Raw genomic sequence first — 56,369 nt, forward strand, 5'->3', positions numbered from 1 at the left:
CTCAACACCCGGCCGCGTCAGACACTGGACTGGCGAACACCCCTTCAGGTCTTTGCGCTCGCTCTCAGCCAGGCCGGCGGCAGCACGGCCTCTCTGCAGTAGCCCATGTGTTGCACTTCGGACTTGACTCCGCCCAAGAAATCCCCCACCACAGGCAAAAAAAGAGCCGCTTGACGCTATCCTTACGATAGCGCACAAGCGGCGTCTGTACTGGCGGAGAGGGTGGGATTCGAACCCACGGTAGTGTTGCCACTACGCCTGATTTCGAGTCAGGTACATTCGACCACTCTGCCACCTCTCCTGTGTGTCGAAGCTGAGATTCTAGCAGGAACTCCGCAAGGCGCGACGCAAAAGCAACCCAAATCACGCTGCATCGGCCTTAGGCATCTCCCACCGTCACATCAACGATTCACTCAAGCGGCCTTGTACAAATCGTCAAGACTACGGAAGCCCTTGATTTCGATGGGATTGCCGAAAGGGTCCAGAAAGAACATCGTCCACTGCTCTCCCGGCTGCCCTTCGAAGCGGACTTGCGGCTCCAGCACAAACTCCGTGCCCGCAGCTTTGAGGCGATCCGCAATCGCCTGCCAGTCGGGCAACTCCAGAACGAGGCCGAGATGAGGCATCGGGACCAGGACATTGCCGACATGACCGGTGCGTGCGGTGGCGAACGGTTCGCCCAGGTGCAGCGAGACCTGGTGGCCGAAGAAGTCGAAGTCGACCCAGGTGTCGGTGCTGCGACCTTCGGCGCAGCCCAAAACCTGTCCGTAGAAGCGCCGGGCTTCGTTCAGGTCGCGGACGTTGTAGGCGAGGTGGAAGATGCTGCGCATAGGATGTTTCGGGGGCATGGGGCGAGGATTGAACGCGGATTACACCACTCGCTGTTCGATCTGAACGGTGTTGCCGCCCTTGGCTTGCAGGAACCTCCACATTCGACGTTCGCATCGGATGGCGCCACATCTGCCTGGCCGCTCCGGGGGCTCAGCCCGGGCGATTTTCATGCACCCATCATCATTGGTTCGCGTTCAAACCAGCACGATCTGCGGCGCGTTCTGCAACTCGCGCAGCGGCATGCGCGCCGGCTTTGCCGCGCGCATGTGAGCCACCATTTCCACGACCGAATTGCGCTGACTTTGAATCTGCTGCCAGATCTGGTCCTGCGGCAGCGCCCGTAGCCTGTCGGCGACCGTCAACTCGATGCGATCCGTGATCCAGTCGCCGCGATAGCCGTAGTCGGCACGCCAGTAGTACGGCTGGGAAAAGTAGCCGAATGAACCGTGGAACATCTGGCGGACGTGGGTGGGGTCCTCGAAGGCGTCGTCGCTCGCGCCGTGCGGCACACGGACCACCATGCGCGCGCCTGGCCGGGCGACCCGGTACAGCTCCTGCATCATGGGCAGCACATTGGGAATGTGCTCCATCACATGGGACAGCAGGAACTCGTCCACGCTGTCATCTTCCAGCGGCAGTGGCGTGCTGGCGCACGTGTTCAGGTCGGCAATGATGTTCACGCCGGGCAGGGCCTGGCTGTCGAGGTTGATCCACCCCTCCAGAATGTTCCTGCCGCAGCCGACGTTCAATTTCATGGCGCTTGGCTTTCCGGGTAATGCTTGGTTGAATGTCGGTGGCCGCTGGCCCGCCCTTAGCGAGCCAGCACGCTCAAACCGCCCAGGTAAGGGCGCAGCACTTCGGGAATCACCACGCTGCCGTCGGCCTGCTGGTAGTTCTCCAGCACGGCGACCAGGGTGCGGCCCACGGCCAGGCCGGAACCGTTCAGGGTGTGCAGCAGTTCGTTCTTGCCTTGCGCATTCTTGAATCGGGCCTGCAGGCGGCGGGACTGGAAGGCTTCGCAATTGCTGACCGAGCTGATCTCGCGGTAGGTGTTCTGCGCGGGCAGCCACACTTCCAGGTCATAGGTCTTGGCAGCGCCGAAGCCCATGTCGCCGGAGCAGAGCAGCATGACGCGGTAGGGCAGGCCGAGCTTTTGCAGCACTGCTTCGGCGTGCGTGGTCATCTCTTCCAGCGCGTCGTAGCTCTTGTCGGGGTGCACGATCTGCACCATCTCGACCTTGTCGAACTGGTGCTGGCGGATCATGCCGCGGGTGTCACGGCCGTAGCTGCCGGCTTCGGAACGGAAGCACGGCGTGTGTGCCGTGAGCTTGATGGGCAGTTCAGCCTCCGGCACGACCACGTCGCGCACGAAGTTGGTCAGCGGCACTTCGCTGGTCGGGATGAGGTAGAGGGCCGCGTTGTCGGGCACCGGTTCGCCCTCCTGCCCGCCCTTCTTCGCGGCAAACAGGTCGCCCTCGAACTTGGGCAGCTGTCCCGTGCCCTTGAGCGAGTCGACGTTGACCGCGTACGGCACGTAGCACTCGGTGTAGCCGTGCTCGGCGGTCTGCACGTCCAGCATGAACTGGGCCAAGGCCCGGTGCAGGCGAGCGATGCCGCCCTTCATGACGGTGAAGCGCGAGCCCGACAGCTTCACGCCCATGTCGAAATCCAGGCCCAGCGGGGTGCCCACGTCGACATGGTCCTTGACGTCGAAATCGAACGTGGCGGGAGTGCCCCAGCGGCGCACTTCCACATTCCCCTGTTCGTCTGCGCCGACCGGCACGCTGGCGTGCGGCAGGTTGGGCACGGCCACCAGCATGGCCTGCAGTTCGGCCTGGATCTGTTCAAGGCGCGCGGCCGACTGCTCCAGTTCCACCTTCAGCGTCGCCACCTGGGCCTTGGCGGCTTCGGCGCCGTCCTTGTCGCCGCGGCTGATCAGCATGCCGACCTGCTTGGACAGCTGGTTGCGTTGCGACTGCAACTCCTCGGTGCGCGTCTGCAGGGTCTTGCGCTCGGTCTCCAGGGACTGGAAAGCCGGCACGTTCAAGAAAGCCTGGGGCTTCTTGCGGGTTTCCAGCCGCGCGATGGCGGAGTCGAGGTCTTTGCGGAGAAGGAGGATGTCGAGCATAGCCCGCGATTTTAGAGGCGAGCCGAAGCGCACCGCGCGCATCCGGCCCGCGGCGCGCCGTTCCCCGCGCCGTGGACCGAGCGGGCGTCAAGCCAGCGCAGCAGGGTCGCAGTTGGCGCCGCACAGGATCAGCGCCACGGTTTCGTCCGGGCGGGGCCGGTAGACACCGCTTTGCAGCGCGGCCAGGCCCAGTGCGGCAGCCGGCTCCACGGCCAGCTTCAACTCGCGCCACAGCCAGCGCTGGGCCGAGCGGATCGACTCATCGGTGAGCAACAGCGCGTCGTGCACATGCTGCTGCGCCACCTGCCAGGCAATGTCGCCGATGCGGCGGGCGCCCAGCGAATCGGCGGCCACCCCGCCCACCTCCACGTCGACCGGCCGGCCCGCCGCCCGCGCGCTGTGCAGGGTGGGGGCGCGTTCGGGCTCCAGCGCCACCACGCGGGCGCGGCTGTCCACCCAGGCCGCCACGCCGCCGATGAGACCGCCCCCGCCCACGCTCACCAGCAGCGTGTCGGGCAGGCCACCGCCCTGCTCTTCGATTTCCGCCGCCAGCGTACCGGCGCCGGCGACCACCTCGGGCTGGTCGTAGGCGTGGGTCAGCAAGGCGCCGCTGGCCTGCTGCCGCTCCAGACAGGCCTGCAGCGCTTCGGAGTAGGCGGCCCCGTGTACCACGACCTGCGCGCCCAGCTCGCGCAGCCGGGCGCGCTTGGCCTCGGGCGATACCTTCGGCACGTAGACCTCGCAGCGCACACCCAGCGCCTGCGCCGCGGCGGCGGTGGCGATGCCGGCGTTGCCGCCCGAAGCGATGATAACGCCGCTCTCGGGCAGCCCATGGGACGCCAGCCGGTTCATCATGCCGCGCGCCTTGAAGCTTCCGCCGGTCTGCAGGTGTTCCAGCTTTAGCCACACTTCCTTGCAGGGCACGCCGAGTGCCGCGCCGCTGAGCCGCCAGAGGGGCGTCGCGCGCAGGAAGTCAGGGTGTTCGGCCAGCCGCGCTCGGGCGTCGGCGATGGTGGTTCGATCAATCATTCGGTCGTCTTTCGGATACGGGGTGCCGTTCGGAATGCCGAGCGGAGGCAATCTGGCAGTTTAGAAGACGCCAGATGCTTTCCGTGGCCGGGAGGCCCGCCGCGCACAAGCGGATACACAGCCGTCCTGCAGTGCCGGCGCCAACGGCCGATAACATGGCGGAGGCGCTTGCATGGGCGAACGCCTGTTCGCCAACCGGAAGGGGATGCCATGTTCTATGTGTTCGGGACCACGGGCCAGATGTATCGGGGCGGCCCGGACAAGCTGGACCAGGTGGCGCCCGTGCGCCGCGTGCAGCGCCCTCAGGCACTGCGCACGCGCGAAGTGGATGAGCCCGTGCCGGACATGCCCGCGCCGCCGCCCCCCGCAGCGCCGGCACCGCCGGCCACACCGCCCGTGGGCATGCTGGCCCAGGCCGTGGCGGCCTACGTGCAGACCGAGCAGGGCCCCCAGGAGCCCCGCCAGCCCCTGTCGCGCGTGAAGGACGTGATGAGCAGCGACGCGCACACCGTGCCGCCGGATGTGCGGGTCAACGATGCCTGGCAGACCATGGCCGAGCAGCAGGTGGCGCAGGCGCCGGTGCTCAATGGCCAGGGGCAGGTGGTGGGCTTGCTGCTGCGGGCCGACATGGCGCCGCTCGATCTGCTGCCCGAACCCGGCGCGGTGAAGGAAGCGATCGCCCTCGCGCGGCGCCCCGTGCACGAAGTGATGGTGAGTCCGGTACCCACCGTTTCGCCGGAAACCGATCTGCGCCGCGTGGCGGGCGTGCTGCTGGAAACGGGTTTGCCCGGCCTGCCGGTCACCGACGAGTACGGCCACCTCAGCGGCTTCATCTCGCGCACCGACATCCTGCGCGCGGTGGCGGCCGATCCGCCGCTCGATCTCTGGAGTTGAGCGAACCGCACGCCGGGCAGCCAGGCCGGTGGCGCTGTCATCGCGCCCGTGCGGCGGGGCGGGCAGCGCTGGCCGCTCGCTGCGCCGGGCCCACCGGCCCTTCGGTCGATCGACCGTTCAGCCGGTCAGCCGGTCAGTCGTTCAGTCGTTCAGCGCCAGCGAGTTCTCGGCGATCTCCACCGTCGGCAGCGGGCTGGCCAGCACCTTGTCGATGGTCTTGCCGTCCATGTCCACCACCTCGAACTGCCAGCCTTCCCACTGCACGGTGTCGGTTACCTTGGGCAGCTTGCCGGTGAGCAGCATGACCATGCCGCTCAGCGTGTGGTAGCGGCCGCGCTCTTCCTCGGGCACCGAGCCCAGGTCCAGCCGGTCCTTCAGTTCCGGCACGGGGATGTGGCCGTCCAGCAGCCAGCTGCCGTCTTCGCGCTGCACGGCCCAGGAGGTCTCCGGATCGCGCGCATGGAATTCCCCGGTGATGGCCTCGATCAGGTCCTGCAGCGTGACGATGCCCTGCACTTCGCCGTACTCGTCGATGACGAACGCCATGTGCAGGTCGGACTGGCGGAAGTTGTCGAGCAGCTCCATGCCGGTGATGGTCTCCGGCACGTAGAGCGCCGTCTGCAGGGTCTGGCGCGCCAGGTCGCGGCCATGCGTCTGCGCGTCGCCCACCAGCACGCCCTGGCCTTCGCGCAGGGTGCGCGACAGCCACTGGCGCGCGTTCAGCACGCCCAGGATGTTTTCCATGCCGCCGCGCACCACCGGGAAGCGGGCGTGGTCCGATTCCTCGATGCGGCGCAGGTTCTCCTCGAACGGCTCTTCCACGTCCAGGTAGATCACGTCGGCGCGCGGCACCATCAGCGAGCCGATCTGCCGGTCGTCCAGGCGGAACACGTTGCGCACCATCTGGTGCTCGTGCGACTCGATCACGCCGGCGCTGGTGCCTTCGGCCAGCACGGCGTGGATTTCGGCTTCCGTCACGGCGCTGGCGCTGTTTTCCTTCACGCCCAGCAGGCGCAGCAGCGCCTGGGTGGAAACGGACAGCAGGCGCACGAACGGCTTGGTGGCCAGGGCCAGCCAGTTGATGGGACGCGCCACCAGGCGGGCCAGGGTCTCGGGATAGCTCTGGCCCAGCCGCTTGGGCACCAGTTCACCCACGACGATGGAGAAGTAGGTGATCACCACCACCACCACGCCGGTGGCGGTGTAGCCGGCTGCCTTCTCCGACAGGCCCAGCGTGCGCAGCCATTCGCCCAGGGGCGCGGCCAACGCGGCCTCGCCGACGATACCGTTGAGCACACCGATCGAGGTGATGCCGATCTGGATGGTGGAAAGGAAACGGGTGGGGTCTTCGCCCAGCTTCACCGCAGCCAAGGCGCCGCTATCGCCCTCATCGATCAACTTTTGCAGCCGGGTCTTGCGGGCGGAGACCAGGGCCAGCTCCGACATGGCGAACAGGCCATTCAGGAGGATGAGGGCGAACAGTATTGCGATTTCCATAAGGGGGAAGCGTGGGCTTCCTCGGAGTCAGACAAGCGCAAATTGTAAGAAATCCGACGCCCTGCGGGGTCATCCGGTGGTCGACGCGGCGGGTCGGACGGCACGCCGCACGTCAGCAATTCAAGCCAAAACACGCTGCAGCGCTTATCTGACGGGAACACAATGCTATTATTTTAATAGCATTGGGCTCGTCAATGTGCCGCCGATCCGGTTTCCGGCGTGCGGTCGCGGAGCTCCAGCCCCGTCGCCGCATCGATCTTCAGGCCCTTGGGCAGCGGGAACTTGATCGATTCCTCGATGCCGTCCATCTTGCGCACCGACACCGCGCCCAGCGCGCGAATGCGGTCGATGACCTCGCGCACCAGGATCTCCGGCGCCGAGGCACCGGCCGTCAGGCCCACGCGCGTCACGCCGTCGAACCAACCGGGTTGCAGCTCGGCGGCGCTGTCCACCATGTAGGCAGCGGTGCCCAGGCGCGCAGCCAGCTCGCGCAGCCGGTTGCTGTTGGAACTGGTCGGGCTGCCGACCACGATGACCAGCTCCACCTGCCCGCTCAGCACCTTGACGGCGTCCTGCCGGTTCTGCGTGGCATAGCAGATGTCCTGCTGCTTGGGCTCGCGCACTTGCGGGAAGCGCACGCGCACGGCAGCGGTGATCTCGGCCGCGTCGTCCACGCTCAGCGTGGTCTGCGTGACCACGGCCAGCTTCTCGGTCTGCGCCGGCTGCACGCGCTGCACGTCCGCCACGTCCTCCACCAGGTGGATGCCGTGGTCCAGCTGGCCCATGGTGCCCTCCACCTCGGGATGGCCCTTGTGGCCGATCATGATGAATTCGTAGCCTTCGCGCGCCAGCTTGGCGACCTCGACATGGACCTTGGTCACCAGCGGGCAGGTCGCGTCGAAGATCGAGAAACCGCGCGCCTTGGCCTCTTCCTGCACCGCGCGGCTCACGCCGTGGGCGCTGAACACCAGCGTGGCGCCGGGCGGCACGTCCGAGAGCTCTTCGATGAAGATCGCGCCCTTCGCCTTGAGGTCGTTGACCACATAGGTGTTGTGCACGATCTCGTGGCGCACGTAGATCGGCGCGCCGAACTTCTGCAGGGCGCGCTCGACGATCTCGATGGCGCGGTCCACGCCGGCGCAAAAGCCGCGCGGCTCGGCGAGGATGATTTCCTGGATCTTGTTCATATCAATTCTTCGTCCGTTGCAAGGAGCGCCGCCCGGCTCACGCGGCCGGACCAGCCCGTCGCTGTCGCAGCCCCCCTTCCCGCATAGCGAGAGAAAGCGGGCGCGGCGCAGCCGCCCGGGTGGGTGTTCACAAGACCCCGATGATTTCGACTTCGAACGTCACGGGCTGGCCCGCCAGCGGATGGTTGAAATCGAAGCGCACGGCGCCGTCTTCCCGCGCCTCCAGCACCACGCCCGCATAGCTGCCCAGCCCGTCGGGCGTGGGGAACTGCACCACATCGCCGACCGCATAGCGCTCGTCCGGATCGCCCAGCTCGGCCATCAGCCTGGCGGCCACCCACTGCTGCATGTCGGGGTTGCGCTCGCCGAAGGCCTCACCCGCAGGCAGCTGGAAGGTGCTGCGCGTGCCTTCCGGCAGGCCGATCAGGCGCTGCTCCATGGCGGGCGACAGCTCGCCGGCGCCCAGCGACAGCGTGGCGGGCTTGCCGCCGAAGGTGTTGATCACGTCTCCCGCCGGGCCGGCCAAACGGTAGTGCAGGGTGAGGAAGGATCCTGCCTGCACGGTCGGCACGGCGGTGGACGGGGAAGCGGCAAAGGTCATGGGGCGGGTCTCGATAAACTGCCGCCATTGTAGGAAACCGGGCAATCCCCCATGGCCATCAAAGACCTGCCCTCCGACTCCCAGCCGCGCGAGAAACTGCTGGCGCGCGGCCCCGCGGCTCTGACCGACGCCGAGCTGCTGGCCATCCTGCTGCGCACCGGCATCCAGGGCAAGGGCGTGCTGCAGATGGCCGAGGAACTGCTCTGCCCACCGGGGCCCGCGGGCTCGGGCGGCTTCGGCGGCATTGCCGGCCTGCTGCACACCGGTGCCGAGGACCTGCGCCGCATCAAGGGGCTGGGGCCGGCAAAGCGCGCCGAGCTGGTGGCGGTGCTGGAGCTGGCGCGCCGGGCCCTCGCCCAGCAACTGCGCGAGCGCGAGGTGTTTGGCTCGCCCGGCGCCGTCAAGCAGTACCTGCAGCTGCACCTCTCGGCCAAGACGCACGAGGTGTTCGCCGTGCTGTTCCTCGACAGCCAGAACCGGCTCATCGCGCTGGAAGAACTGTTCCGCGGCACGCTCACGCAGACCTCCGTCTATCCGCGCGAGGTGGTGCTGCGCGCCCTGCACCACCATGCCGCCGCCGTGGTGCTGGCGCACAACCACCCGAGCGGCAGCGTGCAGCCCAGCCGCGCCGACGAAGCGCTGACGCGCACGCTCAAGACGACGCTCGCGCTGATCGACGTGCGGGTGCTCGACCACATCATCGTCGCGCCCGGGGCGGCGCTGTCGATGGCCGAGGCAGGGCTGGTGTGACGGGCGGCCCACTCGCCCTGAAGCGCCCCGCCTGGCGGCTGGCTTGTGCTGCGCTGCTGGCCCTGCTGGTGCTGACGGCCTGCACGCCCGTGGCGCGGTCCCCCGCCACCGCCACCGCCACTCCCTCCGCGCCACAGCGCCCCGCGCTGCGCCTCATCGGCACCGCCGAGATCGCCCCCGGCACCGAAGTGCTGGGCAGCACCTTCGGCGGCATCTCCGGCATCGACTACGACCCGGCCCGTGACCGATGGCTGCTGATCAGCGACGACCGCTCGGCGCTGCAGCCGGCGCGCTTCTACACCGCCACCCTGCGCTACGGCCTGCAGGGGTTGCAGGTGCCGCGCATCGAAGGCATGGTGGCCCTGCGCCATGCCAGCGGCGCGGTGTTCCCGTCGGCCCGCCGGCCGGTGCCGGGCATCGAGGTGCCCGACGCCGAGGCGGTGCGCTGGCTGCCCGGCGGCGACCGGTTCCTCTGGACCAGCGAGGGCGACTTCGCGCGCGGCTTCCGCCCGCAACTGCGCGAAAGCCGGCTGGACGGCAGCGCCGTGCGCGACATTCCCCTGCCGGACGCCTTCACACCCCGCCGGTCGCAAGGGCAGGGCCCGCGCGCGAACGCCACGCTGGAAGGACTGGCGCTCTCGCCGGATGGCGCCACCGCGTGGCTGGCGATGGAAATGGCCTGGCTGCAGGACGGCCCTGCCCCGACCGTGGCAGCGCCGGGCGGCCCGCTGCGCATCACCGCGCTGGACGTGGCCACGGGCCGGCCGCTGCGCCAGATCGCCTACGTGCCGGACGCCGTCGCCCACGCCCGGCGCGTGCCCGTGGGGCCACAGCTGAACGGGGTGAGCGAAGTCCTGGACGACGGCCCGCACCACCTGCTGGTGCTGGAGCGCGGCTACAGCGCGGGCGCCGGCTTCACCGCGCGGCTCTACCGCATCGACACGCGCACCGGCAGCGACACCCTCGCCCTGCCGGCCCTGCGCCCCGGCAACCACACGCCCGCACCCAAGACCCTGGTAGCCGACCTGGCCACCCTGGGCGCCGGCCCGCTCGACAACCTGGAAGGCATGGCCTGGGGCCCGCCGCTGCCGGGCGGGGGCCGGGTGATCGTGTTCGTGAGCGACGACAACTTCAACCCCGCGCAGGTGACGCAGTTCATCGCGGCCGAATACCTGCCAGACACGGCGGCGCAGTAGCCAGTCGCCGCCAGGATCCGCCCCGGCCGGCAGCCCGCGCAGCTGATTTCTCGTGTGCCGCTGCGGAGTCATCCGCGCAGCCCCTCCGGTTACTCGGCTTCTGCCGGCCGCTCCCGGCACGGTTCGGGTACAACCGTCACCTCCATGACCGCCCTGCCCAAAGCCCGCTCCCTGAAGGATCTGCAGCCGCTGCGCCAGGCGCTGGCCGAGGCCGCCGAGCGCGAGGCCGAGCGCCTGCGCCAACAGCAGGAGGCCGCGCGGCGCGCCCGGGCAGAGCGCATGCTGTTCCAGGATGCGGTCGGCCCGGTGCAGGCCTTGCGCGGCACGCAGGAGCGCCGCTGGTACACCCCCGAGCCGCCCGAGCCGCTGCCGGTGCAGCGCGCGCTGGACGAGGAGCGGGTGCTGCTCGAATCCATCAGCGACGAGTTCGACGTGACCACGCTGCTGGACGTGGACGACCAGCTGAGCTTTCGCCGCCCCGGCATCGGCCCGGACGTGACCGAGCGGCTGCGCGCCGGGCACTGGAGCATCCAGCGGCAGCTCGACCTGCACGGCCTGCGCACCGACGAAGCACGCGAGGCGCTGGGCGAATTCGTGCGGGTGGCACACCGCACCGGGCTGCGCTGCGTGCGCGTGGTGCACGGCAAGGGGCTGGGGTCGCCCGGCAAGACGCCCGTGCTGAAAGGCCGCGTGCAGCGCTGGCTGGTGCAGAAGAAGGAGGTGCTGGCCTTCGTGCAGGCCCGCCCGGCCGAGGGCGGGGCCGGTGCCTTGGTGGTGCTGCTGCAACCGGGGCGCAGGCGCGTGACTGCGCCGGGCTGAAGACAGCGTCAGATCCGCCTGCAGCCCTTGTGGCTCCAGCACCTGCCGCTCTTGTATTGGATGATCGAAGGGCGGGCCAACGCCTGCAGGCCCGGCCTGCGCCCTGAACCTTACGGCACCCGCCGATCCCGCACGCAGCGCCTTTCGGCGCGGCCAGGTCAGCGGCGGTTCCCGGCGTCAGACCGCGGCATCACGGCCCCCGCGGGCGGCCGGCAGCAGCAGCCCCTCCATCTGCACCTGCGCGCCCAGCCCCTTGAGCCCCTCGAGCCCCTCGCTCTTGCGCAGCTGCAACTGCCCGCCGTAGGCCTGGGCGATCTGGCTGGCGATGGCCAGGCCCAGGCCGCTGCCCTGCACCGTCTCATCGAAGCGCACGCCGCGCTGGCCGGCGGACTGCAGCTGCTCGGGCGTCATGCCCGGGCCGTCGTCCTCGACGTCGACGCAAAGCCGCTGCCGCCCGGCGTCGCCGCTGGCCGACAGGGTGAGCCGCACGCGCGATGCAGCCCACTTGCCGGCGTTGTCGAGCAGGTTGCCCAGCACTTCCTCCAGGTCGGCCCGCTCGCCCCGCCAGCGCAGCGGCGCAGTGCCGGCGGGGGCCGCGTTCTCGACCAGCGACCAGTCCAGCTCCTGTGCGGCATGCAGGCGCTCCATCATGCGCAGCACCTGGAGGGCGCAGTCACGCACGTCCACCGCCTGGCCCGTGGCGCCGGGGTGGGCATGCAGAGCGTCGCTCAGCGTGCGGGCCTGGTAGCGGTCCACCAGCTGGGCCATGGCGTCCACCTGGTGCTGCACCTCGGCGCTGGCCACCTGGGGCTGGGCGCTGGCCTGGGCGCTGAGCAGCGCCAGGGGTTTCTTCAGCGCATGGTTCAGATCGACCGCGTGCGCGCGGGCCCGGGCCACCACATGGGCGTTGTGCGCCAGCAGGCCGGCGAGTTCGTTCTGCAGCGGCTGCAAGTCGCGGCCGGTGGGCGTGGCCAGGTGCTGCGCCACGTCGGGCCCGGCGCCATGGGGGGCGCGCAGCGCGGCCAGCAGCGCCTCGAGCCGGCGCAGGGGCGCGAGACCGATGCGCACCTGCAGCCAGGCGAGCCCGCCGGTCAGCAGCATCAGCACCAGCCCGGCCGACAGCAGCGTGCGGTCGATCTGGCGCATGCTGGCCAGCAGCTGCGCGGCGGGCGCGTAGACCGTGAGCGACACCTGCGCGCCCGGCTGGCCCGGGGCGCCCGTGGCACCGGGCGCAACCGGCTGGGTGAGCGCCAGCAACGGCTCCTGCATCGGCCCGGTGGCGCGGCGCAGTCCGGCGGGGGCGTGCGCCGGGGGCGGCGGCTCGGTCGGCAGGTTGTCCATGTCCCACAGCGAGCGGGAGCGCAGCACCGCGCCTTCTGCGGTGACCGCGCGCCAGTACCAGCCGGCATAGATGGCGCTGAATTCGTCGGCGGCGCCGCTCGCCTCGCGCAACGCGCCCTGGCCGTCCACCTGCAGGCGCGCACTCACGCGCTGGGCCTTTTCGCGCAGCACCTGCTCGAAGCTGCCCAGCAGGCTCTGGTGCATCTGCGCACGCAGCCAGAGTCCCCCCGCGCCCACCAGCAGCAGCATGGGCACCAGCGCCAGCAGCGCGATGCGGGTGGCCATGGGCCAGCGCGCGACGGTGAGCGCCCAGGCGCCGCCGCCCTGCGCCGCGAGCGGCTGGGCGGCGTCGTGCTGCGGGTGGCCGGGAACGGTCATGCCGCGTGGGGCGGCCGGCCCCACCCGCGACGCAGCAGGCCGCACGGCCGGCGGGTGCCGCCCATCACCCGCCCGCCGCCCCGCCTGCGGCCACCAGGCGAAAGCCCTGCCCCCGCTCGGTCACCAGCTGCGGGGCGCCGCCCAGCTTGCGGCGGATGCGGCCAATCAGCACGTCGAGCGTGTTGGAGTCGGGGTCGAGGTCGCGCGCATAGACGTGTTCGCTGATGTCGGTGCGCGTCAGCAGCCTGCCGGGGTGGTGCATGAAATACGCCAGGATCTTGTGCTCCTGCGCGGTGAGCTGCAGGGCCTGCCCCTGCAGCGTGAAGCGCCCCTGCACCGCGTCGTATTCGAGCGGCCCGGCCCGCAGCACGGCGCCCGCCGCGCCCGCCGTGCGGCGCAGCATGGCGCGCAGGCGCAGCACCACTTCGTCCATCAGGAACGGCTTGGTCAGGTAGTCGTCGGCCCCGGCGTTGAAGCCGGCCACCTTGTCGCTCCAGCGGTTGCGCGCGGTCAGCACCAGCACGGGCCAGCCACGGCCGGCTTCGCGCCAGTCCCGCAGCACGCTCAAGCCGTCCTTCAGGGGCAGGCCCAGGTCCAGCACGGCGGCGCTGTACGACTCCGCGCTGCCGGCGAACGAGGCCGCCTCGCCGTCGTGCTCCACGTCCACCGCGAAACCGGCGGCGTCCAGCGCCGCGCGCAGCTGCTCGGCCAGCGCCGCATCGTCTTCCACCACCAGCACGCGCATCAGTCGTCCACCTTCTGGCGCAGCACTTCGAGGGTGACGGCATCGACGTCGAGTTCCAGCTTGAAGCCATTGGGCTGCTGCAGCTCGACGCTGTAATAGGGGCGGCGGCGGTGGTCGGTTTCCAGTTCCACCTCCAGCACCAGGCCGGAGAATTTGGGCCGCAGCGATTCGAGCATCACGGCCATGGACTTCGGCGTGCCGGGCGACGGGTGCGCTTCGGGCGGGGTCAGCACCTCGCCGGTGTTCACGTCCAGCAGCAGCTTCATCTCGCCGGCCGGCTTCTCGGAGAGCTTGACCTCGTACACCGCCTGGCCCTGCGCGTCGCGCTCGAATTCCGCGTTCACCACGCGGGCGCCGTAGCGCTGTTCGAGTTGCTTCACGTAGCGGATCATCTGCGCCAGCGGCACCGGCTGCAGCGGCCAGTCGCGCTCCTGCGCCACGACCTTGCCGCTGGCGGCGTCCACCAGCACTTCCTGCTTGTTGCCGCGCGCATCGATGATCTTGATCTCGTAGCGCAGCTCGCCCTTGCGCCCGTGCTTGGTTTCCACGTCGATGACGCGGCCGCCGTACTGGCGCCCCACGTCGGCAATGATGCTGTTGAGCGGCTTGAGCTGCCCGCTCTGCACTCCACGCCGCGCCGCGTCCTGCTCGGCCGCGGGCACGGCCTGCGCGCAGGCGAGCGCGAGGGCCGCGCATGCCGCGGCACGCAGGCCGGCGCGCAGGGCGCCGTGTTGGCGGGAGGCAGGGGGGTGCATCGGGCGATTATTGCGTGAGCGCGTTTAAACGGCCGATGAACGGCCGCTTCATGGTCGGTTTAGGAACCACTTGGCAGACTGCCGCCAGATTGTTCAACCACCGCAACCCGCCCAGGAAGAAAGAAAGCACCATGAAGAAAACCGCTCTGACCCTCGCCCTCGCAGCCGCCGCTGCCCTGCCCTCGCTGGCCTGGGCGCTCACCGCCCGGCAAGCCGTCGAGGTGATGGACCGCCACCAGTACGCCGCGCCTCAGGACCTGAAGAAGCAGTACGGCTACTGGACGGCCGACGCCGTGTCGGCCGACGGCACCCGCGTCACGGTGCTGATCGACGACAAGGACGGCGGCATCACCGCCATCCAGGACAGCGACATCGGCGGCAAGCTGCCGAGCGTCGAGCAGGTGACGCAGCACCTGCGCTCCACCGGCTTCGCGGTGGTGCAGGACCTGGAGCTGGACGACGGCTTCTGGCATGCCGAGGTGCGCCCGTCCGGACGCGGCGGGGAGAAGCAGGAACTGGTGCTGCACCCCGGCACCCTGCAGGTGCTGAGCCGCGTGGGCCCGAGCGGCGGCACGATCAACGGCCAGCCGGCCTTGAGCGCGGCGCAGGTGCAACAGGCCCTGCAGCAGGCGGGCTACACCCGCGTGAGCGGCATCGAGTTCGACGACGGCGTGTGGGAGGCCGAGGCGGTGAACACGGCCAACCTGGCGGTGGAACTGCGTGTGGACCCGGTCACGGGCAAGGTGCTGCGCGAGCGCCTGGACGACTGACCGGGCATCGCAAGGGCTGGACTGCCCTTGGGCGAGCGCAGGGCGAACGGGGTGGGCGCATCAACGTGCCACCCACCCGCTCATCCACCCACCCGTTCACTCACTTCGCCAGGTCGATGGCGTACTTCGACGTGCCCTTGCCCGACCCGTCATCGGCCGCCAGCACGGAAACGCCTGCCAGGCCCGCAGCCTGCGCCACGCCCAGCGCGTTGGCGCCCGAACTGAACACCACCGGCCCGGCGGTCGCGACCTTGGTGAAGCGCCAGCTGCGCGCAGCGCCATTGCCTGCGCGGGTGACGGCGGGGTTCTTGCGGATGTAGTCGATCACCACGTCGCGGTTGGCGTCGGGCGAGGCCCAGATGGTGCCCGAGCCGTCGAGCTTATCGATGAAGCTCTTGCCGCTGGTGGCGCGGTAGTTGTTCGTGGCGATGACGAATTCCTGCGCCGGGTCGATGGCCGCGCCCTTGTACTGCAGGTTCCTGATGCGGCTGCCCACCGGCTGGGTCACGTCGATCTCGTACTGCACGTCCGCGGTGGTGAACATGTCGAAGTTGTAGCCCGGGAAGGTGCTGACGAGCGATTGCTCCGCCGTCTTCTTCGGATCGATCTGGTTGAAGCGCTTGGCGGCGGCCTCCAGCCAGCCCTTGATGTCGGCACCATTGACCTTCACCGCATACACCGTGTTGGGGTAGAGGTACAGGTCGGCCGCGTTGTTGATGGCGAGCGAGCCCACGGCGACGTCGGTGTAGTCCGCACCGCCCTGGAAGCCCGACTTGAACGGCGCGCTCACCGACAGCACCGGCAGGCTCTTGTACTGCGGCAGGTTGGCCTGGATGTAGTTGGCCACGTACGCCTGCTGCGCTTGGTTCACGATCTGGATCGCGCCCGGGTCGCCCACGTCGGCGAACAGCGTGCTCATGCGGAAGTCGGTGTTGCCGATGGGCGTCTTCACGTAGGCGATGGCGGCCTGGTGCTGCGTCTCGATGAGCGGCGCGATGCTGGCGTCGGGCTCCACGAACACGGTGGCGCCGGCGGCGTTCTTGCCCTGGATGTTGCGCAGCTCGCTCTTCGTCGCGGTCTTGTCCACGCTCCAGGCGCGGCCGTCCCACTTCAGCGCCATGCGGATCACGCCCAGCGACTTGCCCCACGAGCTGGCCATGACGGCGGGCACGCCGTTGATGGTGCCGGCCTTGTTGTCCATCCCGGCCTGGGTGTAGGCCGGCGTGGCGGCGGTGTCGGGGAACACGCTGTGCTGGTGGCCCATCACCATGGCGTCGATGCCGGACACCTTCGACAGATACAGGCCCGGATTCTCCATGGTGGCGGAATACGGCGAGGCATCCAGCCCGCCGTGCAGCAGCGCGACGACGATGTCGGCGCCCTTGGCCCGCAGCTCGGGCACGTATTTCTGCGCCGACTCGACCGCGCCTTCGGTGGTGATCTTGCCTTCCAGGTAGCGCTTGTCCCAGTTCAGGATGCCCGGCGTGGTGAAGCCGATGACACCGATCTTGATGGGCAGCTTCACGTCCTTGCCGTCCGCATCCTTGGCGTTGATCGTGCGCTCCAGCAGCGCATACGGCTGCACCAGCGGCTTCTTCGTCTTGCTGCTGTAGACGTTGGCCAGTGCGATGGGGTAGCCGTTGCCTGCGCACTTGGCGGAGGGGTCGACCCCCTCCACGTCCAGCCCGCCGCCCAGCACCTGGTTCAGGAAAGGCAGGCCGTAGTTGAATTCGTGGTTGCCCAGGGTGCCGGCATCGAAGCCCAGCGCACCCATGGCCTTGTACATCGACAGCTGCTGCGTGCAGGCGATGGGCTTGACCACCGCCTCGTAGTCGGCCAGCGCCGTGCCCTGGATAGTGTCGCCGTTGTCCACCAGCAGCGTGTTGGCGAATTCGGAGCGCGCCTGGCGCACCAGCGCGGCCGTGCGTTCGAAGCCGTAGGTCTTGTCTTCCGCCAGCTTGAAATAGTCGTAGCTGCGCACGTTGAAGTGCAGGTCGGTCGTCTCCAGCACGGCCAGGGTGGCGCTGGCGGGGCGGGCGGCCACGTTGCCTCCGCTGTCGTCGCCACTGCCGCCGCAGGCTGCCAGCGCGGCGGCGGCGATGCAGCTGATGGCGGCCACGCGGCTGGCGCCTGCCGGCAGCAGGCGGGCCGTGGTGGACGGGTCGATTCGGTCGGTGCGGAGCGTTCTGGACATGCGATGCAATCGTTGAGGGCGGAAAGCATCGAGTGTCGGCAGCGGAGTTGACAGCGGTTTGACGGTCCCGTGACAGCCGGGCGTCGCACGCTGCCGCCGGCACGGGCCGGGCCGTTCCCCCGCGCCCCGGGGAAGGTCAACCGCCGCGGTTGCGCATCCAGTCGGCAGTCCCCATGAAGCTCCCCTTGAGCCGTGCCCGCAACGGCTCGGGCACGCCCGTTTCCTGCATGGCCTGGTCCATGCAGGCCACCCATTCGTCGCGTTCCTTCACGCCGATGGAAAAAGGCATGTGGCGCATGCGCAGCCGCGGATGGCCGAAGCGGCTCTGGTAGTGGTCGGGCCCGCCGAGCCAGCCGCAGAGGAACCAGAACAGCTTGTCGCGCGCGTCCGCCAGCGCGCTGCCATGTGCGGCGCGCAGTGCGGCGTAGGCCGGCTCCAGGTCCATCAGGTCGTAGAAGCGGTCGACCAGCGAGCGCACGGCGGGCTCGCCGCCGATCCACTCGAACGGTGTCGTGGCGGGAGCCGCCGCGGGGGTGTCGACGGGGGTGTCGGAGGAAGTCATGTCATTCGGCGCTGCCCGGCCGGCAACGCAAATTATTCAGCAAAAACAGGCTCCTGCGCCCGTCATACCTGGTTATATAGCTATCATTTTAATAGCATTCGACTGGCGGCGTCATTCGGCGGCTCGGCGCAGCGTCTGCATGACGGGGCGGCGCAGGATGTCCCGCATGCCCCACCAGCCTGCGGCCAGCGCCAGCACGGCGCCCGCGCCCGCCCCGGCCAGCGGTACCCACAGCTGCGCGGTCCAGGTGAAGTCGAACACGAACCGCGCCAGCGCCCAGCCCACGGCGACGGCCACGCTGCTGGCCAGGAAGCCGGCCAGCAGGCCCACGCCCGCCAACTCTGCCCGCTGCACCTGCCGCAGCAGCCGCGCCTGCGCGCCCACGGCCCGCATGATGGCGTATTCGCGGGCCCGTTCCTCGCGCGTGGCGGTGACGGCGGCGAACAGCACCACCAGCCCGGCCGCCAGCGTGAAGCCGAAGAGGAACTCCACCGCGCGCACCACCTGGCCCAGCACGTTCTGCACCTGGGCCAGCGTGGCGCTCATGTCCACGTTGGTGATGTTGGGGAAGGCGCGCACCAGCGCGTTGTCGAAGCTGGCGCCTGCGGCGCCTGCGGCGCCGGCCGCTCCGGCCGGGGCCGCCGCACCCTCGGGCGCGGACGAACCTGGCGCAGCGGCGCCGCGCGGGGGCCACACGTCGGGCGCGCGGTAGGCTGCCAGGTAGGTGACCGGCATCTCGGGCGGCATGCTGGCCGAGGTGTACATCACGAAGAAATTGGCGCGCAGCGAACCCCAGTCCACCTCGCGCAGGCTGGTGATGCGCGCTTCGCTCTGCACGCCGCCCACGTCAAAGCGCAGGGTGTCGCCGAGCTTCAGCCCGAGCGTCTTGGCGATGCCGTCTTCCACGCTCACCTCGCCCGCGGCGCCGGCCGTCCAGCGCCCCGCGACGATGGTGTTGTGCGCCGGCGCCTCGGCGGCGTTGGACAGGTTGAATTCGCGGTCCACCAGCCGCTTGGCGCGGTCTTCGGCGTAGTCGTCCACCGCCACGTCGCGGCCGTTGATGGCCACCAGCCGGCCCCGGATCATCGGATACCAGTCGTACTGGCGCACGCCCGCATCGCGCAGCGTCTGCTGAAACGCATCGGCCTGGTCGGGCATGACGTTGATGACGAAACGGTTGGGCGCATCGGCCGGCGTGGCACGCTGCCAGCTGCTGATGAGGTCGGTGCGCAGCAGCACCAGCAGCACCAGCGCCAGCAAGCCCACCGCCAGGCTGCTGACCTGCACCACGGCATACACCGGCCTGGCGGAGATCTGCCGCGTGGCCAGCACCAGCCAGCGCGGCGCGGTGGCTTCGTTCACGCTGCGGCGCAGCAGTGCCACCGCGCCCCAGGCCAGGCCCGCGAACAGCGCCACCGCGCCCGCGAAACCGCCCACGGCGATCAGGCCCAGTTGGAGATCGCTGCTCACGGCCAGCAACAGCGCGGCGAAGCCGGCCACGCCCACGCCCAGCACCGCCAGCGACGCGGGCTTGAGCCCGCCCAGGTCACGCCGGATGACGCGCAGCGGCGGCACCTGCGCCAGCTGCAGCACGGGCGGCAAGCCGAAGGCGAACAGCAGGGTCAGCCCCATGCCGAGCCCGAACGCCACCGGCCAGAGGCTGGCGGCAGGCAAGGCGGTTTCGACCAGGCCGGCCAGAAGGAGCACGAAGACGTGATGCACGGCAAAGCCCAGCAGCACGCCGAGGCCGCTGGCGAACAGCCCGATCAGGGCGAATTCGACGATGTAGCTGCCGGCGATGGAGCGCTGGCTCTGGCCCAGCACGCGCAGGAGCGCCGCGGCATCCAGATGGTCGTTGGCGAAGCCGCGCGCCGCCAGCGCCACGGCCACCGCCGACAGCAGCGCGGCCAGCAGGGCCACGAGGCTGAGGAAGTTCTGCGCCCGCTCCAGGGTCTGGCGCATCTCCGGGCGGCCGCTCTCCAGCGATTCCAGCCGAACACCATGGACGCCGGGACGGTGGACCTCCGCTTCCGCCCAGGTCGTGAACTGCCGCACGGCGGCCGGCTCGCCCGCCACCGCCAGGCGGTACGTCAGCCGGCTGGCGGGCTGCACCAGGCCGCTGGCGGGCAGGTCGGCCGCATTCACCATCACGCGCGGCGCGAAGCTCATGAAGCCGCCGCCGCGGTCGGGCTCCAGCGTGATGATGCGGCCGATGCGCAGGGCGGCGTCGCCCAGCCAGAGCCTGTCGCCCATGGCCAGGCCCAGGGATTCCAGCACCGGCGCGTCCACCCAGGCCTCGCCCGGCGCGGGGATGTCCGGCGTGGCTTCGCCGGCTTGCCCCGGAGCCTGCGCGGTGCGCACCTGGCCGCGCAGCGGGTAGCCGGGCTCCACGCTCTTGAGCGCCACCAGCCGGCTGGCCCCGCCCTGGGCGTCGTCGGCCCGGCCCATCGTGGGAAAGCCCAGCGTGGTGGCGGTGGCGAGGCCCAGTGCCCGGGCGCGGTCGGCGAAGGCGGCGGGGGTGGGGTTGTCGCTCACCACGACGGCGTCGCCGCCCAGCAGCTGCAGGGCATCGCGCTGCAGGCCGCCCTGCAGCCGGTCGGCGAAGAAGCCGACGGAGGTGAGCGCCGCCACGGCCAGCGTGACGGCCACGATGAGCAGGCGCAGCTCGCCTGCGCGCAGGTCGCGCCACAGCGTTCGCCAGCCCACGCGGATGAATGAAAGTTGCATGGTGGCGACGTTAGCGCAATTGCCGGGGCGGCCGCCTTTTGGGGGCATCCCGGGCGGCGGGATCGGGCTTCGGGCTCAACCGGCCGGCCGCACCGCCTCGGGCGTCGCCAGCTCCGGCTGCCAGACGATGCGCTCGGCCCCGCTGTAGCAGACGAAGCGGCGGTTCGTCGCCCGGCCGATGGCGCACAGGCCCAGCTGCTGCGCCACCTCGTGGCCCATCTGGGTCATGCCGCTGCGCGACACGACGATGGGCACGCCCATCTGCGCCGACTTGATCACCATCTCGCTGGTCAGACGGCCAGTGGTGTAGAAGACCTTGTCGCCGCCTAGCAGCGGGCCGCCGGGCTGCATCCACATCCAGCCGGCGATGGTGTCGATGGCGTTGTGGCGGCCCACGTCCTCGACGAACACCAGCATCTCCGCGCCCTGGAACAGCGCGCAGCCATGCACCGAGCCCGCCGACTTGTAGGTCGACTCCTGCAGCCGGATGGCGTTCACCAGGCCGTAGAGCTCCGCCTGCGCCAGCCGGGCCGGCCCCAGCGCGATGTGGTGGATCTCGTCCATCAGCCCGCCGAACACGCTGCCCTGCCCGCAGCCGGTGGTGACCACCTTGCGCGCGGTGCGTTCTTCGATGCGGGCGATGCCCCCGCGCGTGACGACGGCGGCGGCGTTCACGTCCCAGTCGACCGTGATCGATTCGATCTCGTCGACGGATTCGACCAGCCGCTGATTGCGCAGGTAACCCAGCACCAGCCACTCGGGGTGTGCGCCCAGCGTCATCAGCGTGACGATCTCGCGCCGGTCCACGTAGACGGTCAACGGGCGCTCGGCGGGAATGTGCAGCGACTCGCGCTCGCCCCGCTCGTTCAGCACTTCGACGGCGTGCGTGAGCGGCGCCCGCGCCTGCGTGATGCGCGGCAGACGCGGCAACGGCGCGAGGTGCGCGGGAGTGGCCACCGGCCGGTGCGATGTGTCTTCGTGCCGTGTCATGGCCGCCAGCCTAACCCAGAAAAAGACCGGCGCGCGGCCGGTCGGTGGGGGGAGCGTGGGACACCGGAACGACGCCCGGAGCGGTCGCTCAAGCGGGTGTCAGGGCTTCTTGCCGTCGGCCGCGTCGGGCACGGCGGTGTTGTGCGGGCTGCTGGCATTGCCCGGTGGCGAATGCGCGCCAGCCGCTTCCAGCGGCTTGGCCTCGGGCGGCGTGTAGGCGAACGGCCCCGGGTCTGCGCACGGCACGTTGGTCGCCGGCGCGGGCGCCGGGTTGGCGGCGGTGCGCCGGTAGTGCGCGGCCACCTTGTCCTGCGCCAGGCACAGCTTGTAGGCATCGGCCTTGGCGCTCCAGGCGGTCTTGGCGGCGGTTTCGTCGGCCTTGGCCTGCGCTTCAGGGGTCAGGGGCGGCAGCTTGGCGGCCGCGCCACCCGCCATCGCGGCCAGCAGCAGCGCCAGAGCGCCGGGGAGGAGGAGTTTGCGGTGGGTCATGTCGTGCTCCTGGCGACGGGGGCCGCGCTGCCGGCCGGCAGCGGCGGGCGCTCGGCGCTGCGCTGGGCGGGGATCTTGCCGTCGCGGATGTCTTCAGCCCAGAGGGCGTGGTGTTCCTGGGCCCATTCCTCGCTGACGTAGCCCGTCTTCATGGCCTTGTAGGCGCCGCGCATGCCGATGGTGCCCATGTAGATGTGGCCCAGCAGCAGCGCCATCATCCAGACGGCCAGCGTGGCGTGCACCATGTGTGCGATCTGCATCTCGCCGCGGAAGACGCCCCAGCCCGGAATGAGCTTGTCCAGCACCAGCCCCGACAGCACCACGAAGATGCCCGGAATGGTGATGCCCCACCAGAACATGCCCTTCTCGCCCGCGTTGAAGCGGTGCGAGGGCACTTCCTCGTCGCCGCCGCCCAGCATGCCGCCGGCACGCTTCACCCAGATCCAGTCGGCCATGGTGGCGATGTTGTCCTTGACGAAGGTGAGGATGATGACCGCCAGCGACACGGCGAACAGCGGGCCCATGAAGTTGTGCACGTTCTTGAGCACGTACGCGAGCCAGCCGAACAGCGTCGGCCCCAGGACGGGCAGCAGGAAGAACTTACCGAAGGCCATGACGATGCCCGAGAGGGCCAGCGTGCAGAACGCGATGGCGTTGGCCCAGTGGGCGGCCCGCTCGAACGGCGTGAAGCGCTCGATGCGCCGGCCCGGACCGTCGACCGGGGCGTGGCCCATGGGGCCCTTGGCGAAGTAGAAGATGGCCAGGGCCAGCAGCGTGATGCCGAGCAGCGCAGCGCCGTACGGAATGATCCAGTGGTTGCGCACCTCGCGCCAGGCTTCGCCGGCGTTGGTGTAGCGCGAACCGGGGTACTGCACGAAGCGCTGGATCAGGTTGCCGGCTTCCGGCGCCTGGGTGACGGGCAGGCTGCTGTAGCCCGTCACGCCCTGCCCCACCTGGCGCCACATGGGCGCGTTGTTGCCGGGCTGCACGCGGGCACGTTCGCCGTTGCTCTGCTCGGCATAGCCGGGATCGGCGCTGGCGTCGGGCTTGACCTCGAAGATGTTCTGGCTGCGGATGCCGCCGGACTTGGCGGGCACGGCAGCCGCAGGCGCCGCAGAGGCCGAGCCGGCAGGCGCGGGCGCCTCTGCCGGCGCCTGCGCCCAGGCCGCGCCGCTGGCCAGCAGCATCGCGATCAGAAGGTGTTTCATGGCAGGCCTCGCGTCACCGGATGCGGGTGTATTCGTTCTGGCCGTACAGCATGCGGGCCTTGGTTTCCTGCTCCCAGCTGGTCCGGTCGCCGGCCTTCCAGCCGGGCGCGGTGAAGTTGCTGCCGGTGCCCGCGTAGGGCGGCGCATCGCCGGTGATGGCGTGCCCGGTCTGCACCTTCTCGCCGCAACCGGCGAGGGCCGCCACAGCTGCGGCGGCGCACATCAGGGAAAGGCAGTGGTGGCGCTTCATGACTTCACCTCCTGCGGCGGCTGGCCTGCCTGGCGGGAGCCGTAGGCCGTGCCCCAGCCCCAGACTTCGGCGCCCTTGCCGCGCTGCACCACCCGGTTGCGGAAGATGTCGGCCACCACGTCGCCGTCGCCGGCCAGCAGGGCCTTGGTCGAGCACATCTCGGCGCAGGCCGGCAGCTTGCCTTCAGCCAGCCGGTTGCGGCCGTACTTCTCGAATTCGGCCTGGCTGCCGTGCGTCTCGGGGCCGCCGGCGCAGAAGGTGCACTTGTCCATCTTGCCGCGCACGCCGAAGGTGCCCTGCGAGGGGAACTGCGGCGCGCCGAACGGGCAGGCGTAGCTGCAGTAGCCGCAGCCGATGCAGACATCCTTGTCGTGCAGCACCACGCCTTCGTCGGTGCGGTAGAAGCAGTTGACCGGGCAGACGGCCATGCACGGCGCGTCGCTGCAGTGCATGCAGGCCACCGAGATGGACTTCTCGCCCGGCACGCCGTCGTTGAGCGTAACGACGCGGCGGCGGTTCACGCCCCACGGCACTTCGTGCTCGTTCTTGCAGGCGGTGACGCAGCTGTTGCATTCGATGCAGCGTTCTGCATCGCAGATGAATTTCATGCGTGCCATGTCAGGCCTCCGAAGGGGTGAGTGGCAGGCGGCGGGCGGTGGCGGTAGTCATCGTCGGGTTCTTTCTGTCTCGCTGGGGCTCGCTGAGAAGCGCGCTCAGGCGGCTTCCACGTTGCAGATCGTGGTCTTGGTTTCCTGCATCATGGTCACGCTGTCGTAGCCATAGGTGGTGGCCGTGTTCACCGCTTCGCCGCGCACGATGGGCGCCGCGCCCTTGGGGTAGTGGTCGAGCATGTCCTTGCCCTGCCAGTGGCCGGAGAAGTGGAACGGCATGAACACCGTGTCCGCAGCCACCCGCTCGGTCACCAGCGCCTGCACGTTGATGCGCGCGCCGGTGGGCGTGCTGAGCCACACGCGGCCGCCGTTGCGGATGCCCCGGTCGGCGGCAATCTTGGGATGGATCTCGACGAAGGCTTCCTGCTGCAGTTCGGCCAGCCAGGGGTTGGAACGGGTCTCCTCACCGCCGCCCTCGTATTCGACCAGCCGGCCCGAGGTCATGATGAGCGGGTACTTCTCGTGCACGCGGTCGGCGATGTTCTTGTCCTGCACGGTCTTGTAGAGCGTGGGCAGGCGCCAGAAGGCCTTCTTGTCCTCGTGCGTCGGGTACTTCGCCACCATGTCGGGGCGGATGCCGAAGAGCGGCTCGCGGTGCTGCGGAATCGGGTCGGGGAAGTTCCAGACCACGGCGCGCGCCTTGGCGTTGCCGAACGGGTGGCAGCCGTGGTTCTTCATCACCACGCGGATGATGCCGCCCGAGTTGTCGGTCTTCCAGTTCTTGCCTTCGGCGGCCGTCTTCTCGGCATCGGTCAGCTCGTTCCACCAGCCCAGCTTCTTGACCAGCACGTGGTCGAACTCGGGGTAGCCGGTGGTGATGTCCGCCCCCAGCGAGTAGGAACCGTCTTCCGCCAGCAGGTTGACGCCGTCCTTTTCCACGCCGAAGTTGGCGCGGAAATTGCCGCCGCCGTCCATCACGTGTTTGGAGGTGTCGTACAGGTTGGGCGAGCCGGGGTGCTTGAATTCCGGCGTGCCGAAGCACGGCCAGGGCAGGCCGAAGTAGTCGCCCGTCAGGTCGTAGCCGGTGTCCTTGTCCTTGCCGCCCCTGGATTTCAGCGTCTTCACGTCGAACACATGCATGTTCTTCATGTGCGCCTTCAGGCGCTCCGGGCTCTGGCCGGTGTAGCCGATGGTCCAGATGCAGCGGTTGATCTCGCGCAGGATGTCTTCCGGCACGGGCTCGTCCATGCCCTTGACCTTCTGCAGCTTGTAGTTCTTGACCAGTTCGGGGCCGAAGCCGAGCTTCTGCGCGAACTGGTACATGATCATGTGGTCGGTGCGGCTCTCCCAGAGCGGCTCGATCACCTTCTCGCGCCACTGCAGCGAACGGTTCGAAGCCGTGCAGGAGCCGCTGGTCTCGAACTGCGTGGCTGCGGGCAGCAGGTACACCGCCCGGTTCGGATTCAGGTCCTCGGGCTTGCCCGGCATGGCCGCCATGGCGGCGGTGGCCGAGGGGTACGGGTCCACCACGACCAGCAGGTCGAGCTTGTCCATGGCGCGCTTCATCTCCAGCCCGCGCGTCTGCGAGTTGGGTGCATGGCCCCAGAAGAACACGCCGCGCAGGTTGGAATCCTGGTCGATCAGCTCGTTCTTTTCGAGCACGCCGTCGATCCAGCGCGAGACGGTGATGCCGTTCTTGCTCATCATGCCGGCGGACGGATAGCGGCTCTTGATCCACTCGAAATCCACGCCCCAGGCCTGGGCGAAATGCTTCCAGGCGCCTTCCGCCAGGCCGTAGTAGCCGGGCAGCGAGTCGGGGTTGGGGCCGACGTCGGTCGCGCCCTGCACGTTGTCGTGGCCGCGGAAGATGTTGGTGCCGCCGCCCGACTTGCCCACGTTGCCCAGGGCCAGCTGCAGGATGCACGAAGCGCGCACGATGGCGTTGCCGATGGTGTGCTGGGTCTGGCCCATGCACCAGACCACCGTGCCGGGCCGGTTCTCGTTCAGCCAGGTGGCCACCTTCAGCACTTGCGCTTCCTTGACGCCGCAGGCCTCTTCCACCTTGTCGGGTGTCCACTTGGCCATGATCTCGTCGCGCACCTTGTCCATGCCGTAGACGCGGTCCTGGATGTACTTCTTGTCTTCCCAGCCGTTCTTGAAGATGTGATAGAGCACACCGAAGAGGAACGGGATGTCGGTGCCCGAGCGGATGCGCACGTATTCGTCGGCCTTGGCGGCCGTGCGCGTGAAGCGCGGGTCCACCACGATCACCTTGCAGCCGGTTTCCTTGGCGTGCAGCAGGTGCAGCATGCTGACCGGATGCGCCTCGGCGGCGTTGGAGCCGATGTACAGGGCGACCTTGCTGTTCTGCATGTCGTTGTACGAATTGGTCATGGCGCCGTAGCCCCACGTGTTGGCGACGCCGGCCACGGTGGTGGAGTGGCAGATGCGGGCCTGGTGGTCGCAGTTGTTGCTGCCCCAGAAGCTGACGAACTTGCGCAGCAGGTAGGCCTGCTCGTTGTTGTGCTTGGAAGAGCCCACGAAGTAGACGCTGTCGGGCCCGCTCGCCTTGCGCAGCTCCTGCATGCGGGCGGTGATCTCGTCCAGCGCCGTGTCCCAGCTGATGCGCTCGTACTTGCCGTTCACCAGCTTCATCGGATAGCGCAGGCGGTATTCGCCGTGGCCGTGTTCACGCAGCGCGGCGCCCTTGGCGCAATGCGCGCCCAGGTTGATGGGCGAGTCGAACACCGGCTCCTGCCGCACCCACACGCCGTTCTCGACCACGGCATCCACCGCGCAACCGACCGAGCAGTGCGAGCAGACCGTGCGGCGTACCGTCACGGCCGTGTCGCCGATGCCCACCTTGGCGCCTTCGGCCGCATCGGCGCGGCGCACCAGGGTCAGCTGCGAGGCCGCAAGCCCCACCCCGACGCCCAGGCCGGAACGCCGCAGGAAGGCGCGGCGGTCCATGGTGGGCAGTGCTTGAGACAGGCCGCGGCGCAGGCTGTGCACGAACGCGGGCGCATGCGCGGCTTGCGCCGCGCCGGAATTTTTCTTGGTGAGCAACATGGGGCGACCCGCTTTCTTCAAAGCCGGGTGGTCTTGTAGTAGTGCTTGACGTGGTCGGAGAGGTGGTAGCCACCGCCGCGCTCGGGTGCCGGGCGCGGCTCGAGTTCGGGCGCTGGCGCCGCGTCGATGGCGACCTGGGGGAGCACCGCGACGGCAGCTGCCGCTGCGCCGACGGTGGCGGCGCCGCCGAAGAAGCGGCGGCGCGTGGGGGAAGGCTGGCGTTCCTGCATGGATGTCTCCAGGATGGCTGGCATAGTTATGAAAACACTTGCATACAGTCTAGGGCATCGACTGCAGCGTCGCAACGACTCTTGACTGGCTTGGTGCGCTTTGGCGGCGCCGGCTGACAACTCACTCCAACATGTCGAAGCCCTGGGTCTCCACCGCCACGAAGGCGGCGGTGAACCCGGCGAGCGACGCATAGAAGCGCGCCTGGGGGTGGCCACCGAGCGTGTCGCACAGCTGCGCGACCCAGGGCCGCAGGTGGTCGGCGAAGAATTGGCGCTGCGACTCCAGATGGCATACGCCGCCGTCTTCTCCCGCGATCAGGTAGCGCATGACTTCGCTGAGGTAGGCCACGTGGTCTTCGGTTTCGGGCATGTCGTCGCCCCGCCCCAGCCCCAGGCGGGCCAGGTCGGCGCGCAGCCGCGCCAGCGGCTTCTCGTTGAGAAAGCCGCTCAGGTAGTGGGAGGCGTACAGGTAGACCTCGGGCTTGCCCACGCCGCCGAAGAGCCGCTCGTATTCCTGCGCGACCTCCGTGTCGGTCATGGCGCGGGCAACACCCACCAGCTGCTGCCAGGGCTCCTGCAGAAACGCGCCTTGGGCGGGCGCCTCGGTCGGCGCCACGCGCATCGCGCCCAGCAACGCTGGCGCAGGCGGCGCGTAATAGAGCTGCGCCAGCAGCCCGTAGATTTCGGCCCGCGCGGTCTCTTCGTCGAGCGCCGACGCGGTGGGGGGTGCGGACAGGGTGGCGGTGGCGCTCACAGGTGGGTCACTTTCGATTCGTTCTGCGCGGAATAGAGGTCGATCACGCGGCAGTCTCCGCACATCTTGAGCCGCTCCAGCGCCTCGCCCTGGAACATGGGATGGCCCGACAAACGGGTCAGCATGGCCTCGATCGCCTTGAGCGTGCCGAAGGGCTTGCCGCAGCGCACGCAGCCCCAGGGTGGGGTTTCGTTCAGCACGCGCGGCTGGGCGCGCTCGGGCGTCAGCAGCAGGCGCGGGACCAGGCTGATGGCGTCCTCGGGACAGGTGGTGGCGCACAGGCCGCACTGCACGCAGTTCTTCTCGACGAAGCGCAGCTGCGGTGCGTTGGGGTTGTCCTGCAGCGCGCTCGCCGGGCAGGCGCTGACGCAGCTGAGGCAGAGCGTGCAGCGCGCTGTGTCCACCACCACGTCGCCGAACGGGCTGGCCGGGGGCAGCGCAATGGCCGTCGGCAGGGCCGCGGCGGCGGGCGCCTGCGCCACCAGGTGGTCGATGGCGAGATCGAGCGTGCTGCGCTTGTCGGCCGCGACGGCGAAGCGCGCGGGCACGGCGGGGCCCTGCGTGCGCGCGGCCACCACGCCCTTCAAGGCGGCATCGAGATCGGCGACGCTCGTGGCCCGCACCAGCTGCAGGTGCCTGCCGGCATAGCCCAGGCCCTGCAGGATCGCCTGCGCCACGTCCATCTGCGCCTGCAGCCCGTCCAGGTACTGCGGCGCCTCTTCGGCCGTGACCAGCACCACGACCTGCGCGGCGCCCTGGGCGACGGCGCTGAGCCAGACGTCCAGCCCCAGGCTGGCGGTATGCCAGAGCGCCATCGGAATGACCTGGGCCGGCACGCCGTGGGCGGTGCCCAGCCGCGCGGCGCGGCCGAGCTCCTCCACCAGTTGCTGGCCGCGCTCCTGGCTGTGCAGCAGCAGCGTCGCCCGGCCGCCGCCGGCGGCGGCGTAGGTGCCCAGCAGCGTGCGGATCTTCGCGCCCTGGTCGGGAGCGGCCGGGTAGGCATACGACAGCGCGCCGGTGGGACACACCGTGGTGCAGGCGCCGCAGCCCACGCACAGGTGCGGGTTGACCTGGATCTGCTGGCGCGACTTGTCGCTGCGCACAGCCTCGGCCGAGCAGATGTCGATGCAGGCGCTGCAGCCGACCTCCTGGTTGCGGCTGTGGGCGCAGAGCTTTTGCCGGTAGGTGAAGAACTTGGGTTTCTCGAATTCACCCACCAGATCGCGCAGGCGCAGCAGCACGGCGGCGTCCTGCCCGTCCCAGCGGAAATAGCCCTGGGGCGGCGCATGCTGCGCGAAGGTGGGCGTGGCCGCGCCGGGGCGCAGGTCGAGCACCAGGTCGAACCGCTCGGTGCGCGGCGGCGCCGAAACCCGGTCGAACTGGATCGCGCCCGCCACCTGGCAGGCCTTCACGCAGGCACGGTGCCCGGTGCAGGCGGCCAGGTCGATCTGGTAGTCGAGCCCGATGGCGTTCTCGGGGCAAGCCGACAGGCAGGCATTGCAGCGCGTGCAGAGGTCGAGATCGATCGGGTTGTCGGCCACCCATTCCACGTCGAACGCGCCGAGCCAGCCCTTGAGCGACAGCAGCCGACCGCCCAGCACGGGGTAGCGTCGCTCCTGCGCGCCGCCGGCCGCACCGGGGCCTTGTGTGAATACGGTCACGTCGAGCACGTCGCCCACCAGGGCGGCCGCCCGCTCGGCGGCATCCACCGGGCCGATCACCAGCAGCCGGCCCGCGCTGCGGAAGGTGACCGTGGGCACCGGCTCGGGCTCGGGCAGCCGGGCCGCCGCCAGCAGGGCGGCGAGCTTGGGGCTGGCGCCGCGCGCGTCCTGGCTCCAGCCGCCGGTTTCGCGGATGTTGACGAAGCGCACCGGCGAGACGGCGCCTTCGGTCTGCTCGGCCAGTTCGCCGAACAGGCGCCGCTCCTGCGTGCAGGCGACGATGACTTCGTCGCCGCTGCGCACGGCCTGCTGGAACGCGCCGGCTTCACGCCGGCACAGGGTGGAATGGAGCGTCAGCTCCTCATGAAGCACCGCGCCCAGCGCCCGGGAGTCGAGCGGCATGGTCCGGTTGCAATCGCATATCAGCGTCTTGGACATCAGGTGGTTGGCTGGCATGCGCCCCGGCAGCGGCCGCGCTGGACGGCGGCGCAGCCGCCGGCGCAGGCTGGCTAGGAATGGCGTTGCATACGCGGGACTGTGCCACATCCCCGCCTTGCGGCGCGGGGAGTGCCCCTACATCCCCGGCGCCGCGGTCGGGCATGTCCGGCAGGTCGGCGGCTGCGGGCCCTTCGGCCTCGTTGGCTGCGCTCCCGGTGCCTGCCGGTGGCGCCCCGCCCAACCCGCTGCCTGCATCGCCGTCGTCCGGGCCGCCACCCACCAGCCCCATGCTGCGCGCGCTGGCGAGCTGCTCCAGCATGCCGGCCGGCAACGGGTCCGGCAGCGAGTAGTCGTCGATGTAGACGTCGAGCCCGTCCATCACGTTGAAGTGCGGGTCGGTGAAGAGCTTGCGCATGGCGGCGTTGCGCACTTCGGGCGACAACGCACGGGACACGAACGGCGAGAAATCGGACTCCCGGCCCAGCGCCGCCACGTCCTGCAGCGTGGGGGGCGCAGGCGGCTGTGCGACCGGGGTCGCGCTCGCGGAGGGATGTGCAGGCGCGGCCACGGCCACCGCCACAGGCGCCCCGGCGCCGGCCGGCAAGGCCGGTGCAGGCTGGGCCACGGGCGCCGCATCGGGCAAGGCCGCGCCCTCGCGGGTCAGTTGCTTGCGCCGCGACCAGCGCCCGAGGAAGCCGCCCTCATCCGCCATGGCGGCCTCCCGGCGCGGCAGCCGGTGCGTGGCCCGGCGGTTGCCCGGCCCCGCCGCCGCGCCGGTCCTTGTCGGTGGACACCGACGCCGGGTTGCCGAAGCGGTCGGTCAGCGGCCTGAAGCTGTCGGGCCGGCGGCGGCGCTTGGGCTCGGCCACATAGTGCTCGTCCACGAAGGCCTGCGCCCAGGCGCGCACCTCCTCGGGTGCCGGCACCTGGTCCACGTTCTCCTGCGCGTCGAGCCAGCGGCCGGCGTCGTGGTAGCTCAGGCTGACATCGACCGGGCGGGCCAGCGCGTGGCCATCGTCGCCGGACGCTTCGTCGAGCCGCCAGTGCACGAACCAGCAGGGCGCGGGCGAGCTGAGGTTGAGGTGGTAACCCTCGGCGTCGTCGCGGAACAGCGCCGCCTGGAAGCCGGGAAACAGCCAGCGCTGCTCGGTCGCGTCTTCGCGCAGCAGCCGCGCGCCGCTGCCGAACGCGGCCTGCGCGGGCACCACGTCCACCAGCTCCCAGCGCCAGGGCTGCCAGCGGTTGTCCAGGTATACACGCCGCATGATCACGGCAACGTCGATGGTGGGGCGGTCAGACATGCGGGCACTGTACCCGCGCAGGCAATTCCCGGCGCTGCCCGCGGTTGCGCCGGCCCGGCTCACGCCACCGCGGCGCCCCCGGGGGCATACAGCACCCCCCGGGGCGCCCGCACCAGGCCCCAGAGCCGCAGGCCGGCGAGCTCGGCCACCTGCACGCCGGTGGCGGTGGGGGCGGAAATGGTGGCCAGCGCGGAGATCCCCACGCGGGCGCACTTGCGCACCAGCTCATGGCTGCCGCGGCTGGTCAGCACCACGAAGCCCGGCTGTCCCAGGCCCTGCGTCCGCGCCAGCGCGCCGATGAGCTTGTCGAGCGCGTTGTGCCGCCCCACGTCTTCGCAAACCCGTTGCAGCCGGCCGTCGAGGCCCGCCCAGCCGGCGGCATGCAGGGCGCCGGCCTGCGCGTTGTGCGGCTGCAGGTCATGCAGGCCTGACATGGCGCGCAGCACCAGCGGCAGATCGACGCGGGCGAGCCAGTCGCGGGCCGGCAGCCGCGCCGGCTCCAGGTCGAGCGCGGCGAAGCTTTCCACGCCGCACACGCCGCAACCCGTGCGACCGGCCATGCTGCGCCGCCGGTGCCGCAGCCGCTCGAAGCAGCGCGCCGAAATCTCCAGATGCACCTCGATGCCGGGCACGCCGGCCGGCAGCTGCGCCACGGTGCCATCCACCGCCTGCAGCGTGATGCCTCGGCAGTCGGCCGCGCTGTCCAGAATGCCTTCGCTCAGTGCGAAGCCGAGGGCGAAGTCTTCCAGCCGCTCGGGCGTGGCCATCATCACCGCATGCGAGAGGCCGTTGAACACCAGCGCGACCGGGATTTCCGCCGCCAGGGTGTCGTTGCGGTCCACACCTTCGGGCGGCGCGCCGGGCTCGCCGAACACGCGCACCCGGTGCACGGCCAGCGGCGGGCAGGCCACCTCGGCTTCCGGCCGCGCCTGCGCGCCCAGCCAGGCGCGGCCGGCAGCGGTCAGGTGCGCCGTCCACCGGCCGTCGGCCTGCTCCAGCCGGGCCCAGCCCGGGCCGGCGCTGCCGCCGATGACCGCGTCGCCCATCCGGCTCAGCTCGCGCATCAGCACGCTCGCGCCCTGCCCCAGCGACTTGCCCAGCCGGGGCAGCGACACACCGGCCGCGGCATCGTCCTCGGCCAGGCGCTGCAGGATCCGCAGGTGCAGCGGCTCGCCCGTGCCGTCGTCCAAGGGAGCGGAAGGCACCGTCACGCGGCCGCGGCCTGCAAGGCCCTGTGCGGCAGCAGCAGCACGGGAATGGACTTGGAGGTGGGCGTGCCGGCCGCGTCGGCCACGGCCGAGAGCGGCACCAGCGGGTTGGTTTCCGGGTAGTAGGCCGCCAGGTTGCCGCGCGGAATGTCGTAGGCCACCAGTTTGAAGCCATCGGCCCGGCGTTCCTGCCCGTCGGCCCAGACGGTCTGGATGTCCACCCAGTCGCCGTCCTGCAGGCCCAGCGCGCGGATGTCCGCCGCATGGATGAACACCACCCGGCGCTGGCCGTAGACGCCCCGGTAGCGGTCGTCCATGCCGTAGATGGTAGTGTTGTATTGGTCGTGCGAGCGGGTGGTGAGCAGCGTGAAGACGATGGAGTCCTTCAGCCGGGCGCGGGCCTGGTGCGAGGGCGTGTCCTGCGGCACCACTGGCGCGTGGAAGCTCGCCTTGCCGGAGGCCGTGGCCCAGACCCGCTCGCTCGCCGTGTTGCGCAGGCGAAAGCCGCCCGGCTGGGCGACGCGCCGGTTGAAGTCCTGGAAGTCGGGGAACACCTGCTCGATCAGATCGCGGATGCGCGCATAGTCTTCCACCAGCCAGTGCCAGCGCACGGCGCTGCGCCCCGCCAGGGTGGCTGCGGCCAGCCGCGCCACGATGGCAGGCTCTGACAGCAGGTGTTCCGACGCCGGCGGGTTGATGCCCGTGGAGATGTGCACCATGCTCATCGAATCCTCCACCGTCACGCCCTGCGGGCCGCTGGCCTGCATGTCGATCTCGGTGCGCCCCAGGCAGGGCAGGATCAGCGCCTCGCGCCCGTGCACCACATGGCTGCGGTTGAGCTTGGTCGTCACATGCACCGTCAGGTCGCAGCGGCGCAGCGCCTGCCAGGTTGCATGGGTGTCGGGCGTCGCCGCGGCGAAGTTGCCGCCCAGGGCGAAGAACACCTTGCCGCGGCCCTCCCCCATCAGGCGGATGGCTTCCACCGTGTCCACGCCGTCCTCGCGCGGGGGCTCGAAGCCGAACACGTCGCGCAGCTTGTCCAGCAGCGCGGCGGGCGGCTTTTCCCAGATGCCCATGGTGCGGTCGCCCTGCACGTTGCTGTGGCCGCGCACCGGGCAGGGGCCTGCGCCTTCGCGGCCGATGTTGCCGCGCATCAGCAGCAGGCTGACGATGGCCTGTATGGTGTCCACCGCATGCTTGTGCTGGGTGATGCCCATGCCCCAGCAGGCGATCACGCTGCGCGCGCCCAGGTAGATGTCGCCCGCCGAGCGCATCTGCGCCTCGGTCAGGCCCGACTCTTCCTCCAGCAGGGCCCAGGACTCGCGCCGCAGGTTGCCCGCCATGGCGTCGAAGCCGGTGGTGTGCTGCTCGATGAAGCCGCGGTCGAGCACGCCGCCGCGCAGGTCTTCCTGTTCCAGCACGTGCTTCATGATGCCCTTGACCGCCGGCAGATCGCCGCCCACGCGCAGCTGGAAGTAGTGCGTGCTGATGGGCGTGGAGCCCAGCGTCGCCATCTCCAGTTTGTCCTGCGGGTCGGCGAAGCGCTCCAGCCCGCGTTCGCGCAGCGGGTTGAAGCTCACGATGCGGGCGCCCCGCTTGTGGGCCTCGCGCAGCTCGCCCAGCATGCGCGGGTGGTTGGTGCCGGGGTTCTGGCCGAAGATGAAGATGGCGTCCGCGTGCTCGAAGTCCTGCAGCGTCACCGTGCCCTTGCCCACGCCGATCTGCGGACGCATGCCGCTGCCGCTCGGCTCGTGGCACATGTTGGAGCAATCGGGAAAGTTGTTGGTGCCGTATTGCCGCACGAACAGCTGGTACAGAAACGCCGCTTCGTTGCTGGCACGGCCCGAGGTGTAGAAGATCGCCTGGTTGGGGTCGGGCAAGGCGTTGAGGTGGCGCGCGATGAGCGCGAAGGCGTCGTCCCAGGCGATGGGGCGGTAGAGGTCGCTGGCCGCGTCATAGGCCATCGGGTGCGTCAGGCGGCCCTGGTCCTCCAGCCAGAAGTCGCTCTGCTGCGCAAGCTCGGCGACGGTGTACTGGTCGAACAGCCCGGGGCCGGCGCGGCGCGCCGTCGCCTCGGCCGCCACGGCCTTCACGCCGTTCTCGCAAAATTCGAACGTGGAAGCATGGTTGCGATCGGGCCAGGCACAGCCCGGGCAGTCGAAGCCGTCCGGCTGATTGGCCGACAGCAGGGTCTTGGCGCCCTTGACGGGAATGTCCTGGCGCAGCAGAGCGTTCTTCACGCTGTTGAGCGCACCCCAGCCACCCGCCGGCCCTTTGTAGAACTCGATCTTTTCCTGTTTCATCCTGGTCTCCTGGCTGCGGTGGTGATGCTGCTCGTGGGCGCCCGCCGTCGCGGCCATGTCCGGTCGCATCGTAGGGGGGCGGGCGGCGCTGCGGTGTCGGCGCCGTTCCTGTCCGGGCGCGCTTACTGGAAGAACTTGGCGGCGCTGCCCAGCGTCTTGTAGATGCCCCAGCACAGCGGAATGCCGACGGCCAGCCAGGCGAATGCCACCAGCACCGGGCTGGTCGCGCCGCCCGCACCGCTGCCGCCGCCCACTTCCGCCGCCACGCTCTTCTCGTGCGCCAGCTGCTTTTCGCGGGCCAGTTCCTCGTCGCTCATGAACCACTTGTCGGCCAGCGGCCGCACCAGCAGGTTGGCGACGAGGCCGATCGCCAGCATGCCCACCAGGATGTACATGGTCTGGTTGTAGACCTGCTCGCGCGGCAGGCCCAGGCCCAGCTGGTATTCGCGCATGTAGTTCACCACCACCGGCCCGAGGATGCCGGCGGTGGCCCAGGCGGTGAGCAGGCGGCCGTGGATGGCGCCGACGAACTGCGTGCCGAACAGGTCCGCCAGGTAGGCCGGCACGGTGGCGAAGCCGCCGCCGTACATCGACAGGATGATGCAGAACGCGCCCACGAAGAGCAGCTTGTGACCGGCGCTGGCCGAGCTCGGAATGCTCGCGTACATCAACGCGCCCAGCACGAAGAACACCACATAGGTCATCTTGCGGCCGAGCTTGTCGGAGAGGCTGGCCCAGAAAAACCGGCCGCCGATGTTGAAGAGCGACAGCAGCGCGGTGAAGCCGCCCGCCACCGCCGCGATGGCGGCCAGCTGCGCCTTGTCCAGTTCGCCGAATTTCTGCGGCACGCCGATCAGGCCGCCGCCGAACACTTCCTGCAGCATGGGCGACGCCATGCCGATCACGCCGATGCCGGCGCTGACGTTCATGCACAGCACCACCCACACCAGCCAGAACTGGGGAATGCCCCAGACCCGCTTCACGTGCACGTGGCGCTGCGTGATCATGGTGTTGGCCGACGACGGCGGCGGCGTCCAGCCGGCCGGCTTCCAGCCCGTGGCGGGCACGCGGTAGCCCAGGGCGCCGGCCATCATGAACACGAAGTACACGAGCGCCAGGACCACGAAGGTCTGCATCACGCCCACGTCGGTCGGCGTGGCGAAGTGCTTCATCAGGTCCACCGCCAGGGGCGAGCCGATCATGGCGCCGCCGCCGAAGCCCATGATGGCCATGCCGGTGGCCATGCCGCGCCGGTCCGGGAACCACTTGATGAGCGTGGACACCGGCGAGATGTAGCCCAGCCCGAGGCCGATGCCGCCGATCACGCCCGAGCCCAGGATCATCAGCCAGAACTGGTGCAGGTGGATGCCCAGCGCCGACAGCAGCATGCCGCCGCACCAGCACAGGGCCGACACCACGCCCGCCTTGCGCGGGCCGGCACGTTCCAGCCAGCCGCCCCAGAGCGCTGCCGAGCAGCCCAGGAAGACGAAGAACAGCGTGTACATCCAGCCCAGCGTGGCCACGCGCCAGTCGCAGCCGGTGGCGAACAGCTCGGCGAAGAAGCTCATCTCCTTCGGGCAGGCCGCGCCCGTGCCGGCGGTGGCCAGCGCCTTGGACAGCGGCAGCCAGAACACCGAGAAGCCGTAGGCCATGCCGATGCACAGGTGAATCGCCAGGGCCGCAGGCGGCACCAGCCAGCGGTTGAAGCCGGGACCCGCAATGATGCGTTCCTTGTCGAGAAAACCGGGGGCCGCCCCCGGGACCTTGTCAGCCATCGCTGATGCAGCAGCCATCGAACACGCTCTCTTTGCTAGAAGGAGCACGCCCTGCGCGCCCCCTGTTGGTTGATGCTTGACCCACGTCAAAGCCGGGGCGCAGTGTCTGAATGTATCTGCCGTATCGTCAAATGGAATCGACGCATGGGACGATTCAACGGCTGAATGTATGCACGGCGGAACACAGGTGCCGGGGCAACTTGCCCGGACCGCCGGCCAGGCCGCCCAGGCCGCCCTGACTGGGCAGGGCCGGGCACCCCGGCGGCTCAGGCTTCGAGCATGCCGCTGCTCGCCGCCACCTCGTCACGCCACGCGGGCTGCTCCAGCAGGGCGACAGCCCCCTCCAGGGCGCGGGACCAGCGGGGGCCGCGCTGCGTCATGAAGCCGATGGGAGTGCGGATGTCGGGCGACACCAGGGGCAGCGCCTCCAGCGAACGCTCATGCCGCGAAGCGGCGACCAGGGCACCGGGCAGCACGCTGCACACGTCGCCGGACTGCACGCTGAGCACCAGCGTCAGCACCGAGTTGGTTTCGATGGCGGGTACCGGCTGCACGCCGGCTGCCCGCAGCGCGTCGTCCACGATGGATCGGTTGAACATGTCGGGCGTGAGCAGGCAGAGCGGCAGCCGGCCGGCCTCGGCCCAGGGGATGGCCTCGCCGATGCGCATGCGCTCCTGCGACGGCTGCGCGGCACGGCGCACCAGGTAGTACCGCTCGCTGCATTGCGGCCACGAGCGCAGCTGCGCCTGCCGGGCCTGCATGCGCTCGCTGTAGCCCAGCGCCAGGTCGACCGAGAGGTCTTCCAGCCCGCGTTCGAGTTCGACCGAACTCATGGACAGCACCACCGGCTGGATGCCCGGGTGCCGCGTGCGCAACTGCACGGCGAAGCGCGTCAGCAAGGGGATGGCCGTGGGCGTGGCCGCCATGCGCAGACGGCCCTGGGGCGATGCCTCGGTGCTGCGCAGTTCGCGGCGCAGCACCTCGGTGTCGTGCAGCATGCGCCGCGCGGCGGCCACCACGGCGTCCCCCTCGTGCGTGAGGCCGGCGAAGGCGCGGCCGCGCTGCACGATCACGACGCCGAATTCCTGCTCCAGCGCCCGCAGCGCATTCGACAGCGCCGGCTGCGTGATGTGGCAGGCCTGCGCCGCGCGGCCGAAATGGCGGTGCTCGTCGAGGGCGACGAGATAGCGCATGGCGGCCAGCAGGTTCATGGAGCGTTGCCCGGGCTGCGCCCACGGGGCGCGGCCCTGTGCCTCAGGTGTCCTTGCTGATGGAGATGCTCGGGAACTTGGACGAGAAGTCCTTGGCCTGCTGGGCGATCTTCACCGCCACGTCGCGCGCCACCTTCCTGTAGATCTGGGCGACCTCGCCGTCCGGGTCGGCCACCACCGTAGGCTTGCCGCTGTCGGCCTGCAGGCGGATGGACATGTCGAGCGGCAGCGCGCCCAGGTAGTCCATGCCGTATTCGGCCGCCATCTTCTTGCCGCCGTCGGCGCCGAAGATGTGCTCCACATGGCCGCACTGGCTGCACACGTGGGCGGCCATGTTCTCGACGATGCCGAGGATGGGCACGCCCACCTTCTCGAACATCTTGATGCCCTTCTTGGCGTCCAGCAGGGCGATGTCCTGCGGGGTGGTGACGATGACCGCGCCGGTCATGGGCACGCGCTGGCTCAGCGTGAGCTGGATGTCGCCGGTGCCGGGCGGCATGTCGATGATGAGGTAGTCCAGGTCCTTCCAGTTGGTCTGGCGCAGCAGCTGCTCCAGCGCCTGGGTGGCCATGGGTCCGCGCCAGATCATGGCCTCGTCCTGGTCGATCAGGAAGCCGATGGACATCACCTGCACGCCATGGTTTTCCAGCGGCTCCATGGTCTTGCCGTCGTCGCTTTCCGGGCGGCGGCTGATGCCCAGCATCATGGGCTGGCTGGGGCCGTAGATGTCGGCGTCGAGCACGCCCACGCTGGCACCCTCGGCGGCCAGCGCCAGCGCCAGGTTGGCGGCGGTGGTGCTCTTGCCCACGCCGCCCTTGCCCGAAGCCACGGCGATGATGTTCTTCACCTGCGGCAGAAGCTGCACGCCGCGCTGCACGGCGTGGGCCGTGACCTTGCTGGCGATCTGCACCGAGACGTTCTCCACGCCCGGCACGGCCCGGGCCGCCGCCACGAACTGGCGCCGCAACTCGGGCACCAGGCTCTTGGCCGGATAGCCCAGCTCCACGTCAAACGCGACGTCCGCGCCGTTGATCTGCACGTTGCGCAGCGCGCGGGTGGAGACGAAATCCTTGCCGGTATGGGGGTCGCGCACCTGCGCGAGCGCCGCCAAGAGGCCCTGTTCTGTGACTGCCATGCTGTTCTTCACTCCTGTGGGTCGGGTAGTCTATCGAAGGCCCGCGCCCCTGCCGGCCTGCGGGACAATCCCGCCGCGCATCTCCGCGCCACCGCCCCTCCCCCGACCCTGCTTCCCAGAGACCGCCCCGTGAAATTCAAGATGGCCCCCAATTCCCTGTTCGCGATCCTGCTGCGCTCGCCGTGGTGGATCAGCTTCGCCGCGGCGGCCGCCATCGCGCTGCTGTGCGGCGCGCTGCTGCCGGCCCATCTGGCGCCGTTCGCGGCGGTGGGCGTGCTGCCCCTGGTCGTCGTGGGCAGCATGGCGGCGTGGCGGCAATGGCGCGCGCCCAGCGCGGCGCAGGTGGAAGCGGTGCGGGCCTCCGCCGCCGCCATGCCCTGGCGCGACTTCTCCGCCGCGCTGGAACGCGCCTGGCAGGCCGAGGGCCATACCGTCAGCCGCCTGAACGGGCAGCCGGCCGACCTGCGGCTGGAACGCGGCGGCCAGACACTGCTGGTCATGGCCCGCCGCTGGAAGGCCGCCACCCACGGCGCCGAGCCGCTGCGCGAACTGCAGGCCGCCGTGCAGGCGCAGCAGGCCTCCGCCGGCGTCTATGTGGCGCTGCAGGGCCAGGTGAGCGAAAACGCCCGCGACTTCGCCCGGGACAACGGCCTGGTGCTGATGGAATCGGACGCGCTCGCCGTGCTGCTGTCGAAGGCTCCTGCGGCCGGCCGCTGACACCCCCCGCGGCGCCTTGGCGCCACCGCGCCGGCACGGGCCGGGGAGCGCCGGGGTAGGGGCATGGGCGAGTCGGCCCGATTGCCGGCCGCTGACCCTGGAACGCGGCAAAGGATGGCAGCCAGGGCAAGGGTTAACCCTGAATACTCCTGCGACAACGCCACGCAACAGGAGCCTGCCGTCATGGGTATTTTTGGATCGCCGAAATCCAGGTCCGTCGCCGACCTGCTGGTGGAGACGCTCGCCGACGCCGGAGTGCGCCGCATCTGGGGCGTGACCGGCGACAGCCTCAACGCCGTCAACGACAGCTTGCGCCGCCACAGAGGCATCGACTGGATGCATGTGCGCCATGAAGAAGCCGGCGCCTTCGCCGCCGGGGCCGAGGCCCAGGTCACGGGCCAGCTGGCCGTGTGCGCCGGCAGCTGCGGGCCGGGCAACCTGCATCTCATCAACGGGCTCTACGACTGCCAGCGCAACCACCAGCCGGTGCTGGCCATCGCCAGCCACATTCCCAGCAGCGAGATCGGCCTGGGCTATTTCCAGGAAACCCACCCCACCGAATTGTTCCGCGAGTGCAGCCATTTCTGCGAGATGGTGCAGCATCCCCACCAGTTGCCCGAGCTGCTGCACCGGGCCATGCGCACGGCCATCGGCGAGCGGGGCGTGGCGGTGCTGGTGCTGCCGGGCGACGTCTGCACGCTCGATGCGCCCGAAGGCGCGCGGCCCCACTTCGCGCAGCCGGCACCGGCGCGGCTGCTGCCCGACCCCGAGGCCCTGGCCGAACTGGCGAAGCTGCTGAACGGCTCCAAGGCCGTGACCATCCTGGCCGGCGCCGGCACGCAAGGCGCGCACGACGAGGTGGTGGCCCTGGCGCAGGCCCTGGCCGCGCCCGTCGTCCACGCCTTCCGCGGCAAGGAAACCATGGAGTGGGACAACCCCTGCGACGTGGGCATGACCGGCCTGATCGGCTTCTCGTCCGGCTACCACGCCATGCGCGAATGCGACACGCTGCTGATGCTGGGCACCGACTTTCCCTACCGCAACTTCTACCCCGAAGACGCCGCCGTGGCGCAGATCGACCGCAACCCGGGAGCACTGGGCCGGCGCGTCCAGCTGCGCCTGGGCCTGGTGGCCGACGTGCGCGAGGCTGCCACCCTGCTGGCGCCCCTGATCGAGCCGGGACGGGACACCGCCTTTCTGGAGAAGGCGCGCGAGCATTACCAGAGCGCCCGCCAGGACCTGGACGCCCTGGCCTCGCCCCGCAGCGGCGACCAGCCCCTGCACCCGCAGTTCGTCGCCGCCACGCTGGATCGGCTGGCGGCCGACGACGCGATCTTCAGCTTCGACGTGGGCACGCCCGCCATCTGGGCGGCGCGCTACCTGCGCATGAACGGCCGGCGCCGGCTGATCGGCTCGTTCAACCACGGCTCCATGGCCAACGCCATGCCGCAGGCGCTGGGCGCCCAGGCGGCGCGGCCGGGGCGCCAGGTGATCTCGCTGTCGGGCGACGGCGGGCTGGCCATGCTGATGGGCGACATGCTCACCGCCGTGCAGATGCAGCTGCCGATCAAGATCGTGCTGATCAACAACGGCGTGCTCGGCTTCGTGCAGATGGAGCAGAAGGCGGCAGGCTTTCTCGACACCAACGTGTCGCTGCGCAACCCCGACTTCAGCGCCATCGCCGGCGGCATGGGTTTCCTCGGCCTGCGCGTCACCCGCTCGGACGCGCTGGAGGCCGCCATCGCCCAGGCGCTGGCGCACGACGGCCCCGCGCTGGTGGACGTGGCGGTCGATCCCCTGGAGCTGTCGCTGCCGCCCAAGATCAAGGCCGAGCAGGTCAAGGGCTTCAGCCTCTACGCGGCGCGCGCCGTGATGAACGGCCGGGGCGACGAGCTGGTGGAACTGGCCAAGACCAACCTGCTGCGCCGCCGGTGACCGGCAGCGGGCGGCGGGCGGGGTCTTAAAATCGCGCGTTCCGCCCCGCCGGCCCCTCGGCCGGCGCAGACGCCCTCCAGAAAGCCCGCCCCCGATGTCCGCACGCAAGCTCTTCGTCACCACCGCACTGCCCTACGCCAACGGCAACTTCCACATCGGCCACATCATGGAATACATCCAGGCCGACATCTGGGTGCGGTTCCAGCGCATGCGCGGCCATGCGGTGAACTTCGTCGGCGCGGACGACACGCACGGCGCCCCGATCATGATCGCGGCGGAAAAGGCCGGCGTGACGCCCCAGCAGTTCGTCGCCGGCATCGCCGCAGGACGCAAGCAGTATCTGGACGGCTTCCACATCAGCTTCGACAACTGGCACAGCACCGACGCGCCCGAGAACCACGAGCTGGCCCGCCAGATCTACCGCGACCTGCGCGACCGCGCGGACGGCAGCCTGATCGAGGTGCGCACCATCGAGCAGTTCTTCGACCCCGAGAAGAACATGTTCCTGCCCGACCGCTACATCAAGGGCGAGTGCCCCAAGTGCCATGCCAAGGACCAGTACGGCGACAACTGCGAGGTCTGCGGCTCCGTCTATGCGCCCACCGACCTGATCGAGCCGTTCTCGGCCCTCTCGGGCGCCAAGCCCGAGCTGAAAAGCTCGGAGCACTTCTTCTTCAAGCTGTCGGACCCGCGCTGCGTGGAGTTTCTGGAGCAGTGGACGCAGGACGGCAAGCTGCAGCCTGAAGTGGCCAACAAGATCCGCGAATGGTTCAGCGTGCGCACCAACCCGGATGGCACGCAGAGCGAAGGCCTGGGCGACTGGGACATCAGCCGCGATGCGCCCTACTTCGGCATCGAGATCCCGGACGCGCCGGGCAAGTACTTCTACGTCTGGCTGGATGCGCCCGTGGGCTACTTGGCGTCGCTGAAGAACCTGCTGGAAAAGCGCGGCGAGAACTACGACGCCTACATGGCCGACCCCTCTCTGGAGCAGTACCACTTCATCGGCAAGGACATCGTCACCTTCCACACGCTGTTCTGGCCCGCCATGCTGCATTTCAGCGGCCGCAAGACGCCCGACAACGTCTTCGTGCATGGCTTCCTCACCGTGAACAACGGCGAGAAGATGAGCAAGAGCCGCGGCACCGGCCTGGACCCGCTCAAGTACCTGAAGCTGGACATGAACGCCGAGTGGCTGCGCTACTACCTGGCGGCCAAGCTCAGCGCACGCAACGAAGACATCGACTTCAACGCCGAAGACTTCATGCTGCGGGTCAACAGCGATCTGATCGGCAAGTACGTCAACATCGCCAGCCGCGCGGCCGGCTTTTTGACCAAGCGCTTCGAGGGCCGCCTGACCAGCGACTTCGGCGACGCGGGTGGCGCCCTGCTGGCCGACGTGCGCGGCGCGGGCGACGCCATCGCGCAGATGTACGAGGCGCGTGAATACGGCCGGGCCACGCGCGAGATCATGCTGCTGGCCGACCGGGTCAACGCCTATGTGGACCAGAACAAGCCCTGGGACCTGGCCAAGGACCCGGCCAACAACCTGGCGCTGCACCAGGTCTGCTCGGTGCTGGTCAACGCCTTCGCGGCGCTGACGCGCTACCTGGCTCCGGTGCTGCCGGGCCTGTCGCTGGCAGTGGAGCAATTCGTCGGCCAGAGCATGCAGCAGTGGAGCGTGGCGGGCGACGTGCAGGCCATCGCCCCCTACCAGCATCTGATGCAGCGGGTCACGCCGGAGCAGCTCGAAGCGCTTTTCGAGGCTCCAGCCCAGGCAGCGCCTGCGCAGGCAGCTACTGAAACCATAGCACCACCAGCCCTTCCCGGCGGCGAGGCGCTGGCGCCCACCATCACCATCGACGACTTCGCCAAGATCGACCTGCGCATCGCGCTGATCGTGAACTGCGAGCCGGTCGAGGGCTCCACCAAGCTGCTGCGCCTGACGCTGGACGTGGGCGAAGGCAAGACGCGCAACGTCTTCAGCGGCATCGCCAGCGCCTACCAGCCGGCCGACCTGATCGGCAAGCACACGGTCATGGTCGCCAACCTGGCACCACGCAAGATGAAGTTCGGCATCAGCGAAGGCATGGTGCTGGCCGCCAGCCACGGCGACGAGAAGGCCCAGCCCGGCATCTACGTGCTCGAACCCCTGCCCGGCGCCACGCCTGGCATGCGCGTGCGCTGACCGCCGCAGCCGCCAAGGCGTTCGGGCAGGAACGCCGGAACGTGCGCCCTCAATGCCCCACGTAGCGCCCGGGGCGGTGGCTGATCCAGAGAAAGCCGCTCATCACCAGCACCGCCAGCACCGAGTAGGCCACCCGGTCGGGCGGCACGACGAAGAGCGCCAGCAGCACCACCACGCAGTCGATCGCCATCTGCACCTTGCCGGCCCGGATGCCGCGGCTTTGCTGCAGATAGAGCGAAAGAATGGTCGCACCGCCCAGGCTGGAGCGGTGCCGCGCCAGGAACAGGCAGCCGGTGCCCAGCAGCAGCCCGCCGAGCACGGCGGCGAACAGCGGGTCGAGGTAATCGACGTGCATGACGTGGGGGAACAGCTCGGTCAGCCCCGACAGCAGCGCGATCGAGAGGAAGGTCTTGGCGGTGAACTCCCGGCCCATGCGCGTCCAGGCGAACCAGTAGAACGGCAGGTTGATGGCGAAGAAGATCTTGCCGAAGGAAATGTCCGTCACGTAGTGCAGCAGGAAGGCCACCCCGGCCGTGCTGCCGATGAGCAGCCCCGCCTGGCCGAACAGCATGAGCGCCATGGCCACGAAGAGCGTGCCGGCGAAGAGCGCCTGGGCGTCCTCGTAGTAGCCGTGGCGCAGCGAGTCGGCGGGGCGCGCGGGCGCCGTCGGGGGCGTGGAGTCTGTAGGCATGGTGGGTGCGAAGAAGGAGGGGTGGGCCCCCTGGCCGCCCAAGGCGGGCGCGCCCGGCGCATGCAAGCCCCGCGCCAGCCGGCGCGCTGCGCTCAGCGTCCGCCCTGCGGGATCTCCTCCACGCTGGCCGTGCGCAGCACGCGCCCGTCGCCGCCGAACACGGCGGTGAAGATCATCGGCCGCGTACCGCCGTCGTTCCAGCGCCAGTCCCATTCCGTTTCGCCCTTGAGCGCGAAGCTCATCGTCTTCATGGGCTTGCCCAGGCGCCGGCGCACCTCGTCCACCGTCATGCCCGGCGTGATCTGGGCGAATTCCGCGGGCGTCAGCACCTGGCGCAGCGCGCTCATGCGGCCGTCGGGGCCGATGGTGATCATGTAGTTGACCGCACCGGCAGGCTGGCGGTTGTATTCGAAGGTGCGGGCGCCGCCCGGCTCGTCCCACACCCGCTCGGGCTCACCGAAGCGCGAGCGCACGTCGGCCTCCGTCGATGTGCCGACCTGCAGCTCGCTGATGCGCTGCAGGTCGCAGCCGCCCAAGCCCGCCACCGCCATCGCGGCCACCACCGCAGCGCCCCACCGTCCCATTGCCATGCCGTCTCTCCTGTTCCCGACGCATGCCGCCCCCTCGGGCGGCCGGGAGCCACTATAGAGGAGCCGGGGTTCAGTCGGAGCGGATGTTCGCGGCTTTCACCACGTCGCCGTATTTGCGCAGGTCGGCCTCCATCTCGGCGCGGAACTGCGCCGGCGTGTTGCCCGAGGCCAGGATGCCGAGGGAGGCCAGCCGCTCCTTGATGTCGGGCGACTGCACCACGGCATGCAGCTCGCGCTGCAGGCGATCGACGATGGCCGCCGGGGTCCGGGCCGGCGCCAGGATGCCGATCCAGGAATTCACCTCGAAGCCCGGCACGCCGGATTCGGCCACCGTCGGCACGTTGGGCAGCGAAGGCAGCCGCTGGGCGCTCGACACGGCAATGGCCTGCACCTGGCCGCGCTGGATGAACGGATAGGCGCCCGCCACCGCCGTGTACAGCATGGGCAGCGAACCGCCCACCACGTCGGCCAGCGCCTGGCCGCCGCCCTTGTAGGGCACGTGCACGAAGTTCGCCCCGGTGCGCACGCGCAGCAGCTCGCCTGCCAGGTGGGGCGTGCTGCCGGTGCCCGCGCTGCCGTACGAGACACCGCCCGGCTGCGCCTTGGAATAGGCAACCAGCAACTGGAAATCCTTCGCCGGCACCGACGGATGCGTCACGATCACCAGCGCCGCGTCACCGATCTTGCCGACGGGCGCGAAGTCCTTCAGCGTGTCGAACGGCACCTTGGCGAACACATGCGGGTTGATGACCATGGTGCCGTCGAAACCCACCACCAGGGTGTAGCCGTCCGGCGCGGCGGCAGCGCCCATCTGCGTGCCGATGTTGCCGGAGGCGCCCGGCCGGTTGTCCACCACCACCTGCTGGCCCAGCCGGCTGCCCAGGCGCTCGGCCACCACCCGGGCGCCGGTGTCGGTCACCCCGCCCGGGGCGAAGGGCACGATGAGCCGGATGGGCTTGCTGGGGTAGTCCGCCTGGGCCGAGGCACCGCCGGCGGCGAGCGCGAGGCACAGCGCCGCGAGGCCCGCGGCCAGGTGGCGCCGCGATGGTTGGAAGGGGGTCATGTCCTGTCTCCTTGTCTTGATGGAATACCCGTGCCGGCCGGCGGGCGCGCGCTCTGCGGCGCGTTGCCCGGGCTGGCCGCTCACTCGGCGCGGATGCCGCCGCGCTGCGCCACCTGGGCCCACTTCTGGGTTTCGCCTTCGACGAAGCGGCGAAACTCGGCGGGCGGCGTGAGCACGATGTCGGCGCCCTGGTCCTGCATCTGCCGGGCCACGGCCGGGTCGGCCGCCACCTTGCGCAGGTCGGCGTGCAGCCGCTCGACCACCGCCTGCGGCATGCCGGCCGGGCCGAAGAGGCCGTACCAGTTGAGCGACTGCACGCCCCGCAGGCCGGCTTCGTCGAAGGTCATGGCGTCCGGGAAAAGGGCCATGCGCTGCGGCGCGGCCACCCCCACCACGCGCAGCTTGCCCGAATGGATGTGCGGCAGGGCGGTGAGCACGCTGGTCACGCCCGCCGGCAGGTGGCCGCCGATGATGTCCACCATGATGGGCGCGCCGCCCTTGTAGGGCACGCCGGTGGTCTTGAGCTGGCCGGACTGGCGGATCAGCTCGCCCGTCAGCCGCGTCTGCCCTTCCGAATAGCCCACCGCGATCTCCTGCGCCTTCGCCGCCTGCACCAGTTCGGGCAGGCGCTTGTACGGGCCGTCGGCCGCCACCACCAGCACCATGGGCGAGGTGGCGATGTTGGTCACCGGCGTGAACGCCTTCATCGTGTCGTAGGGCATGCTCTTCATCAGCACGGGGTTGATGGCATGCGAGCCCACCACCAGCAGCAGCGTGTAGCCGTCTGGCGCGGCCTTGGCGACGTGGGCGGAGCCGATGACGCCGTTCGCGCCGGTGCGGTTGTCCACCACCACCGACTGGCCCCACAGCTCGGACAGCCGCTGCGCCATGAGCCGGCCGACGATGTCGGTGCCGCCGCCGGCCGAATACGGCACGACGATGGTGACCGGCTTGGACGGATAGGGTTTGTCCTGCGCATGGGCGGCCCCCAGGGCAGTGGCGCCCCAGGCGCCCAGGCCGGCCAGGGCCAGGCGGCGGGTGATGGCCGGGTGGCCGATGGGTTGGTGGTGGTCGGGGTGGTCGGGGTGGTCGGGGTGCATGGTTTTGTCTCCTGGACGTTGTTGTGCGAGTGATCGGGGGGCGCGCTCGGCAGCCGGCGGGCCGTCAGGCAGCGGCCGGCTCGGCCGCCTGCGCCTGGCGCCGGGCCTGCTCGCGCCGCAGCCAGGCGATGGACCGGCCGCCCAGCGGCCGCTGCAGCAGCGTCTGCGCGAAGTCGATGGCATCCAGCACCCCCTGCAGCGACACGCCGGTGGCGAAGCCGCTGCGCTCGGCCAGCAGCACCAGGTCCTCGGTGGCCAGATTGCCGGCGGCACCGGGCGCGAACGGGCAGCCGCCGATGCCGCCCACGCTGGCGTCGAAGCGGCGCACGCCGGCCTCCAGCGCCGCCCAGGCGTTGGCCGCGCCCATGCCGCGCGTGTCGTGCAGGTGCACGGCCAGCCGGTCGATGGGCACCACCTCGCGCAGCGCGGCGAAGCGCTCCTTGACCTGGCCGGGCGATGCCGAGCCGATGGTGTCGGCGATGACCACCTCGCCCGCGCCGGCGGCGTGCATGCGCGCGGCCAGCCGCAGCACCTCGGGCAGCGGCGTCTCGCCCTCGAACGGGCAGTCGAACGCCACCGCCACATAGGCCCGCGTGCGCAGGCCCAGCGCGTGGGCGGCGGCCAGCGTCTGCTCGCTCACCTCGGTGGCCTGCGCCAGCCCCATGTTGATGTTGCGGGCGTTCATGGTCTCGGTGGCCGACAGCACCACGGCGATCTCCCGCGCCCCGGCGGAATGGGCGCGTTCCAGGCCCTTGAGATTGGGCACCAGCACCGAGGTGCGCAGCCGTGGCCAGCGCGCCGCGACGGCGGGCACCAGTTCGCCCGCGTCGGCCATCTGCGGCACGGCCTTGGGAGACACGAAGCTGGTGGCCTCCACGCTGCGCAGGCCGGCGGCTTCGAGCAGGCCGATCAGCGCCAGCTTGGACTCGGTGGACACGGGCAGCTGCTGGTTCTGCAGCCCGTCGCGGGGTGCCACGTCGGTGATGTAGATGCGCTCGGTCATGGCTTGCGGCATGGGGGTCGCTCCCGGCATCAGGCGATGGCGCCGTCTTCGCGCAGCCGGGCCAGTCGATCGGCCGGATAGCCCAGCCAGCCGCCCAGCACGGCGGCGGTCTGCTCGCCCAGCCGCGGCGGGGCCCCGAAGCTGCGCTGCGGCGCGGCCGACAGCTTCACCGGGTTGCCGGGCATGCGCAGCGGCTCGCCCTCCGGCAGCGGCACGGTCACCACCATGTCGCGCGCCAGCACCTGCGGGTCGCTCAGGGCCTGGGCGAAGTCGTTGACCGGGCCGCAGGGGATGCGCGCTTCCCGCAGCCGCTCCAGCCAGTGCGCGGTGGGCTGCTTGCGCAGCTCGTCCGCCACGATGGCGTCGATCTCGGCCTTGGCGGCGAAGCGCACCGGCTGCTGGCGGTATTCGGGCTTGCGCAGGGCATCCAGGCCGATGAAGTCCACGAAGCGGTCGAAGAAGCCGTCGCCGATGCAGGCGATGATGATGTGGCCGTCCGCCGTGGGGTAGCTGTTGTAGGGCACGTGCACGAAGTGGCCGTTGCCGGTGCCCTCGGGCACATGGCCCGACATGAAGTGCATGGTGGCCATGTAGTTGAGCAGCGAGATCTGCGCGTCCAGCATGGAGATGTCCACATGCTGGCCCCGGCCCGTGCTGTCGCGCTCGACCAGCGCGGCCAGCACGCCCAGCGCGCCGAACAGCCCGCCGCCCAGGTCGCCGATGGGAATGCCGCTGCGCGTGGGGCCGGTCTCTGGCGTGCCGGTGATGGACATGCCGCCGCCCATCGCCTGCACCACCTGGTCGAACGCCGGCCGCTGCGTGTGCGGGCCGGTCTGGCCGAAGCCGGTGACCGAGCAGGTCACGATGCGCGGGTTGACCTGCGAGAGCGCCGCATGGTCGATGCCCAGGCGCCCGGTGACGCCCACGCTGAAGTTGTCGAACACCACGTCGGCCTGGCGCACCAGGTCCATGAACACCTCCCGGCCGGCCGGGCTCTTCAGGTCCACGCAGACGCTTTCCTTGTTGCGGTTGAGCGTGAGGTAGTAGGCGCCCATGCCGCCGCGCGAATAGTCGGGGTCGTTCTCCAGCAGGCGGCGGGTGCCTTCGCCGGTGCCGGGCGGCTCCACCTTGATGGTGCGTGCGCCCAGGTCGGCCAGCAGCATGGTGCCGTAGGGGCCGGACAGCATGTGGGTGAGGTCCAGCACGGTGATGTGTTCGAGTGCCAAGGGGGTCGTCTCCAGGTTCGTTCGATGACAGTGCTGCGGTATTGCAGGGGCCGTGCCAGCGAGCGCGCGCGGCGCAAGTGGTTGATTTCATTGGGCTTGATCGCAGACCACGCACTGGCCGGCGTTTCATGCAACACTCGTGAAACACACATTCCGTCCCAAGCACACCTACTCATGGCGACACCCGTCCTTCCGTTCGGCAGCGCCCGCCTGCCCCGCCTCTGCTTTCTCAGCTACCGGCAGATCCGCGAGTTCGCCATGCCCGTGGTGGCCGAATACGCCGGCCGCGCCGAGATCGAGGTGGTGGACGGCACCTTCGGCCGGGCGCTGGCCCTGGCCCAGGACCGGCTGGAGCGCGGCAGCGTGGATGCCTTCGTCAGCGCCGGATCGAACGCCAGCATCCTGCGGGCGGGGCTGCAGGCGCCGGTCGCCACCATCCAGCTGGGCGGGTTCGACCTGCTGCAGGCGCTGATCCAGGCGCGGCGCATCGCCGGCCGCGTGGGGGTGGTGATGTACGGCCAGACCATTCCCGAACTGGAAGCCGTGAAGGACCTGCTGAACATCGAGATCAGCCAGCACGCCTACCAGACGCCCGACGACGCGCGCCAGCGCTTCGAGACGCTGCGCCGCGCGGGCTTCGAGGTGATCGTCGGCTCCAGCCTGGTGGTGGAGCTGGCCGAGCAGGCGGGCTTGACGGGCCTGCTGGCGTATTCGCTCGCCAGCATCCGCAAGGGCTTCGACGACGCGCTGGAGCTGGCGCGCGTCGCCCGGCTGGAGGCCGGCCGCTACGAGCAGCTGCACAGCGTGCTGCACAACCTGCAGGAGGCCGTGGTGGCGGTCGACCGGCAGGACCGCATCATCGCCGTCAACCCGCCCATGCAGCAGCTGCTGGGCGGGCCGGGCGTGCGGCTGGCGGGGCAGGCGCTGGACACGCTGGAGCCCGCGCTGTCGCTGCGTGCCACGCTGCAGAGCGGCCTGCAGGAGCGGGCCGTGGCCCAGCGCTTCGCCCAGCGCGACTGGGTGGCCCACCGCACGCCCATCCGCGAGCATGGCGAGATCGTGGGCGCGGCGCTCACGCTGTACGACGCCGGCGCCATCCAGGCGGCCGACACCAGCCTGCGCATGCTGCAGCGGCGCCAGCAGCACGCCGCGCGTCACGGCTTCGGCAGCCTGGTGGGCAGCAGCGCGGCGCTGCAGCGGGCCATCGCCAGCGCCAGGCGCTTCGCCCGCACCGACCTGGGCGTGCTCATCACCGGCGAGAGCGGCGTGGGCAAGGAACTCTTCGCCCAGGGCATCCACAACGACAGCCGCCGGGCGGGCCGGCCGTTCGTGGCCGTCAACTGCGCGTCCTTTCCCGAATCGCTGCTGGAGAGCGAACTCTTCGGCTACGAGGAAGGCGCCTTCACCGGATCGCGCCGGGGCGGCAAGCGCGGCCTTTTCGAAGCGGCGCACACCGGCACGCTGTTCCTGGACGAGATCGGCGACATGCCGCTGCCGCTGCAGACCCGGCTGCTGCGCGTGCTGCAGGAACGCGAGGTGATGCGCCTGGGCGCCACGGCCCCGGTGCCCATCGACGTGCGGGTCATCGCCGCCACGCACCAGCCGCTGGCGGAGCTGATCGCGCAGCAGCGCTTCCGGCAGGACCTGTACTACCGCATCAACACGCTGCGCCTGGCCATCGCCCCGCTGCGCGAGCGGCGCGAAGACATCGCCGCCCTGGCCGCGCCGCTGGTGGCCCGCTGCCTGGCCCGCCAGGGCGCGCACATCGACGCCGAACAGGCCCTGGCACCGCTGCTGCCCCGGCTGGTGGCCTACGACTGGCCAGGCAACGTGCGCGAGCTGGAGAACATCGCCGAGCGCATCGCCGTCTTCCTGATGCAGTACGACCGGCCCGACCAGGTGGACCACGCCGCGCTGGCGCACGACTGCCCCGAGCTGTTCGCCGGCACCGCCGGCCGCATCGCCCCCGATGGCAGCCCGCTGCCCCAGGCCGAGCGCATCCGCCAGGCCCTGCGCGATGCCGGCGGCCAGCGCGCGGGCGCCGCGCGGCGGCTGGGCGTGAGCCGCTCGACCTTGTGGCGCTGGCTGCGCGAGCTGGGCTGGGACACCGAGGCGCAGGACCCGCCGGCGCCCTGACGGCAGCGCGGCGCAGGCCGGGCGGACGCCATCGCGCGCGGCCCGCTAAAATCGCCGGCTCCCACAGTGCACCCCCTACCCGCCATGTCCTTCTTCCGCCGCCCCGACTACCAGTCCGACACCACGCAGTTCATCAACCAGCTCAAGAAGGACAAGCCCGAGCTGGACGTGCAGCAGCGCGAAGGCCGGGCCCTGCTCTGGGACAAGCAGGTCGATCACCGCGCCTGGAAGGAATACGACGAAGCGCAGATGGCGCAGCAGCCCTACGTGTACCAGACGCGATCCTGAAATTCTTAGTCAAATCGGCCGCCAGCGCTTGATGAGCAAGCGCAAGCTGCTATCAATTTAATAGCAATGGCCCACCCTCGCCCGCACGACGAAGACGAATCCGGCACCGATCTGGCCACGGCCGGCGGCATGCCGGAGGTGGTCGACCAGGTCGCCCTGGCGCGCCTCTACGGCGAGCCGCTCTTCGCACTGCCGCAGGACCTCTACATCCCGCCCGACGCGCTGGAAGTGTTCCTGGAGGCCTTCGAGGGCCCGCTCGACCTGCTGCTCTACCTGATCCGCAAGCAGAACTTCAACATCCTCGACATCCCCATGGTGGGCGTGACGCGGCAGTACCTCGCCTACGTGGACGAGATCCGCAGCCGCAACCTGGAGCTGGCGGCCGAGTACCTGCTGATGGCGGCCATGCTGATCGAGATCAAGTCGCGCATGCTGCTGCCGCCCAAGAAGCAGGAAGACGGCGCCGAGGCGGAAGACCCCCGGGCCGAACTGGTGCGCAGGCTGCTCGAATACGAACAGATGAAGCTCGCCGCCGCCCGCCTGGGGCAGCTGCCGCAGTACGGGCGCGACTTCCTGCGCGCGCAGGTCTACATCGAGCAGAGCCTGGTGCCGCGCTTTCCCGACGTCCACGTGGTCGATCTGCAGGAGGCGTGGCGCGACATCATCCGCCGCGCCCGGCTGGTGCAGCACCACCGCATCACGCGCGAAGAGCTGTCGGTGCGCGAATACATGAGCCATGTGCTGAAGGCCCTGCAGGGCCGCCGCTTCATCGAATTCGAAGACCTGTTCGATCCGGAACAGGGCAGCACGGTGCTGGTCGTCACGTTCATCGCGCTGCTGGAGCTGGCCAAGGAAACGCTGATCGAGATCACGCAGGCCGAAGCCTTTGCGCCCATCTATGTCCGCCTCTCCTACCGACCCACCTAGCACCACCTGATTGGCCTGAGTGGCCTGAGTGGCCTGAGCCGCCGGCGGCGCCCTCCCCCGCTCTCGCGGCGCGGCAGCGGGACGCCACCGGTGGCCTGGCCAAGCCAGTGCCACGGCGGCTCCGGCATCGGGCCCCGCCCCATCGCAGGCCACGGAAAACACCCATGCAGTCACACGACTTCGACGTCCTCATCATCGGCAGCGGTCTCGCCGGCCTCAGCGCCGCGCTGCACCTGGCACCCACCCACCGCGTGGCGGTGGTCACCAAGCGCCAGCTGCACGACGGCGCGAGCGGCTGGGCGCAGGGCGGCATCGCCGCCGTGCTGGCCGAGGGCGACAGCGTGGACGACCACGTGCAGGACACCCTGGTGGCCGGCGCGGGCCTGTGCGATCTGGCGGCCACGCGTTTCGTGGTGGAGAACGCGCCCGATGCCATCCGCTGGCTGCAGCAGCTGGGCGTGCCCTTCTCGCTGGATGAAGCCGGCGGCGGGCTGCACCTGACGCGCGAGGGCGGCCACGGCGCGCGCCGCATCGTGCATGCGGCAGACGCCACCGGCGCCGCCGTGCAGCGCACGCTGATCGAGCAGGTGCGCGCCACGCCCGGCATCACCCTGTTCGAGCAGCACACGCTGGTGGATGTCATCACCGCCGGCAAGCTGGGCCTGAAGACGGCCGGCACCGCCGACCGCTGCCTGGGCGCCTATGTGCTGGACGAGGCCGCCGACGAGGTGCTCACCTTCCGCGCGCCGCACACCCTCCTGGCGACGGGCGGCGCGGGCAAGGTGTACCTCTACACCACCAACCCCGACACGGCCACCGGCGACGGCATCGCCGCCGCCTGGCGCGCCGGCTGCCGGGTGGCGAACCTGGAATTCATCCAGTTCCACCCGACGTGCCTCTACCACCCGCACGCCAAATCGTTCCTGATCAGCGAAGCCGTGCGCGGCGAGGGCGGCCAGCTGAAGCTGCCGCCTGCCGCCGGCGGCACGCGCTTCATGCCGCTCCACGACGAACGCGCCGAACTCGCCCCGCGCGACATCGTGGCCCGCGCCATCGACTTCGAGATGAAGACCCACGGCATCGACTGCGTGCACCTGGACATCTCGCACCAGAGCCCGGCCTTCCTGCAGGAGCACTTCCCCACCATCCTGGCGCGCTGCGCCGAGCTGGGCATCGACATCACGAAGGAGCCCATTCCCGTGGTGCCCGCCGCGCACTACACCTGCGGCGGCGTGCTGACCGACCTGGCCGGCCGCACCGACCTGCCCGGCCTCTACGCCATCGGCGAGACCGCCTGCACCGGCCTGCACGGCGCCAATCGGCTGGCCAGCAACTCGCTGGTCGAATGCATGGTGTTCGCCCGTGCCGCCGCGCAGCACATCGCATCGGCGGCGCCGCAGGCCCTGCCCGCGCTGCCCGCCTGGGACGACAGCCGCGTGACCGACGCCGACGAATGCGTGGTCATCTCGCACAACTGGAACGAGCTGCGCCACTTCATGTGGGACTACGTGGGCATTGTGCGCACCGACAAGCGGCTGGAGCGCGCCGCCCACCGCATCGCCCTGCTGCAGGCCGAGATCGCCGAGTTCTACGCCAACTTCCACGTCTCGCGCGACCTGCTGGAGCTGCGCAACCTGGTGCAGGTGGCCGAGCTGATCGTGCGCTCGGCCCAGATGCGCCACGAAAGCCGGGGCCTGCACTACAGCCGCGACTGGCCCGAGCGCGCCGCGCCGGCCGCGCCCACCATCCTCGTGCCCGGTAAGCGCTGACCCCTTGCCCACGACACCCATGACCGACACCCTCGCCGCCCGCAGCCTCGCCAGCGTCTGGCACCCCTGCACGCAGATGAAGCGCCATGAAGCCGAGCCGCCCGTGGCCATCGCCCGGGCGCAGGGGGCGTGGCTGTACGGCACCGACGGGCGGCGCTACCTGGACGGCATCAGTTCGTGGTGGGTCAACCTGTTCGGCCACGGCCACCCGCGCATCCAGGCGGCGCTGGCCGACCAGCTGGCCCAGCTGGACCATGTGATGCTGGCCGGCTTCACACATGCGCCGGTGGTGGAGCTGTCCGAGCGCCTGGCCGCGCTCACCGGCCTGGGCCACGCCTTCTACGGCAGCGACGGCGCCGCCGCCACCGAGATCGCGCTGAAGATGAGCGCCCATTACTGGCGCAACCAGGGCCGGCCCGAGAAGTGCCGCTTCGTCGGCCTGGCCGGCGGCTACCACGGCGAAACCGTGGGCGCGCTGGCCGTCACCGACATTGCCCTCTTCCGCGAGGCCTACGCGCCGCTGGTGCGCCTGGGCGACGTGGTGCCCAGCCCCGACGCGCGCGGCGCACTGCCCGACGAAAGCGCGCAGGACGTGGCCCGCCGCGCCGCCGCAGCGCTGGGCGACTGGCTGGCCGAGCACCATGCCAGCACCGCCGCGCTGATCCTGGAGCCGCTGGTGCAGTGCGCCGCCGGCATGGCGATGCACGATGCCGACTACCTGCGCTTGGCGCGCGCCCTGTGCGACCGCTACGAAGTCCACCTGGTGGCCGACGAGATCGCCGTGGGCTTCGGCCGCACGGGCACGATGTTCGCCCACCAGCAGGCCGGCATCCGGCCCGACTTCATCTGCCTCTCCAAGGGCCTGACCGGCGGCACGCTGCCGCTGTCGGCCGTGCTGACCACCGACGCCATCTACGCGGCGTTCTACGACGACGACGTGGCGCGCGGCTTCCTGCATTCGCATTCCTACACCGGCAACCCGCTGGCCTGCCGCGCCGCGCTGGCCACGCTCGATCTGTTCGATGCCACCGACGCACTGGCCGCCAACCGGGGCCTGGCCGCCGCCATCGACGCCGCCTGCGCGCCGCTGGCCACCCACCCGCGCGTGCGCCACGCACGCCGGCTGGGCATGATCTGGGCCTGGGACGTGGACACCGCCCTGCCCGACTTCGCCCGCCGCTACCACCGCCACGCCATGGCCCGCGGCCTGGTGCTGCGGCCCATCGGCAACACGCTCTACGCCATGCCGCCCTATGCGCTGGGCGAGGCCGAGGTGCAGCACCTGGCCACGCAGGCGCTGGCCGCGCTCGATGCCACGCTGGCCGAGGAAGACGCTACCGCCTCAACCGCCAGCGCCACCGCCGCATCCTTCGAAAGGGCCCTGCCATGACCTTCGCCTGCTTCGTCACCGGCACCGACACCGGCGTGGGCAAGAGCCTCGCCAGCGCCGCGCTTCTGCACGCGCTGGCGCGCCACCACGCCCGCGTGGTGGGCATGAAGCCCGTGGCGGCCGGGGCCGAGCCCATCGGCGGCGTGCTGACCAATGAAGACGCCGTGGCGCTGCGCGCCGCCTCCACCATCGCCGTGCCGCCGGCGCTGGACAACCCGGTGCTGCTGCCCGACCCGCTCTCGCCGCACATCGCGGCGCAGCGCGCGGGCACGGCCATCGACATCGGCGCCATCGCGCAGGCCTACCGCC

The 56,369-nt window shown here is 70.2% G+C and carries 49 protein-coding genes and 1 tRNA gene (1 of these 50 running past the window's edge); 14 read left to right on the plus strand and 36 right to left on the minus strand.

The annotated features are described in order from the left end of the window. Positions 1 to 211: 211 nt before the first annotated feature. The 5 genes from ASF94_RS05640 to ASF94_RS05660 all read right to left on the minus strand — a co-directional run bounded on the left by ASF94_RS05640 (position 212) and on the right by ASF94_RS05660 (position 3,988). Positions 212 to 301 (minus strand) — tRNA-Ser (locus ASF94_RS05640). Between the two features lie 112 nt (positions 302 to 413). Beyond that, the gene (locus tag ASF94_RS05645) at positions 414 to 830 is read right to left on the minus strand and encodes a VOC family protein (RefSeq protein WP_056662872.1); all 417 of its coding nucleotides are present in this window, start codon (positions 828 to 830) and stop codon (positions 414 to 416) included. A gap of 195 nt (positions 831 to 1,025) precedes the next feature. After that, positions 1,026 to 1,586 (minus strand): methyltransferase domain-containing protein, encoded by a 561-nt coding sequence (locus ASF94_RS05650; RefSeq protein WP_056662875.1) that lies wholly within the window; start codon positions 1,584 to 1,586, stop codon positions 1,026 to 1,028. 56 nt (positions 1,587 to 1,642) lie between these two features. Continuing rightward, positions 1,643 to 2,959, minus strand: coding sequence for a serine--tRNA ligase (gene serS, locus ASF94_RS05655; protein WP_056662877.1), 1,317 nt, complete (start codon positions 2,957 to 2,959; stop codon positions 1,643 to 1,645). Between the two features lie 87 nt (positions 2,960 to 3,046). Continuing rightward, positions 3,047 to 3,988 carry a threonine/serine dehydratase gene (locus tag ASF94_RS05660; RefSeq protein WP_056662881.1) on the minus strand — a complete coding sequence of 314 codons (942 nt, stop codon included), beginning with the start codon at positions 3,986 to 3,988 and terminating at the stop codon, positions 3,047 to 3,049. Between the two features lie 210 nt (positions 3,989 to 4,198). Between ASF94_RS05660 and ASF94_RS05665 the strand changes: the two genes are divergently transcribed. After that, positions 4,199 to 4,882 (plus strand): HPP family protein, encoded by a 684-nt coding sequence (locus ASF94_RS05665; protein WP_056662884.1) that lies wholly within the window; start codon positions 4,199 to 4,201, stop codon positions 4,880 to 4,882. A gap of 141 nt (positions 4,883 to 5,023) precedes the next feature. Here the strand turns inward: ASF94_RS05665 and ASF94_RS05670 are convergent, their stop codons facing one another. From ASF94_RS05670 to ASF94_RS05680, 3 genes are all read right to left on the minus strand, one after another. Further along, on the minus strand, positions 5,024 to 6,379 hold the full coding sequence (locus ASF94_RS05670; protein ID WP_056662887.1) for a hemolysin family protein: 1,356 nt from the start codon (positions 6,377 to 6,379) through the stop codon (positions 5,024 to 5,026). Positions 6,380 to 6,570: 191 nt separating this feature from the next. After that, on the minus strand, positions 6,571 to 7,566 hold the full coding sequence (gene ispH, locus ASF94_RS05675) for a 4-hydroxy-3-methylbut-2-enyl diphosphate reductase (RefSeq protein ID WP_056662890.1): 996 nt from the start codon (positions 7,564 to 7,566) through the stop codon (positions 6,571 to 6,573). 127 nt (positions 7,567 to 7,693) lie between these two features. Next, the gene (locus ASF94_RS05680) at positions 7,694 to 8,167 is read right to left on the minus strand and encodes a peptidylprolyl isomerase (RefSeq protein ID WP_056662893.1); all 474 of its coding nucleotides are present in this window, start codon (positions 8,165 to 8,167) and stop codon (positions 7,694 to 7,696) included. 51 nt (positions 8,168 to 8,218) lie between these two features. Here ASF94_RS05680 and radC point away from each other — a divergent pair, with 51 nt between their 5' ends. The 3 genes from radC to ASF94_RS05695 all read left to right on the plus strand — a co-directional run bounded on the left by radC (position 8,219) and on the right by ASF94_RS05695 (position 10,932). After that, the gene (gene radC, locus ASF94_RS05685; protein WP_056662896.1) at positions 8,219 to 8,917 is read left to right on the plus strand and encodes a DNA repair protein RadC; all 699 of its coding nucleotides are present in this window, start codon (positions 8,219 to 8,221) and stop codon (positions 8,915 to 8,917) included. A 17-nt stretch (positions 8,918 to 8,934) separates the two neighbouring features. Then, positions 8,935 to 10,113, plus strand: a complete 1,179-nt coding sequence (locus tag ASF94_RS05690; RefSeq protein WP_082493015.1) for an esterase-like activity of phytase family protein — start codon at positions 8,935 to 8,937, stop codon at positions 10,111 to 10,113. A 144-nt stretch (positions 10,114 to 10,257) separates the two neighbouring features. Beyond that, positions 10,258 to 10,932, plus strand: a complete 675-nt coding sequence (locus ASF94_RS05695; protein ID WP_056662899.1) for a Smr/MutS family protein — start codon at positions 10,258 to 10,260, stop codon at positions 10,930 to 10,932. Positions 10,933 to 11,109: 177 nt separating this feature from the next. On the opposite strand, the gene ASF94_RS05700 is transcribed toward ASF94_RS05695, so the two are convergent. The 3 genes from ASF94_RS05700 to ASF94_RS05710 all read right to left on the minus strand — a co-directional run bounded on the left by ASF94_RS05700 (position 11,110) and on the right by ASF94_RS05710 (position 14,151). Continuing rightward, positions 11,110 to 12,651 (minus strand): sensor histidine kinase, encoded by a 1,542-nt coding sequence (locus ASF94_RS05700; protein ID WP_082493011.1) that lies wholly within the window; start codon positions 12,649 to 12,651, stop codon positions 11,110 to 11,112. A 64-nt stretch (positions 12,652 to 12,715) separates the two neighbouring features. Continuing rightward, positions 12,716 to 13,396 (minus strand): response regulator transcription factor, encoded by a 681-nt coding sequence (locus ASF94_RS05705; protein ID WP_056662902.1) that lies wholly within the window; start codon positions 13,394 to 13,396, stop codon positions 12,716 to 12,718. Beyond that, complete coding sequence (locus tag ASF94_RS05710) at positions 13,396 to 14,151, minus strand: PepSY domain-containing protein (protein ID WP_056662904.1); 756 nt, start codon at positions 14,149 to 14,151, stop codon at positions 13,396 to 13,398. Before ASF94_RS05710 ends, ASF94_RS05705 begins: the two co-directional genes overlap by 1 nt. A 131-nt stretch (positions 14,152 to 14,282) precedes the next feature. On the opposite strand from ASF94_RS05710, the gene ASF94_RS05715 reads away from it, so the two are divergent. Beyond that, on the plus strand, positions 14,283 to 14,921 hold the full coding sequence (locus ASF94_RS05715) for a PepSY domain-containing protein (RefSeq protein WP_056663044.1): 639 nt from the start codon (positions 14,283 to 14,285) through the stop codon (positions 14,919 to 14,921). Positions 14,922 to 15,021: 100 nt separating this feature from the next. Here the strand turns inward: ASF94_RS05715 and ASF94_RS05720 are convergent, their stop codons facing one another. The 19 genes from ASF94_RS05720 to apbC form a co-directional block, all read right to left on the minus strand. Further along, positions 15,022 to 17,115, minus strand: coding sequence for a bifunctional 2',3'-cyclic-nucleotide 2'-phosphodiesterase/3'-nucleotidase (locus tag ASF94_RS05720; RefSeq protein ID WP_082493012.1), 2,094 nt, complete (start codon positions 17,113 to 17,115; stop codon positions 15,022 to 15,024). A gap of 136 nt (positions 17,116 to 17,251) precedes the next feature. Beyond that, on the minus strand, positions 17,252 to 17,677 hold the full coding sequence (locus tag ASF94_RS05725; protein WP_056662906.1) for a group II truncated hemoglobin: 426 nt from the start codon (positions 17,675 to 17,677) through the stop codon (positions 17,252 to 17,254). A gap of 111 nt (positions 17,678 to 17,788) precedes the next feature. Further along, positions 17,789 to 20,404: an ABC transporter permease gene (locus ASF94_RS05730; protein ID WP_056662908.1), complete on the minus strand. Its 2,616-nt coding sequence runs from the start codon at positions 20,402 to 20,404 to the stop codon at positions 17,789 to 17,791. A gap of 75 nt (positions 20,405 to 20,479) precedes the next feature. Beyond that, positions 20,480 to 21,394, minus strand: coding sequence for a formate dehydrogenase accessory sulfurtransferase FdhD (locus ASF94_RS05735; protein WP_082493013.1), 915 nt, complete (start codon positions 21,392 to 21,394; stop codon positions 20,480 to 20,482). Between the two features lie 99 nt (positions 21,395 to 21,493). After that, complete coding sequence (locus ASF94_RS05740) at positions 21,494 to 21,883, minus strand: hypothetical protein (RefSeq protein ID WP_056662912.1); 390 nt, start codon at positions 21,881 to 21,883, stop codon at positions 21,494 to 21,496. Continuing rightward, the gene (locus tag ASF94_RS05745) at positions 21,880 to 23,091 is read right to left on the minus strand and encodes a formate dehydrogenase subunit gamma (protein ID WP_056662914.1); all 1,212 of its coding nucleotides are present in this window, start codon (positions 23,089 to 23,091) and stop codon (positions 21,880 to 21,882) included. The genes ASF94_RS05740 and ASF94_RS05745 overlap by 4 nt, the downstream gene beginning before the upstream one ends. 13 nt (positions 23,092 to 23,104) lie before the next feature. Beyond that, a complete protein-coding gene (locus tag ASF94_RS05750; protein WP_056662917.1) occupies positions 23,105 to 23,341 on the minus strand; it encodes a hypothetical protein in 237 nt (78 codons plus the stop codon). After that, a complete protein-coding gene (gene fdh3B / locus ASF94_RS05755; RefSeq protein WP_056662920.1) occupies positions 23,338 to 23,958 on the minus strand; it encodes a formate dehydrogenase FDH3 subunit beta in 621 nt (206 codons plus the stop codon). The genes ASF94_RS05750 and fdh3B overlap by 4 nt, the downstream gene beginning before the upstream one ends. 96 nt (positions 23,959 to 24,054) lie before the next feature. Further along, positions 24,055 to 27,021: a formate dehydrogenase subunit alpha gene (locus ASF94_RS05760; protein ID WP_056662921.1), complete on the minus strand. Its 2,967-nt coding sequence runs from the start codon at positions 27,019 to 27,021 to the stop codon at positions 24,055 to 24,057. Between the two features lie 17 nt (positions 27,022 to 27,038). After that, a complete protein-coding gene (locus ASF94_RS05765) occupies positions 27,039 to 27,251 on the minus strand; it encodes a twin-arginine translocation signal domain-containing protein (RefSeq protein WP_056663055.1) in 213 nt (70 codons plus the stop codon). A gap of 121 nt (positions 27,252 to 27,372) precedes the next feature. Beyond that, complete coding sequence (locus tag ASF94_RS05770) at positions 27,373 to 28,005, minus strand: molecular chaperone (RefSeq protein WP_056662923.1); 633 nt, start codon at positions 28,003 to 28,005, stop codon at positions 27,373 to 27,375. Continuing rightward, positions 28,002 to 30,068 (minus strand): 4Fe-4S binding protein, encoded by a 2,067-nt coding sequence (locus ASF94_RS05775; RefSeq protein WP_056662925.1) that lies wholly within the window; start codon positions 30,066 to 30,068, stop codon positions 28,002 to 28,004. The genes ASF94_RS05770 and ASF94_RS05775 overlap by 4 nt, the downstream gene beginning before the upstream one ends. Next, complete coding sequence (locus ASF94_RS05780) at positions 30,028 to 30,816, minus strand: DUF3306 domain-containing protein (RefSeq protein WP_056662928.1); 789 nt, start codon at positions 30,814 to 30,816, stop codon at positions 30,028 to 30,030. Before ASF94_RS05780 ends, ASF94_RS05775 begins: the two co-directional genes overlap by 41 nt. Next, positions 30,806 to 31,405 carry a DUF3305 domain-containing protein gene (locus tag ASF94_RS05785; protein ID WP_056662930.1) on the minus strand — a complete coding sequence of 200 codons (600 nt, stop codon included), beginning with the start codon at positions 31,403 to 31,405 and terminating at the stop codon, positions 30,806 to 30,808. The genes ASF94_RS05780 and ASF94_RS05785 overlap by 11 nt, the downstream gene beginning before the upstream one ends. Before the next feature lie 59 nt (positions 31,406 to 31,464). After that, complete coding sequence (gene fdhD, locus ASF94_RS05790; RefSeq protein ID WP_235505280.1) at positions 31,465 to 32,286, minus strand: formate dehydrogenase accessory sulfurtransferase FdhD; 822 nt, start codon at positions 32,284 to 32,286, stop codon at positions 31,465 to 31,467. A 326-nt stretch (positions 32,287 to 32,612) separates the two neighbouring features. After that, complete coding sequence (locus tag ASF94_RS05795; protein WP_056662932.1) at positions 32,613 to 34,916, minus strand: FdhF/YdeP family oxidoreductase; 2,304 nt, start codon at positions 34,914 to 34,916, stop codon at positions 32,613 to 32,615. Positions 34,917 to 35,038: 122 nt separating this feature from the next. Further along, the gene (locus ASF94_RS05800) at positions 35,039 to 36,691 is read right to left on the minus strand and encodes an OFA family MFS transporter (protein WP_056662935.1); all 1,653 of its coding nucleotides are present in this window, start codon (positions 36,689 to 36,691) and stop codon (positions 35,039 to 35,041) included. A gap of 266 nt (positions 36,692 to 36,957) precedes the next feature. After that, positions 36,958 to 37,902, minus strand: coding sequence for a LysR substrate-binding domain-containing protein (locus ASF94_RS05805; RefSeq protein ID WP_056662938.1), 945 nt, complete (start codon positions 37,900 to 37,902; stop codon positions 36,958 to 36,960). Between the two features lie 43 nt (positions 37,903 to 37,945). Further along, positions 37,946 to 39,037 carry an iron-sulfur cluster carrier protein ApbC gene (apbC, locus tag ASF94_RS05810; RefSeq protein ID WP_056663058.1) on the minus strand — a complete coding sequence of 364 codons (1,092 nt, stop codon included), beginning with the start codon at positions 39,035 to 39,037 and terminating at the stop codon, positions 37,946 to 37,948. A 141-nt stretch (positions 39,038 to 39,178) separates the two neighbouring features. Between apbC and ASF94_RS05815 the strand changes: the two genes are divergently transcribed. The 3 genes from ASF94_RS05815 (at position 39,179) to metG (ending at position 43,877) form a co-directional block, all read left to right on the plus strand. Continuing rightward, positions 39,179 to 39,754, plus strand: coding sequence for a restriction endonuclease (locus tag ASF94_RS05815; RefSeq protein ID WP_056663061.1), 576 nt, complete (start codon positions 39,179 to 39,181; stop codon positions 39,752 to 39,754). Between the two features lie 183 nt (positions 39,755 to 39,937). Further along, positions 39,938 to 41,689: a ubiquinone-dependent pyruvate dehydrogenase gene (poxB, locus tag ASF94_RS05820; protein WP_056662941.1), complete on the plus strand. Its 1,752-nt coding sequence runs from the start codon at positions 39,938 to 39,940 to the stop codon at positions 41,687 to 41,689. A 94-nt stretch (positions 41,690 to 41,783) separates the two neighbouring features. Then, positions 41,784 to 43,877 carry a methionine--tRNA ligase gene (gene metG / locus ASF94_RS05825; protein WP_056662944.1) on the plus strand — a complete coding sequence of 698 codons (2,094 nt, stop codon included), beginning with the start codon at positions 41,784 to 41,786 and terminating at the stop codon, positions 43,875 to 43,877. 49 nt (positions 43,878 to 43,926) lie between these two features. On the opposite strand, the gene ASF94_RS05830 is transcribed toward metG, so the two are convergent. The 6 genes from ASF94_RS05830 to ASF94_RS05855 all read right to left on the minus strand — a co-directional run bounded on the left by ASF94_RS05830 (position 43,927) and on the right by ASF94_RS05855 (position 49,550). Next, the gene (locus ASF94_RS05830) at positions 43,927 to 44,568 is read right to left on the minus strand and encodes a YitT family protein (RefSeq protein WP_056662947.1); all 642 of its coding nucleotides are present in this window, start codon (positions 44,566 to 44,568) and stop codon (positions 43,927 to 43,929) included. Positions 44,569 to 44,660: 92 nt separating this feature from the next. After that, positions 44,661 to 45,158: a hypothetical protein gene (locus ASF94_RS05835; RefSeq protein WP_056662950.1), complete on the minus strand. Its 498-nt coding sequence runs from the start codon at positions 45,156 to 45,158 to the stop codon at positions 44,661 to 44,663. A 70-nt stretch (positions 45,159 to 45,228) separates the two neighbouring features. Then, on the minus strand, positions 45,229 to 46,221 hold the full coding sequence (locus tag ASF94_RS05840; RefSeq protein ID WP_056662952.1) for a tripartite tricarboxylate transporter substrate binding protein: 993 nt from the start codon (positions 46,219 to 46,221) through the stop codon (positions 45,229 to 45,231). Positions 46,222 to 46,301: 80 nt separating this feature from the next. Next, positions 46,302 to 47,321, minus strand: coding sequence for a tripartite tricarboxylate transporter substrate binding protein (locus ASF94_RS05845; protein WP_056662955.1), 1,020 nt, complete (start codon positions 47,319 to 47,321; stop codon positions 46,302 to 46,304). Between the two features lie 64 nt (positions 47,322 to 47,385). Continuing rightward, complete coding sequence (locus ASF94_RS05850) at positions 47,386 to 48,324, minus strand: hydroxymethylglutaryl-CoA lyase (RefSeq protein ID WP_056663064.1); 939 nt, start codon at positions 48,322 to 48,324, stop codon at positions 47,386 to 47,388. Between the two features lie 29 nt (positions 48,325 to 48,353). Continuing rightward, positions 48,354 to 49,550: a CaiB/BaiF CoA-transferase family protein gene (locus tag ASF94_RS05855; RefSeq protein ID WP_056662958.1), complete on the minus strand. Its 1,197-nt coding sequence runs from the start codon at positions 49,548 to 49,550 to the stop codon at positions 48,354 to 48,356. A gap of 174 nt (positions 49,551 to 49,724) precedes the next feature. Here ASF94_RS05855 and prpR point away from each other — a divergent pair, with 174 nt between their 5' ends. The 6 genes from prpR to bioD all read left to right on the plus strand — a co-directional run. Then, a complete protein-coding gene (prpR, locus tag ASF94_RS05860) occupies positions 49,725 to 51,686 on the plus strand; it encodes a propionate catabolism operon regulatory protein PrpR (RefSeq protein ID WP_056662961.1) in 1,962 nt (653 codons plus the stop codon). A gap of 84 nt (positions 51,687 to 51,770) precedes the next feature. Beyond that, the gene (locus ASF94_RS05865) at positions 51,771 to 51,974 is read left to right on the plus strand and encodes a DUF3460 family protein (protein ID WP_056662965.1); all 204 of its coding nucleotides are present in this window, start codon (positions 51,771 to 51,773) and stop codon (positions 51,972 to 51,974) included. A 66-nt stretch (positions 51,975 to 52,040) separates the two neighbouring features. Beyond that, positions 52,041 to 52,901 (plus strand): ScpA family protein, encoded by an 861-nt coding sequence (locus ASF94_RS05870; protein WP_056662968.1) that lies wholly within the window; start codon positions 52,041 to 52,043, stop codon positions 52,899 to 52,901. 164 nt (positions 52,902 to 53,065) lie between these two features. Then, entirely contained in the window at positions 53,066 to 54,670 is a 1,605-nt protein-coding gene (gene nadB, locus ASF94_RS05875) for an L-aspartate oxidase (protein ID WP_056662971.1), read from the plus strand. A 19-nt stretch (positions 54,671 to 54,689) separates the two neighbouring features. After that, entirely contained in the window at positions 54,690 to 56,060 is a 1,371-nt protein-coding gene (gene bioA / locus ASF94_RS05880; RefSeq protein WP_056662973.1) for an adenosylmethionine--8-amino-7-oxononanoate transaminase, read from the plus strand. Then, positions 56,057 to 56,369, plus strand: partial view of a dethiobiotin synthase gene (gene bioD / locus ASF94_RS05885; RefSeq protein ID WP_056662975.1) — the 5' end (the start) only. Its footprint extends 374 nt past the window's final position; the window shows 313 of its 687 coding nt (coding positions 1-313); its start codon is at positions 56,057 to 56,059; the stop codon falls past the right edge of the window. Before bioA ends, bioD begins: the two co-directional genes overlap by 4 nt.

This window comes from Acidovorax sp. Leaf160 (assembly GCF_001424265.1).
Taxonomy (GTDB): domain Bacteria; phylum Pseudomonadota; class Gammaproteobacteria; order Burkholderiales; family Burkholderiaceae_C; genus Paracidovorax.

Coding starts and splice junctions, on each gene's coding strand:
- ASF94_RS05665 (WP_056662884.1), top strand. CDS start 4,199: ATGTTCTATGTGTTCGGGACCACGGGCCAGATGTATCGGGGCGGCCCG.
- ASF94_RS05745 (WP_056662914.1), bottom strand. CDS start 23,091: ATGAAACACCTTCTGATCGCGATGCTGCTGGCCAGCGGCGCGGCCTGG.
- apbC (WP_056663058.1), bottom strand. CDS start 39,037: ATGGCAGTCACAGAACAGGGCCTCTTGGCGGCGCTCGCGCAGGTGCGC.
- ASF94_RS05845 (WP_056662955.1), bottom strand. CDS start 47,321: ATGCACCCCGACCACCCCGACCACCCCGACCACCACCAACCCATCGGC.
- ASF94_RS05805 (WP_056662938.1), bottom strand. CDS start 37,902: ATGAACCTGCTGGCCGCCATGCGCTATCTCGTCGCCCTCGACGAGCAC.
- ASF94_RS05830 (WP_056662947.1), bottom strand. CDS start 44,568: ATGCCTACAGACTCCACGCCCCCGACGGCGCCCGCGCGCCCCGCCGAC.
- ASF94_RS05870 (WP_056662968.1), top strand. CDS start 52,041: ATGGCCCACCCTCGCCCGCACGACGAAGACGAATCCGGCACCGATCTG.
- bioA (WP_056662973.1), top strand. CDS start 54,690: ATGACCGACACCCTCGCCGCCCGCAGCCTCGCCAGCGTCTGGCACCCC.
- ASF94_RS05800 (WP_056662935.1), bottom strand. CDS start 36,691: ATGGCTGACAAGGTCCCGGGGGCGGCCCCCGGTTTTCTCGACAAGGAA.
- ASF94_RS05650 (WP_056662875.1), bottom strand. CDS start 1,586: ATGAAATTGAACGTCGGCTGCGGCAGGAACATTCTGGAGGGGTGGATC.
- prpR (WP_056662961.1), top strand. CDS start 49,725: ATGGCGACACCCGTCCTTCCGTTCGGCAGCGCCCGCCTGCCCCGCCTC.
- ASF94_RS05705 (WP_056662902.1), bottom strand. CDS start 13,396: ATGCGCGTGCTGGTGGTGGAAGACGATGCGGCGCTGGCCGAGCAGCTG.
- ASF94_RS05670 (WP_056662887.1), bottom strand. CDS start 6,379: ATGGAAATCGCAATACTGTTCGCCCTCATCCTCCTGAATGGCCTGTTC.
- ASF94_RS05660 (WP_056662881.1), bottom strand. CDS start 3,988: ATGATTGATCGAACCACCATCGCCGACGCCCGAGCGCGGCTGGCCGAA.
- ASF94_RS05750 (WP_056662917.1), bottom strand. CDS start 23,341: ATGAAGCGCCACCACTGCCTTTCCCTGATGTGCGCCGCCGCAGCTGTG.
- metG (WP_056662944.1), top strand. CDS start 41,784: ATGTCCGCACGCAAGCTCTTCGTCACCACCGCACTGCCCTACGCCAAC.
- ASF94_RS05760 (WP_056662921.1), bottom strand. CDS start 27,021: ATGTTGCTCACCAAGAAAAATTCCGGCGCGGCGCAAGCCGCGCATGCG.
- ASF94_RS05695 (WP_056662899.1), top strand. CDS start 10,258: ATGACCGCCCTGCCCAAAGCCCGCTCCCTGAAGGATCTGCAGCCGCTG.
- ASF94_RS05720 (WP_082493012.1), bottom strand. CDS start 17,115: ATGTCCAGAACGCTCCGCACCGACCGAATCGACCCGTCCACCACGGCC.
- nadB (WP_056662971.1), top strand. CDS start 53,066: ATGCAGTCACACGACTTCGACGTCCTCATCATCGGCAGCGGTCTCGCC.
- ASF94_RS05765 (WP_056663055.1), bottom strand. CDS start 27,251: ATGCAGGAACGCCAGCCTTCCCCCACGCGCCGCCGCTTCTTCGGCGGC.
- ASF94_RS05780 (WP_056662928.1), bottom strand. CDS start 30,816: ATGGCGGATGAGGGCGGCTTCCTCGGGCGCTGGTCGCGGCGCAAGCAA.
- ASF94_RS05775 (WP_056662925.1), bottom strand. CDS start 30,068: ATGCCGCTCGACTCCCGGGCGCTGGGCGCGGTGCTTCATGAGGAGCTG.
- ASF94_RS05710 (WP_056662904.1), bottom strand. CDS start 14,151: ATGCACCCCCCTGCCTCCCGCCAACACGGCGCCCTGCGCGCCGGCCTG.
- ASF94_RS05835 (WP_056662950.1), bottom strand. CDS start 45,158: ATGGCAATGGGACGGTGGGGCGCTGCGGTGGTGGCCGCGATGGCGGTG.
- ASF94_RS05865 (WP_056662965.1), top strand. CDS start 51,771: ATGTCCTTCTTCCGCCGCCCCGACTACCAGTCCGACACCACGCAGTTC.
- poxB (WP_056662941.1), top strand. CDS start 39,938: ATGGGTATTTTTGGATCGCCGAAATCCAGGTCCGTCGCCGACCTGCTG.
- ASF94_RS05645 (WP_056662872.1), bottom strand. CDS start 830: ATGCGCAGCATCTTCCACCTCGCCTACAACGTCCGCGACCTGAACGAA.
- ASF94_RS05715 (WP_056663044.1), top strand. CDS start 14,283: ATGAAGAAAACCGCTCTGACCCTCGCCCTCGCAGCCGCCGCTGCCCTG.
- ASF94_RS05700 (WP_082493011.1), bottom strand. CDS start 12,651: ATGACCGTTCCCGGCCACCCGCAGCACGACGCCGCCCAGCCGCTCGCG.
- ASF94_RS05840 (WP_056662952.1), bottom strand. CDS start 46,221: ATGACCCCCTTCCAACCATCGCGGCGCCACCTGGCCGCGGGCCTCGCG.
- ASF94_RS05850 (WP_056663064.1), bottom strand. CDS start 48,324: ATGACCGAGCGCATCTACATCACCGACGTGGCACCCCGCGACGGGCTG.
- ASF94_RS05735 (WP_082493013.1), bottom strand. CDS start 21,394: ATGACACGGCACGAAGACACATCGCACCGGCCGGTGGCCACTCCCGCG.
- radC (WP_056662896.1), top strand. CDS start 8,219: ATGGCCATCAAAGACCTGCCCTCCGACTCCCAGCCGCGCGAGAAACTG.
- ASF94_RS05680 (WP_056662893.1), bottom strand. CDS start 8,167: ATGACCTTTGCCGCTTCCCCGTCCACCGCCGTGCCGACCGTGCAGGCA.
- ispH (WP_056662890.1), bottom strand. CDS start 7,566: ATGAACAAGATCCAGGAAATCATCCTCGCCGAGCCGCGCGGCTTTTGC.
- ASF94_RS05785 (WP_056662930.1), bottom strand. CDS start 31,405: ATGTCTGACCGCCCCACCATCGACGTTGCCGTGATCATGCGGCGTGTA.
- ASF94_RS05740 (WP_056662912.1), bottom strand. CDS start 21,883: ATGACCCACCGCAAACTCCTCCTCCCCGGCGCTCTGGCGCTGCTGCTG.
- ASF94_RS05730 (WP_056662908.1), bottom strand. CDS start 20,404: ATGCAACTTTCATTCATCCGCGTGGGCTGGCGAACGCTGTGGCGCGAC.
- fdh3B (WP_056662920.1), bottom strand. CDS start 23,958: ATGGCACGCATGAAATTCATCTGCGATGCAGAACGCTGCATCGAATGC.
- ASF94_RS05815 (WP_056663061.1), top strand. CDS start 39,179: ATGGCCCCCAATTCCCTGTTCGCGATCCTGCTGCGCTCGCCGTGGTGG.
- ASF94_RS05795 (WP_056662932.1), bottom strand. CDS start 34,916: ATGAAACAGGAAAAGATCGAGTTCTACAAAGGGCCGGCGGGTGGCTGG.
- serS (WP_056662877.1), bottom strand. CDS start 2,959: ATGCTCGACATCCTCCTTCTCCGCAAAGACCTCGACTCCGCCATCGCG.
- ASF94_RS05725 (WP_056662906.1), bottom strand. CDS start 17,677: ATGACTTCCTCCGACACCCCCGTCGACACCCCCGCGGCGGCTCCCGCC.